The sequence below is a fragment of the Paenisporosarcina sp. P5_A11 genome (genome assembly GCF_056400705.1).
The window spans coordinates 1-57,671 of record NZ_JBFUKT010000005.1 but is presented as its reverse complement, the minus strand read 5'-3'; the positions used below and the strand labels follow the sequence as shown (position 1 = coordinate 57,671).

Annotated in this window: 51 protein-coding genes and 2 pseudogenes (1 of these 53 running past the window's edge); 47 read left to right on the top strand and 6 right to left on the bottom strand. The window is 38.9% G+C overall.

The annotated features are described in order from the left end of the window. The 13 genes from purE to AC1DOS_RS02810 all read left to right on the top strand — a co-directional run. Positions 1-481 carry the 3' portion of a 5-(carboxyamino)imidazole ribonucleotide mutase gene (gene purE, locus AC1DOS_RS02870; protein ID WP_108587121.1) on the top strand. 8 nt of this gene lie to the left of the window's left edge, so the window shows 481 of its 489 coding nt (coding positions 9-489); its start codon lies off the left edge, out of view; its stop codon occupies positions 479-481. Further along, a complete protein-coding gene (purK, locus tag AC1DOS_RS02865; RefSeq protein WP_477536328.1) occupies positions 478-1,602 on the top strand; it encodes a 5-(carboxyamino)imidazole ribonucleotide synthase in 1,125 nt (374 codons plus the stop codon). Before purE ends, purK begins: the two co-directional genes overlap by 4 nt. Positions 1,603-1,614: 12 nt before the next feature. Then, positions 1,615-2,910, top strand: coding sequence for an adenylosuccinate lyase (gene purB / locus AC1DOS_RS02860; RefSeq protein WP_108587119.1), 1,296 nt, complete (start codon positions 1,615-1,617; stop codon positions 2,908-2,910). Between the two features lie 14 nt (positions 2,911-2,924). Further along, a complete protein-coding gene (gene purC / locus AC1DOS_RS02855; RefSeq protein ID WP_477536327.1) occupies positions 2,925-3,641 on the top strand; it encodes a phosphoribosylaminoimidazolesuccinocarboxamide synthase in 717 nt (238 codons plus the stop codon). Further along, positions 3,638-3,892 carry a phosphoribosylformylglycinamidine synthase subunit PurS gene (gene purS, locus AC1DOS_RS02850; protein WP_477536326.1) on the top strand — a complete coding sequence of 85 codons (255 nt, stop codon included), beginning with the start codon at positions 3,638-3,640 and terminating at the stop codon, positions 3,890-3,892. The genes purC and purS overlap by 4 nt, the downstream gene beginning before the upstream one ends. Continuing rightward, positions 3,889-4,575, top strand: coding sequence for a phosphoribosylformylglycinamidine synthase subunit PurQ (gene purQ / locus AC1DOS_RS02845; RefSeq protein ID WP_108587116.1), 687 nt, complete (start codon positions 3,889-3,891; stop codon positions 4,573-4,575). Before purS ends, purQ begins: the two co-directional genes overlap by 4 nt. Further along, positions 4,559-6,790: a phosphoribosylformylglycinamidine synthase subunit PurL gene (gene purL / locus AC1DOS_RS02840; RefSeq protein ID WP_108587115.1), complete on the top strand. Its 2,232-nt coding sequence runs from the start codon at positions 4,559-4,561 to the stop codon at positions 6,788-6,790. The genes purQ and purL overlap by 17 nt, the downstream gene beginning before the upstream one ends. Continuing rightward, positions 6,766-8,187 (top strand): amidophosphoribosyltransferase, encoded by a 1,422-nt coding sequence (gene purF, locus AC1DOS_RS02835; RefSeq protein ID WP_477536325.1) that lies wholly within the window; start codon positions 6,766-6,768, stop codon positions 8,185-8,187. The genes purL and purF overlap by 25 nt, the downstream gene beginning before the upstream one ends. A gap of 12 nt (positions 8,188-8,199) precedes the next feature. Further along, positions 8,200-9,264: a phosphoribosylformylglycinamidine cyclo-ligase gene (gene purM, locus AC1DOS_RS02830; RefSeq protein WP_477536324.1), complete on the top strand. Its 1,065-nt coding sequence runs from the start codon at positions 8,200-8,202 to the stop codon at positions 9,262-9,264. After that, entirely contained in the window at positions 9,254-9,826 is a 573-nt protein-coding gene (gene purN / locus AC1DOS_RS02825; RefSeq protein WP_477536323.1) for a phosphoribosylglycinamide formyltransferase, read from the top strand. The genes purM and purN overlap by 11 nt, the downstream gene beginning before the upstream one ends. Before the next feature lie 158 nt (positions 9,827-9,984). Then, positions 9,985-11,520, top strand: coding sequence for a bifunctional phosphoribosylaminoimidazolecarboxamide formyltransferase/IMP cyclohydrolase (gene purH, locus AC1DOS_RS02820; RefSeq protein ID WP_477536322.1), 1,536 nt, complete (start codon positions 9,985-9,987; stop codon positions 11,518-11,520). 32 nt (positions 11,521-11,552) lie between these two features. Continuing rightward, positions 11,553-12,809 carry a phosphoribosylamine--glycine ligase gene (gene purD, locus AC1DOS_RS02815; RefSeq protein WP_477536321.1) on the top strand — a complete coding sequence of 419 codons (1,257 nt, stop codon included), beginning with the start codon at positions 11,553-11,555 and terminating at the stop codon, positions 12,807-12,809. A gap of 244 nt (positions 12,810-13,053) precedes the next feature. Then, positions 13,054-13,815 (top strand): class I SAM-dependent methyltransferase, encoded by a 762-nt coding sequence (locus tag AC1DOS_RS02810; RefSeq protein ID WP_477536320.1) that lies wholly within the window; start codon positions 13,054-13,056, stop codon positions 13,813-13,815. Positions 13,816-14,237: 422 nt separating this feature from the next. Here the strand turns inward: AC1DOS_RS02810 and AC1DOS_RS02805 are convergent, their stop codons facing one another. After that, the gene (locus AC1DOS_RS02805) at positions 14,238-14,522 is read right to left on the bottom strand and encodes a YgaP family membrane protein (protein WP_477536319.1); all 285 of its coding nucleotides are present in this window, start codon (positions 14,520-14,522) and stop codon (positions 14,238-14,240) included. 189 nt (positions 14,523-14,711) lie between these two features. Between AC1DOS_RS02805 and AC1DOS_RS02800 the strand changes: the two genes are divergently transcribed. From AC1DOS_RS02800 to AC1DOS_RS02745, 12 genes are all read left to right on the top strand, one after another. Then, complete coding sequence (locus AC1DOS_RS02800; protein WP_477536318.1) at positions 14,712-16,445, top strand: adenine deaminase C-terminal domain-containing protein; 1,734 nt, start codon at positions 14,712-14,714, stop codon at positions 16,443-16,445. Between the two features lie 65 nt (positions 16,446-16,510). Next, positions 16,511-17,302, top strand: coding sequence for a phosphotransferase (locus AC1DOS_RS02795; RefSeq protein ID WP_477536332.1), 792 nt, complete (start codon positions 16,511-16,513; stop codon positions 17,300-17,302). Between the two features lie 93 nt (positions 17,303-17,395). Continuing rightward, complete coding sequence (locus AC1DOS_RS02790; protein WP_477536317.1) at positions 17,396-18,445, top strand: DUF3048 domain-containing protein; 1,050 nt, start codon at positions 17,396-17,398, stop codon at positions 18,443-18,445. Between the two features lie 34 nt (positions 18,446-18,479). Next, complete coding sequence (locus tag AC1DOS_RS02785) at positions 18,480-18,800, top strand: YerC/YecD family TrpR-related protein (RefSeq protein ID WP_024533631.1); 321 nt, start codon at positions 18,480-18,482, stop codon at positions 18,798-18,800. Between the two features lie 74 nt (positions 18,801-18,874). Then, on the top strand, positions 18,875-19,567 hold the full coding sequence (gene pcrB / locus AC1DOS_RS02780) for a heptaprenylglyceryl phosphate synthase (protein WP_108587105.1): 693 nt from the start codon (positions 18,875-18,877) through the stop codon (positions 19,565-19,567). Positions 19,568-19,799: 232 nt separating this feature from the next. Continuing rightward, on the top strand, positions 19,800-22,031 hold the full coding sequence (gene pcrA / locus AC1DOS_RS02775) for a DNA helicase PcrA (protein ID WP_477536316.1): 2,232 nt from the start codon (positions 19,800-19,802) through the stop codon (positions 22,029-22,031). 431 nt (positions 22,032-22,462) lie between these two features. Beyond that, positions 22,463-24,466: an NAD-dependent DNA ligase LigA gene (gene ligA, locus AC1DOS_RS02770; protein ID WP_477536315.1), complete on the top strand. Its 2,004-nt coding sequence runs from the start codon at positions 22,463-22,465 to the stop codon at positions 24,464-24,466. 19 nt (positions 24,467-24,485) lie between these two features. Beyond that, positions 24,486-25,661, top strand: coding sequence for a CamS family sex pheromone protein (locus tag AC1DOS_RS02765; RefSeq protein WP_477536314.1), 1,176 nt, complete (start codon positions 24,486-24,488; stop codon positions 25,659-25,661). Between the two features lie 161 nt (positions 25,662-25,822). Next, positions 25,823-26,113, top strand: a complete 291-nt coding sequence (gene gatC / locus AC1DOS_RS02760) for an Asp-tRNA(Asn)/Glu-tRNA(Gln) amidotransferase subunit GatC (RefSeq protein ID WP_477536313.1) — start codon at positions 25,823-25,825, stop codon at positions 26,111-26,113. Positions 26,114-26,137: 24 nt separating this feature from the next. Beyond that, positions 26,138-27,607: an Asp-tRNA(Asn)/Glu-tRNA(Gln) amidotransferase subunit GatA gene (gene gatA, locus AC1DOS_RS02755; RefSeq protein ID WP_108587100.1), complete on the top strand. Its 1,470-nt coding sequence runs from the start codon at positions 26,138-26,140 to the stop codon at positions 27,605-27,607. After that, positions 27,604-29,034, top strand: coding sequence for an Asp-tRNA(Asn)/Glu-tRNA(Gln) amidotransferase subunit GatB (gene gatB, locus AC1DOS_RS02750; protein ID WP_108587099.1), 1,431 nt, complete (start codon positions 27,604-27,606; stop codon positions 29,032-29,034). Before gatA ends, gatB begins: the two co-directional genes overlap by 4 nt. 368 nt (positions 29,035-29,402) lie before the next feature. Beyond that, entirely contained in the window at positions 29,403-29,999 is a 597-nt protein-coding gene (locus AC1DOS_RS02745) for a cupin domain-containing protein (protein WP_477536312.1), read from the top strand. On the opposite strand, the gene AC1DOS_RS02740 is transcribed toward AC1DOS_RS02745, so the two are convergent. Further along, complete coding sequence (locus AC1DOS_RS02740) at positions 29,989-31,317, bottom strand: TrkH family potassium uptake protein (protein WP_477536311.1); 1,329 nt, start codon at positions 31,315-31,317, stop codon at positions 29,989-29,991. The two genes, AC1DOS_RS02745 and AC1DOS_RS02740, sit on opposite strands and share 11 nt — an antisense overlap. Before the next feature lie 130 nt (positions 31,318-31,447). Here AC1DOS_RS02740 and AC1DOS_RS02735 point away from each other — a divergent pair, with 130 nt between their 5' ends. From AC1DOS_RS02735 to AC1DOS_RS02725, 3 genes are all read left to right on the top strand, one after another. Next, a complete protein-coding gene (locus AC1DOS_RS02735) occupies positions 31,448-32,017 on the top strand; it encodes a thioredoxin family protein (RefSeq protein WP_477536310.1) in 570 nt (189 codons plus the stop codon). 164 nt (positions 32,018-32,181) lie between these two features. Further along, positions 32,182-33,093 (top strand): diacylglycerol kinase, encoded by a 912-nt coding sequence (locus AC1DOS_RS02730; RefSeq protein ID WP_477536309.1) that lies wholly within the window; start codon positions 32,182-32,184, stop codon positions 33,091-33,093. 277 nt (positions 33,094-33,370) lie between these two features. Further along, positions 33,371-33,586 (top strand): alpha/beta-type small acid-soluble spore protein, encoded by a 216-nt coding sequence (locus tag AC1DOS_RS02725; protein WP_108587094.1) that lies wholly within the window; start codon positions 33,371-33,373, stop codon positions 33,584-33,586. A gap of 124 nt (positions 33,587-33,710) precedes the next feature. Here the strand turns inward: AC1DOS_RS02725 and AC1DOS_RS02720 are convergent, their stop codons facing one another. After that, positions 33,711-34,205, bottom strand: a complete 495-nt coding sequence (locus AC1DOS_RS02720) for an N-acetyltransferase family protein (protein ID WP_477536308.1) — start codon at positions 34,203-34,205, stop codon at positions 33,711-33,713. A gap of 18 nt (positions 34,206-34,223) precedes the next feature. Then, positions 34,224-34,658 carry an NUDIX hydrolase gene (locus AC1DOS_RS02715; RefSeq protein ID WP_477536307.1) on the bottom strand — a complete coding sequence of 145 codons (435 nt, stop codon included), beginning with the start codon at positions 34,656-34,658 and terminating at the stop codon, positions 34,224-34,226. A gap of 280 nt (positions 34,659-34,938) precedes the next feature. Here AC1DOS_RS02715 and AC1DOS_RS02710 point away from each other — a divergent pair, with 280 nt between their 5' ends. The 7 genes and pseudogenes from AC1DOS_RS02710 to AC1DOS_RS02680 all read left to right on the top strand — a co-directional run bounded on the left by AC1DOS_RS02710 (position 34,939) and on the right by AC1DOS_RS02680 (position 40,998). Continuing rightward, on the top strand, positions 34,939-36,285 hold the full coding sequence (locus AC1DOS_RS02710) for a cytochrome ubiquinol oxidase subunit I (RefSeq protein WP_477536306.1): 1,347 nt from the start codon (positions 34,939-34,941) through the stop codon (positions 36,283-36,285). 2 nt (positions 36,286-36,287) lie between these two features. Beyond that, on the top strand, positions 36,288-37,313 hold the full coding sequence (locus tag AC1DOS_RS02705; RefSeq protein WP_477536331.1) for a cytochrome d ubiquinol oxidase subunit II: 1,026 nt from the start codon (positions 36,288-36,290) through the stop codon (positions 37,311-37,313). A 14-nt stretch (positions 37,314-37,327) separates the two neighbouring features. Continuing rightward, positions 37,328-37,435, top strand: a complete 108-nt coding sequence (gene cydS, locus AC1DOS_RS02700; RefSeq protein WP_477536305.1) for a cytochrome bd oxidase small subunit CydS family protein — start codon at positions 37,328-37,330, stop codon at positions 37,433-37,435. Positions 37,436-37,652: 217 nt separating this feature from the next. Further along, a pseudogene (locus AC1DOS_RS02695) lies at positions 37,653-39,010 on the top strand (IS1182 family transposase). 331 nt (positions 39,011-39,341) lie between these two features. After that, positions 39,342-39,770 carry a GNAT family N-acetyltransferase gene (locus AC1DOS_RS02690; protein WP_477536304.1) on the top strand — a complete coding sequence of 143 codons (429 nt, stop codon included), beginning with the start codon at positions 39,342-39,344 and terminating at the stop codon, positions 39,768-39,770. A 97-nt stretch (positions 39,771-39,867) separates the two neighbouring features. Further along, positions 39,868-40,053, top strand: a complete 186-nt coding sequence (locus AC1DOS_RS02685; RefSeq protein ID WP_477536292.1) for a hypothetical protein — start codon at positions 39,868-39,870, stop codon at positions 40,051-40,053. A 336-nt stretch (positions 40,054-40,389) separates the two neighbouring features. Further along, a complete protein-coding gene (locus tag AC1DOS_RS02680) occupies positions 40,390-40,998 on the top strand; it encodes a TetR/AcrR family transcriptional regulator (protein ID WP_477536303.1) in 609 nt (202 codons plus the stop codon). 588 nt (positions 40,999-41,586) lie between these two features. On the opposite strand, the gene yeiL is transcribed toward AC1DOS_RS02680, so the two are convergent. Further along, the gene (gene yeiL, locus AC1DOS_RS02675; RefSeq protein WP_477536302.1) at positions 41,587-42,258 is read right to left on the bottom strand and encodes a transcriptional regulator YeiL; all 672 of its coding nucleotides are present in this window, start codon (positions 42,256-42,258) and stop codon (positions 41,587-41,589) included. A gap of 77 nt (positions 42,259-42,335) precedes the next feature. On the opposite strand from yeiL, the gene AC1DOS_RS02670 reads away from it, so the two are divergent. The 7 genes from AC1DOS_RS02670 (at position 42,336) to AC1DOS_RS02640 (ending at position 47,533) form a co-directional block, all read left to right on the top strand. Next, entirely contained in the window at positions 42,336-43,037 is a 702-nt protein-coding gene (locus tag AC1DOS_RS02670; RefSeq protein WP_477536301.1) for a YjjG family noncanonical pyrimidine nucleotidase, read from the top strand. Further along, positions 43,034-43,663 (top strand): YczE/YyaS/YitT family protein, encoded by a 630-nt coding sequence (locus tag AC1DOS_RS02665; RefSeq protein ID WP_477532605.1) that lies wholly within the window; start codon positions 43,034-43,036, stop codon positions 43,661-43,663. The genes AC1DOS_RS02670 and AC1DOS_RS02665 overlap by 4 nt, the downstream gene beginning before the upstream one ends. Positions 43,664-44,505: 842 nt before the next feature. Further along, positions 44,506-44,955 carry a GNAT family N-acetyltransferase gene (locus AC1DOS_RS02660; protein WP_477536300.1) on the top strand — a complete coding sequence of 150 codons (450 nt, stop codon included), beginning with the start codon at positions 44,506-44,508 and terminating at the stop codon, positions 44,953-44,955. Positions 44,956-45,224: 269 nt separating this feature from the next. Beyond that, a complete protein-coding gene (locus tag AC1DOS_RS02655; protein WP_477536299.1) occupies positions 45,225-45,719 on the top strand; it encodes a GNAT family N-acetyltransferase in 495 nt (164 codons plus the stop codon). A 371-nt stretch (positions 45,720-46,090) separates the two neighbouring features. Next, positions 46,091-46,600: a DinB family protein gene (locus AC1DOS_RS02650; protein ID WP_477536298.1), complete on the top strand. Its 510-nt coding sequence runs from the start codon at positions 46,091-46,093 to the stop codon at positions 46,598-46,600. Positions 46,601-46,812: 212 nt separating this feature from the next. Continuing rightward, on the top strand, positions 46,813-46,974 hold the full coding sequence (locus tag AC1DOS_RS02645; protein ID WP_477536297.1) for a hypothetical protein: 162 nt from the start codon (positions 46,813-46,815) through the stop codon (positions 46,972-46,974). Between the two features lie 163 nt (positions 46,975-47,137). Beyond that, positions 47,138-47,533 (top strand): DUF3888 domain-containing protein, encoded by a 396-nt coding sequence (locus tag AC1DOS_RS02640; protein WP_477536296.1) that lies wholly within the window; start codon positions 47,138-47,140, stop codon positions 47,531-47,533. Positions 47,534-47,644: 111 nt separating this feature from the next. Here AC1DOS_RS02640 and AC1DOS_RS02635 read toward each other — a convergent pair whose 3' ends face one another. After that, positions 47,645-48,565 (bottom strand): SDR family oxidoreductase, encoded by a 921-nt coding sequence (locus tag AC1DOS_RS02635; protein ID WP_477536295.1) that lies wholly within the window; start codon positions 48,563-48,565, stop codon positions 47,645-47,647. A gap of 38 nt (positions 48,566-48,603) precedes the next feature. Between AC1DOS_RS02635 and AC1DOS_RS02630 the strand changes: the two are divergent. The 5 genes and pseudogenes from AC1DOS_RS02630 to AC1DOS_RS02610 all read left to right on the top strand — a co-directional run. Then, positions 48,604-48,954 (top strand): annotated as a pseudogene (locus tag AC1DOS_RS02630) (transposase); the annotation flags it as partial. Between the two features lie 1,092 nt (positions 48,955-50,046). Then, complete coding sequence (locus AC1DOS_RS02625) at positions 50,047-50,706, top strand: GTP pyrophosphokinase (RefSeq protein WP_108587087.1); 660 nt, start codon at positions 50,047-50,049, stop codon at positions 50,704-50,706. A gap of 288 nt (positions 50,707-50,994) precedes the next feature. Beyond that, positions 50,995-52,278, top strand: a complete 1,284-nt coding sequence (locus AC1DOS_RS02620) for a tetratricopeptide repeat protein (protein ID WP_477536294.1) — start codon at positions 50,995-50,997, stop codon at positions 52,276-52,278. Positions 52,279-52,632: 354 nt separating this feature from the next. Next, entirely contained in the window at positions 52,633-56,850 is a 4,218-nt protein-coding gene (locus tag AC1DOS_RS02615) for a S8 family serine peptidase (RefSeq protein ID WP_477536293.1), read from the top strand. Between the two features lie 615 nt (positions 56,851-57,465). Next, positions 57,466-57,651, top strand: a complete 186-nt coding sequence (locus AC1DOS_RS02610) for a hypothetical protein (RefSeq protein WP_477536292.1) — start codon at positions 57,466-57,468, stop codon at positions 57,649-57,651. The last annotated feature ends 20 nt before the right edge of the window (positions 57,652-57,671 follow it).

The following is a 57,671-nucleotide window of genomic DNA, read 5'->3' as shown; positions in this document are numbered from 1 at the left end:
AAAAATTGGCGTTATCATGGGAAGCTCAAGTGATTGGGAAACAATGAAACATACATGCGACATATTAGATGAATTGCAAGTCCCTTATGAGAAAAAAGTGGTGTCTGCACATAGAACGCCAGACTTAATGTTTGAATATGCCAACACGGCACGTGCTAGAGGAATTCAAGTGATTGTGGCTGGTGCAGGTGGAGCCGCGCATTTACCTGGAATGGTTGCTTCAAAAACGACATTACCGGTAATAGGTGTTCCGATACAAACTAAAGCTTTAAATGGATTGGATTCATTATTGTCTATCGTTCAAATGCCCGGTGGTGTTCCAGTTGCCACAGTGGCGATTGGAAAAGCGGGTGCTACAAATGCAGGGTTACTTGCTGCTCAAATGTTAGCAATGTCAGATCAAACACTCGCGCACAACTTAGATTTACGACGAGAAGCGACAAAAGTTAAAGTTTTTGAAAGCAATGGTGATTTAATATGACAAAAACCATTTATCCAGGTCAGACAATCGGGATTATTGGTGGCGGTCAATTAGGTAGAATGATGGCTTTGGCTGCAAAAGAAGCCGGATTTAAAATAGCTGTATTAGACCCGAATATGGAATCTCCGTGCGGACAAGTTTCTGATATTCAAATTGTTGCACCTTATAATGATGAAACTGCTTTAGAAGAACTGGCTGAAGTAAGCGATGTGATTACGTACGAGTTTGAAAATATCGACTATGAAGGTCTGAAACGACTTGCTGAAATTGCCTATGTTCCTCAAGGTGCAGACCTTGTTCGAATTACGCAAAATAGAATTACTGAGAAAGCTGAAATTCGGAAAGCAGGCGTTCCGGTTGCGAACTATGTTGTCGCTACAAGCCATATTGAACTCAATGCAAAGATTGATGAAGTTGGATTTCCTTGTATCGTCAAGACAGCATTTGGTGGGTATGATGGCAAAGGTCAAGTAAAGTTACATTCGAAAGCAGATATGAAGCAAGCAGAACCATTGTTTGAACATGGTGCATGTATTGCAGAAGCATTCGTACCTTTCACTAAAGAAATTTCAGTTATCGTCCAGCGTAATGGAAACGGCGAAACATTTTGTCTCCCTGTTGGTGAGAATATTCATATGGACCATATATTGCATGAAACAATCGTACCTGCCCGAGTATCTGAAACAGTTATTACACAAGCTACTAAGGCAGCAGAACAAATCGCTGATCATTTACAACTAGTTGGAACATTGGCAGTTGAAATGTTTGTGTTAAAAGATGACACGCTGGTGATTAACGAGTTAGCACCGCGTCCTCACAATTCTGGTCACTATTCAATTGAAGGAAGTACGATTTCTCAGTTTCACCAACATGTCCGTGCGATTTGTGGATGGCCACTTCGCAAACCAGCGCTGCACCAACCTACTGTGATGGTAAATGTACTGGGGGAACATGTTGTTCCTTTATCAAACGTAATTTCAAAATATCCAGATTGGTCCATACACTTATATGGAAAAGAAGAAGCAAAGACGAAACGTAAAATGGGGCATGTTACCATTTTGACGAATGATGTAAATAAGACACTAGACGAAATTAAGCATTCTGGCATTTGGTCAGAATAGAAGGAGAACTACATGATAGAACGTTACACACGCCCGGAAATGGGAGCAATTTGGACTGAACAAAACAAATACCAAGCTTGGTTAGAAGTTGAAATTTTAGCTTGTGAAGCTTGGGCTGAACTTGGCGATATTCCTAAAGAAGACGTCGCAAAAATTCGTGCAAATGCTTCTTTTGATGTAAATCGAATTTTAGAAATTGAAGAAGAAACACGTCACGATGTAGTAGCTTTTACACGTGCTGTATCTGAAACACTTGGCGAAGAACGCAAATGGGTTCATTATGGTTTAACTTCTACTGACGTCGTTGATACGGCTCTTTCATATATCATCAAGCAAGCAAATGAAATTCTTCGCAAGGACCTGAACAATTTTGTTGAGATATTAGCAACCAAAGCAAAAGAACATAAATTTACAGTTATGATGGGTCGTACACATGGTGTGCACGCAGAGCCAACAACATTTGGCTTGAAACTAGCATTATGGCATGAAGAAATGAAACGTAACGTAGAACGATTTGAAGCGGCTGCAAAATCAATTGAAACAGGCAAAATGTCTGGAGCAGTTGGAACATATGCAAACATCGATCCTTTCGTAGAAAAATATGTGTGTGACAACTTAGGAATCGCAGCATCACCGATTTCGACTCAAACATTACAACGTGATCGCCATGCACAATATATGAGCACACTGGCGTTAATCGCAACGTCTGTTGAGAAATTTGCAACAGAAGTTCGTGGCTTGCAAAAGTCAGAAACTCGTGAAGTAGAAGAATCGTTTGGAAAAGGTCAAAAGGGATCTTCAGCAATGCCACATAAACGTAATCCTATCGGTTCTGAGAATATGGTAGGACTTGCACGATTGATTCGTGGTTACATGTTAACAGCTTATGAAAACGTGCCATTATGGCATGAACGTGATATTTCACATTCATCAGCAGAACGTGTCATTTTACCAGACGCGACAATCGCTTTAAATTACATGTTGAACCGTTTCGGAAATATTATTAAAAACTTAACGGTGTTCCCTGAAAACATGAAACGCAACATGGATAGCACACTTGGCTTGATTTACTCACAACGAGTACTACTAGGCTTAATTGACAAAGGGTTAGCTCGTGAAGAGGCGTACGATACCGTACAACCATGTGCAATGGAAGCATGGGAAAACCAAATTGCCTTCCGAGGTGTTGTTGAAAAGAACGAGAAAATCACATCATACTTAACTAAAGAAGAATTAGATGATTGCTTTGACTATAACTATCACATCCAGCATGTAGACATGATTTTCGAACGTCTCGGACTAAATTAATCGGGGGAATACACGTGGAAAAAGGTCAACTTTTGTATGAAGGTAAGGCGAAACGACTATACGCAACAGACAAAGAAGATATTCTTTTTGTGGAATATAAGGACAGTGCAACTGMGTTTAACGGTGAAAAGAAAGCTGAAATTGCTGGAAAAGGTACGTTAAATAACCGAATCACCTCTTTACTTTTCGAAAAACTGAAAGAGTCAGGCATTGAGTCACATTTCGTTGAACAATTATCAGATCATGAGCAGTTAGTGAAAAAAGTCGACATCATTCCTATTGAAGTTGTCGTGCGTCAAGTGGCTGCAGGTAGTTTGGCAAAGCGTTTAGGACTTGTCGAAGGAGTAGAACTTGCGCGTCCGATTGTTGAGTTTTACTACAAAGACGACGACCTTGGCGATCCACTAATTAATGAAGAGCATATTGAGTTGTTGAATATTGCATCACAAGATGAAGTGAAAGCTCTTTATGAAAAAAGTCTTCATGTGAATAAAGTATTGACGAAATTCTTTAAAGAAATCGGCGTAATTTTAGTAGACTTCAAACTTGAATATGGCCGCGATGAAGCAGGAAATGTCTTACTTGCTGATGAAATTTCACCTGATACGTGCCGTTTATGGGACGAGAAAACAAAACAAAAGTTAGACAAAGACGTGTTCCGCAGAGATTTAGGACAATTAACAGATGCATACGAAATCATACTATCCCGTCTAGGAGGACTTACACAATGAAAAAAGTAAAAATCTATGTAACACTTCGCGAAAGCGTATTAGACCCACAAGGTACAGCAGTCATGGGGGCCCTTCACACGATGGGCTATGACGAAGTCGCTGATGTGCGCATTGGAAAATACTTAGAACTTCAAGTGGACGACTCTGAACGAGAGTTAGACGTGATTGTTAGAGAAATGTGTGAAAAATTATTAACGAACACAGTGATTGAAGATTATCGATACGATGTCGAGGAGGCTGTGAGCAAATGAAGTTTGCAGTCCTCGTATTCCCAGGATCGAACTGTGATTTAGATATGTATCACGCGATCAAAGACGAGCTGGGTGAAGAAGCAGAGTATGTATGGCATGATACGAAAGATTTGAGTGGTTATGATGGCATTCTTTTACCAGGTGGGTTCTCTTATGGAGATTACTTACGTTGTGGTGCAATTGCTCAATTCTCCAATGTAATGAATGAAGTAAAAAAAGCAGCTGATGCTGGTAAACCAGTTCTTGGCATTTGTAATGGATTCCAAATTTTAACCGAAGCTGGACTATTACCTGGTGCGTTAATTCGCAATAAAAATTTAAAATTCATGTGTCGCACGATTGAATTGACTGTTGAAAATAACAACACACTATTTACAAGTGACTATGCAAAGGGGCAAGTAATTAATATTCCGGTAGCACATGGCGAAGGAAACTATACATGTGATGCAGAAACACTTGCTTCATTAAAAGCGAACAATCAAATTGTGTTCACATACACAAACGATAATCCTAATGGCAGTGTAGAAGATATTGCAGGGATTATCAACGAACGAGGGAATGTCTTAGGGATGATGCCTCATCCAGAACGTGCTGTTCATGAATTAATTGGTGGCACGGACGGTTTAGCACTATTCAAATCTATCGTTAAACAGTGGAGGGAATCACATGTCAGTCATGCTTGAACCAAATCCTCAACAAATTAAAGAACAAAAACTATACGGTCAAATGGGTATGTCTGATTCAGAGTTTGAAATGGTTGAAAAGATTTTAGGACGTCAACCAAACTATACTGAAACTGGTTTGTTTTCGGTTATGTGGTCGGAACATTGTTCATATAAAAACTCAAAACCTATTTTACGTAAGTTCCCAACGACTGGTCCACGCGTATTACAAGGCCCTGGTGAAGGTGCAGGAATTGTAGATATTGGGGATGGACAAGCTGTTGTGTTTAAAATGGAATCGCACAATCATCCATCTGCTATCGAACCTTATCAAGGAGCGGCAACAGGTGTAGGTGGGATCATTCGTGATGTTTTCTCAATGGGAGCACGTCCGATTGCTATGTTAAATTCACTTCGTTTCGGTGAATTAACAAGCCCACGTGTTCGTTATTTATTTGAAGAAGTGGTTGCAGGGATAGCTGGATACGGTAACTGTATCGGTATTCCAACTGTAGGTGGAGAAGTACAGTTTGATGATTGTTATGCTGGAAACCCATTAGTGAACGCGATGTGTGTTGGTTTAATCGATCATAAAGACATCCAAAAAGGTATCGCTTCAGGTGTTGGCAATACGGTGATGTATGTTGGAGCTAAAACTGGCCGCGATGGCATTCATGGGGCAACATTTGCTTCTGAAGAATTAAGTGAAGCATCGGAAGAAAAACGTCCAGCCGTTCAAGTTGGAGATCCATTTATGGAGAAACTATTACTTGAAGCTTGTTTGGAACTTGTAAAATCAGACGCACTTGTTGGTATTCAAGATATGGGAGCAGCTGGATTAACGTCTTCTGCAGCTGAAATGGCATCTAAAGCTGGATTCGGTATTGAGATGAATTTGGATGCAGTTCCTCAACGCGAAACAGGAATGACTGCTTACGAAATGATGTTATCTGAATCGCAAGAACGTATGTTAATAGTAGTAACAAAAGGACGCGAAGCTGAAATCGAAGTGTTATTCGAGAAATATGATTTAGATGCAGTGGCTGTTGGTGTAGTAACTGACGACAAAATGCTTCGTTTACTTCATAAAGGTGAAGTCGTGGCAAATGTTCCTGCAGATGCTTTGGCAGAAGAAGCGCCGGTTTATTATAAAACTTCTAGTGTTCCTGCTTATTACACACAATATCAAGCGATGGAAAATGTTGAACCGCAAGTCGCTGACTATAAAGAAACATTAATGAACTTATTAAAACAACCGACCATTGCATCAAAAGAATGGGTTTACGATCAATACGATTATCAAGTGCGTACAAGCACTGTAGTAACGCCTGGATCAGATGCAGCAGTCGTTCGTGTTCGTGGAACGAATAAAGGGTTAGCGATGACAACAGATTGTAATTCTCGTTATATTTATTTGGATCCAGAAACTGGCGGTAAAATTGCGGTGGCAGAAGCTGCACGTAACGTTGTTTGTTCAGGAGCTAAACCATTAGCAATTACAGATTGTTTAAACTTCGGGAATCCGGAAAACCCAGAGATTTTCTGGCAGATAGAAAAGTCAGCTGATGGAATGGCTGCTGCTTGTCTTGCTCTTGAATCTCCAGTTATCGGTGGGAACGTATCACTTTACAATGAGCGCAGCGGAGTGGCTGTCTATCCAACACCGACCATTGGTTTAGTTGGTTTAGTTGAAGACTTATCACATGTTACAACGCAAGATGTGAAAGAAGCAGGCGACTTTGTTTATGTAATCGGAGAAACGATGACTGAATTTGGTGGCAGTGAGTTACAAAAAATGGTAGAAGGTCGTATCTTCGGTAAAGCACCTTCGATTAATTTAGATGTAGAAGTAGCTCGCCAAGACGCACTTTTACAAGCGATTCAAGCAGGAAAAGTTGCATCTGCTCATGATATTGCAGAAGGTGGATTTGCAGTTGCATTAGCCGAGAAAACGTTTGGCGTACAAAATCTTGGTGTAGACGTGACGATCTCTGGTTCAGCGATTACTGCTTTATTCAGTGAATCACAATCGCGTTTCATTGTTACTGTAAAAGAACAACATTCAGAAGCTTTCGAAGAAATCGTTAAAGATGCAGTGAAGATTGGTACAGTCACATCAGATACGTCCGTCATCATTCGAAATGAACATGGCGAAGAGTGGGTATCAGGTTCTGTTGAGGAATTCCGATCTGCTTGGAAAGGAGCAATTCCATGCTTGCTGAACTCAGAGGGTTAAACGAAGAGTGTGGCGTTTTTGGAATTTGGGGTGACCCGAATGCAGCACAAATCACTTATTATGGATTGCATGCTTTGCAACATCGCGGACAAGAAGGTGCAGGAATCGTCGTAACTGACGGTAAAACACTTCAAGCGGTAAAAGGTGAAGGTCTTGTGAGTGAAGTATTTAGTACGGGTAAGCTTGACCATCTAAAAGGTAGTGGCGCGATTGGCCATGTACGTTATGCAACAGCAGGCGGAAGCGGAATTGAAAATGTACAACCACTTTTGTTCCGTTCGTCTACGGGTAGTTTAGCGATTGCCCACAATGGGAATTTGGTGAATGCCAATCACTTGAAAAAACATTTAGAGCGTCAAGGAAGCATATTCCAGACCTCTTCCGATACAGAAGTTTTAGCCCATTTAATTAAAAAAAGTGGCTACGCAACGTTTGAACAACGCGCAAAAAATGCATTATCACTTCTAAAAGGTGCCTATGCATGCGTTATGATGACGGAAGACGAAATGACGGTTGCACTAGATCCGAACGGATTGCGACCACTTTCACTAGGGAAATTAGGAGATGCGTGGGTTGTTGCATCTGAAACATGTGCATTCGATCTTATTGGGGCAGAATACATCCGTTCAATTGAACCAGGAGAATTCCTCGTAATAAACGATGAAGGAATGAAAGTAGACCGTTTTGCTTTCCCTGCGAAACGTGCGATCTGTACGATGGAATATGTTTATTTCTCACGTCCCGATTCTGATATTGATGGAATTAATATTCATACTGCTCGAAAACGTTTAGGGAAAGAGCTGGCGAAAGAAGTAGAAATTGAAGCAGATGTTGTGACTGGTGTTCCAGACTCGAGTATTTCAGCTGCTATTGGTTTCTCAGAAGCGACAGGTATTCCTTATGAATTAGGATTAATTAAGAACCGTTACGTAGGACGAACGTTTATTCAGCCTTCTCAAGACTTACGCGAACGCGGAGTGAAGATGAAATTGTCTCCTGTACGCCAAGTAGTGAATGGCAAACGTGTCGTGATGGTTGATGATTCTATTGTTCGAGGGACGACGTCTAGACGTATTGTCACTTTGTTAAAAGAAGCGGGAGCGACTGAAGTACATGTAGTAATCAGTTCTCCGCCTATTAAAAATCCTTGTTTTTACGGCATCGATATCAGTTCAAGTGAAGAACTGATTGCCGCAAATAATAGCATTGAAGAAATGCGCGTATTAATTGGCGCAGATTCACTTACTTTCCTATCAGTTGAAGGCATGGTTCGCGCAATTGGCCGAACGGATGAAGGACCTGAAGCTGGGCACTGTTTGGCTTGCTTTACGAATAATTATCCAACAGAGATTTTCCCAGATACCATTTTACCGCATCAAAAAGAATTGTCACGATAGGGGGCGACATGGATGTCAAAAGCATACGAACAAGCTGGTGTAAATATTGAAGCGGGCTATGAGGCTGTAAAGAGAATGAAATCTCATGTTGATCGCACAGCACGCAAAGGCATAATGGGAGCATTCGGCGGTTTTGGTGGCATGTTTGACTTGTCGTCACTCGATTATAAAGAACCCGTATTGATTTCCGGTACAGATGGAGTCGGCACCAAATTAAAATTAGCATTTATGACCGATACGCACGATACAATCGGCATCGATTGCGTAGCTATGTGTGTCAATGACATCGTAGCTCAAGGCGCAGAACCACTATTTTTCCTTGATTATTTAGCAGTTGGACAAGCGCTACCTGAAAAGATTGAGCAAATTGTCAAAGGTGTTGCAGATGGTTGCGTTCAAGCTGGTGCAGCTCTTATCGGCGGGGAAACAGCTGAAATGCCTGGTCTTTATGAAGTGGATGAATATGATGTGGCTGGGTTTGCAGTCGGTGTTGCAGAGAAGTCGAATATCGTTACAGGTGAACATATTCAAACAGGCGATGTCCTTGTAGGACTTGCTTCAAGTGGTATTCATTCAAACGGTTTTTCTCTTGTACGAAAAATCGTATTTGCCGATCAAGGCTATGAAATCGATTCGTATGTTGCAGGCTATGAACATTTAGGCAGCATTGGGAAAGCATTACTAGAACCAACAAAAATTTACGCAAAGCCAGTATTAGCAATACATGAGGAGCTAGACGTTCATGGCATGGCTCACGTAACAGGTGGCGGTTTTTACGAAAACTTACCTCGTATGATGCCTGCTGATTTAGGTGTGGAAATTGATTTAGGTTCATGGCCAATATTACCGGTGTTTTCAATGTTGAAAGAAAAAGGATCATTAGCTGACCGTGATTTATATAGTGTCTTTAATATGGGAATTGGCTTTGTCATAGCGCTTCCAGAAGAACAAGCGGAGCAAGCGATTAAAATTGCCGTACAAAACGGTGAAAATGCGTACGTAATTGGTCGCGTTGTGCAGGGTGAAGGTGTTCAATTCACTGGCTCTCACGATGGGAGTTTAACAGATGAGCAATAAGCCAAAGGTGGCGATTTTTGCCTCTGGGAGTGGAAGTAATTTTCAAGTCATCGCGGATGCCGCAATAGCAGGCGATTTAGATGCCGATATCGTAGCAGTTGTGACAGATAAACCACAAGCATATGCGGTGGAAAGAGCAACTGCATTAGATGTGTCCGTAATAGCTTTTCGTCCAAAAGACTTTGATTCTAAAGTCGCTTACGAGACAGCAATTTTGCAGGAGCTGCAACAGCTGGAAGTGGAATGGTTAGTTTTAGCAGGCTACATGCGGTTAATTGGCGATACTCTACTGGCTGAATTTCCAAACAAAATTGTTAACATTCATCCTTCGCTTTTACCTTCATTCCCAGGTAAAGATGCCATTGGCCAAGCGTTAGCTCATGACGTTAAAGTGACAGGTGTTACCGTACATTTCGTAGACGCTGGTATGGACACTGGCAAAATTTTATCGCAACAAGCCGTTGAAGTCGTTGACGGTGACCGCGAAAAGACAGAACAACGCATTCACGCAGTCGAACATGAACTCTATACTAAAACGTTACAGCAATTATGGAGCCGTTAGAGGACCACAGGATGTGGGTCACGAAGGCGTCGAGAAACGATGTCGTGTTCTTAGCCTTCGTTCCTTACCAGCGGCTTTTGATTGCTATGTCTAGCTACAAGCGCCAGCTCGCAGTTGTGCTGATGCTTTACGCTTTTCAATAAGAGGAGGATTTTCCCGTGGAAAAACGTGCGCTTATTAGTGTGTCAGACAAATCAGGAATTCTAGAATTCGCAAAAGAGTTAGAAACATTAGGATACGAAATTTTATCAACAGGTGGAACAAAAGCATATTTGCAAAAAAATGGTGTGACGATTACTCCTGTCGATGAAGTAACTGGGTTTCCAGAAATATTAGGTGGACGTGTAAAAACATTGAATCCAATGATTCACGGAGGACTTCTAGCTATACCTGATGATGAAAATCATCAAGCGCAAATGTATGAACATGGCATCAAGCCAATCGACGTTGTTTGTGTCAACTTATATCCTTTCCGTGAGACTATTTCTAAACCAAATGTTACTGCTGAAGATGCGATTGAAAATATTGATATTGGTGGACCAGCGATGTTGCGTGCGTCTGCGAAAAACCATGCTTATGTAACAGTCATTACAGATGCTACAGATTACCCAGCTGTTTTAGAAGAACTTCAAGCTGAAGGTAAAACAACAATGGAAACTAGACGTCGTTTAGCGGCAAAAGTTTTCCGTCATACAGCTTCTTACGACGCGTATATTTCGGGTTATTTAACAGAACTAGCTGGTGAAGAATTCCCAGAACAAGTTACATTTACATACGAATTAAAACAAGAGCTTCGCTACGGAGAAAATCCACATCAAAAAGCAGCGTTCTATAAACGTGCACTTGGATCTGATTTCTCGATTGCATCTGCACAACAACTACATGGCAAAGAACTTTCATACAACAACATACAAGATGCCAATGCAGCGATTCAAATCGTTAAAGAATTTGAGCTTCCAGCTGCGGTAGCTGTTAAACACATGAACCCATGTGGCGTTGGAATAGGTGAAACAATTGCTGAAGCATTCGGTAAAGCTTACGAAGCAGATAGCATGTCTATTTTCGGGGGCATCGTTGCGTTAAATCGTGAAGTTGACGCTCAAACAGCTGAACAACTTTCAGGCATTTTCTTAGAAATTATTTTAGCTCCTGCATTTACCGAAGAAGCATTAGCTATTTTAACCAAGAAGAAGAACATTCGATTATTAACCATTCCATTTGAACAAAGCAAAAAAGATAAATGGAACACGGTGTCAATTGAAGGCGGCTTATTGCTTCAACAACCTGACGCATATGGTTTTGCGGAAGCAGATGTGCGTGTTGTGACTGATCGCGAACCAACGGAAGAAGAATGGGCTGCTCTTAAGCTTGGTTGGGGCGTTGTTAAACACGTGAAATCTAATGCAATTGTTGTCACAGATGCACAGATGACACTTGGTGTTGGTGCTGGTCAAATGAACCGAGTAGGAGCTGCGAAGATCGCGTTAGAACAAGCAGCAGACAAAGCACAAGGTGCATCACTTGCTTCAGACGCCTTTTTCCCAATGAATGATACAGTTGAAACGGCTGCAAAAGCTGGAATTACTGCGATTATTCAACCTGGTGGCTCGGTAAAAGATGAAGATTCAATTCAAAAAGCTAATGAATATGGAATTGCGATGGTGTTTACAGGCGTACGTCATTTTAAACACTAAAACGTTACACATATATTAAGGAGGTTTTCTAGATGAAAGTACTTGTGATTGGTAGTGGCGGGCGTGAACATGCCATTGTACGTCAATTTAAAAACTCTCCATCTGTAACTGAAGTGTTTGTGGCGCCAGGCAATGATGGAATGAAAAGCGATGCAACATGTGTAGCTATTGACGCGTTGGAATTTCAAATGCTGGTTGCGTTCGTTCAAGAAAATGCCATTGATTTAACGTTTGTTGGACCTGAACAACCTCTTGCTGCGGGAATTGTTGATTATTTTGAAGCGGAAGGGTTACGAATTTTCGGACCTACGAAAGCGGCTGCTCAAATTGAAGGCAGTAAATCATTCGCAAAAGAATTGATGAAAAAATATAATATCCCAACAGCTGCATATGAAACATTTACAGATGTAAATGAAGCGAAAGCATATATCCGAAAAATGGGCGCACCAATTGTGGTCAAAGCTGACGGACTCGCTGCTGGTAAAGGCGTCGTAGTTGCAATGTCTTTGGAAGAAGCAATTAATTCTGTCGAAGACATGATTGGCAATCAAAAGTTTGGTGATTCGTCTTCACGTGTTGTCATTGAAGCTTTCCTAGATGGCGAAGAATTTTCCTATATGTCATTTGTACATAACGGACAAATTTACCMAATGGTCATTGCCCAAGATCACAAACGTGCATATGACGGAGACCGAGGTCCGAATACGGGTGGAATGGGAGCTTATTCGCCAGTTCCTCATATTTCGGAAGAAGTCGTTCAACAAGCATACGACTCAATCGTCTTACCAACCGTAAAAGCGATGACAACTGAAGGAACACCGTTTACAGGAATCTTATATGCAGGATTAATTTTGACAGATGAAGGGCCGAAAGTAATCGAATTTAATGCACGATTCGGCGATCCTGAAACACAAGTTGTGTTGCCACGGATGGCTTCAGACTTTGGCGACTTGATGATGGCCATTCTTGATGAAAAGCCATTTGAATTGAAATGGTCGGATGATGAAATTCTAGGTGTTGTGATTGCTGCAGATGGTTATCCAGAAAAGGTTGAAAAGGGAGATAAATTGCCTGATTTAACGAAGCTTAATGGAGATTTACAAGTATTCCATGCGGGAACAAAAGAGGTAGATGGTCAATTTATTGGCAACGGTGGGCGTGTGATTTTGGTAACTGCAAAATCTTCAACCTTACAACAAGCCCAAAACGAAGTGTACAAAGCGTTATCTGATTTGAAGTGGGATGGATTCTTCTATCGTCACGATATCGGATGGCGTGCAATGAAATAACAAGTTTGAATTAATAGAAATAGGCATCCCATTACATTCGTGATGGGATGTCTATTTTTGTATAGTCGATTAGTAGAGTCTTTTTCTTGTGTAGAGGGATCAAGCAGATTGCGACCATAATGACAAATAAGAAACTTTTATTCTTCAAGATTTTTACTTTCACCAAAAGATTTTCATTAATTTTGGTATTATGAGATAATATGGAATAATTAGTTTAATAGATATTAAAGAAGAGGGTGTCATTATGAAAAATTCGTTGGGCACAGAAGAAGCAATAAAATTATGGGATCAAAACGCAGAAATCATAACAGCAAACTATAGTGAACAAGGGGATTTGCATAGAGAAGTATTACTCAACCCAACTTTATTTAAGTTAGTTGAAAACGTGAAACAAAAGAATATTTTAGATGCTGGATGTGGAGAAGGGTATTTAAGTAGAATCTTTGCCGAGTCCGGTGCGTCCGTAGTAGCTGTAGACTTTTCTAAAAACATGCTAGACATAGCCCGGAAAAAAACACCTAAAGAGCTTAATATTAAATACCATTATGGGAATTGCGAGAAATTAGAATTTCTAGATGATGAAAGCTTTGACATAATCGTATCCAATATGGTGATTCAAGATCTTGAAAATTATAAAGCAGCAATTAAAGAGATGTATCGATTGTTGAAAAGTGGAGGGAGTTTTGTCTTTTCAATATTACACCCTTGTTTCGTGACACCAGATAGTGGTTGGGAAAAAAGTGAAGATGGTGAGAAGTTATATTGGAAAGTTGACAAGTATTTTTATGAAGGTGTCTACGAACAAGCTTACCCTCAAGGACAAACAGATAAAGTGTTGTTTTTCCATAGAACATTGACGAGCTATTTTAACGCGATAACAGAAGCAGGTTTTATTTTAGAAGGTTTGGTTGAACCAAAACCATCCTCAGAAATGCTAGAAAAATACCCATCGTTCGAGGAAGATTTTCGATGTAGTGATTTTATCGTGTTTAAATTGAGGAAGTAACTTCGAGGTGTTTTGTCTTATTAAGCATAATGTCTATTGAATTTAATCGGGAGAATCTTTAAAAACATTAGGATTGTCTTTTTATTTATCGTTACGAAAGTAAATATTTTCATCTTGGATAATCAAGTTACAACTGTAGTAAATGTAAGTGGATTGATTATAGCTATAATAATAGCCCTATTATCAAAACGCCAAGATCAATAAGGTTTAATAAAGCCAAAAAGACTGTCTCCAAGTAATTTTGGAACAGTCTATTTGTCATTTATTGGGCGAAAGGGAATAAACAGTGTTTGAAAAGGAATAACAGTAATTGAATGGGAATAAAAAGCATCGAAATGGAATAAATCCATTCGAACAGGAATAAACACCTCTTAACCTAAATTCACGCCATTCCGTCACCAATAATCCGCTAACTAAAATCTTTAAGTTGTTACCGACATGCCTTGTCCAGCGAGATCTTTTATTAAGTTACCGGCATCCGGTCCAGCTGGTTGGCCCATAAAGCCTTGTTGTTGCATCATGGCTTTAAGTGGGCAAAACTTAACGGTTCCTTCGGCTGCTTTCATGGCGCCAAGTGCCACCATCAAGCGACCTTTGTTGCAATGGGGGTTGCGGGAAAGTTTAGCTGTTCCGTAAGCGAGCATACTAAGTCCAAGTGAAAGTCTTGCAAGTGCATTACGCGTACTTATGTTTTGTGTTTGTGTCATTTCTATGTTTCCTCCTGTCTGAATTTTCGAATAAGTGTTTATACCGTCTGTATTTTACTTAATGAATATGCTAAAATTAAGGAATCACAGCTTGTCGCCATAACGGGGCAGGCTGCTGTCTTTTATTAAATGATTTAAAAGGAAATCAGATAAAAAAAGAACATTGTTAGTGAAAGGGGAATGGATAACATGCAACACCCTTTATGGAAAATTGGTGAGATTCGCCATCAAATTAGTATGATTGATGGAAAAGTGAGTCCCGACAAAATTATCGTGAATGCTACATACTTGCATAGTGTTTTAAAAAAATGGGTAGAAGGAAATATTTGGATTTCAAAAGACCGCATTGTGTATGCAGGTTCGGAGATGCCAACGAATACGACTCAGGCAGAAATAATTGATGCAAGCGGACAGGTAATTGTGCCAGGCTATATTGAACCTCATGTTCATCCATTTCAACTTTATCATCCCCAATCATTTGCTGATTATGCAGCTCAATTAGGTACTACTACTTTTCTATCAGACAATCTCATTCTCTTTTTATTACTTGAAAATGAGAAAGCGTTTACAATTTTAGATCAACTAAATGAACTGCCATTTTCTTTTTATTGGTGGGCTCGATTTGATTCTCAAACAGAACTTGAAAACGAAGAACAATTGTTTACTACTAAATCGATTAGTGAATGGTTGGATCGCCCTGAAGTATTAATGGGTGGTGAATTAACTGGATGGCCAAGATTATTAGCTGGTGATGATCAACTGTTGTACTGGTTACAATCAGCTAAAATGAAAGGCAAAAAAGTGGAAGGTCATTTTCCTGGCGCATCAGAAAAAACATTGGCACGTATGCGATTACTTGGCAGTGATGGTGACCATGAAGCGATGACAGTTGAGGAAGTTGAGCGTCGTTTGTTACATGGGTATGCTGTGACACTAAGACACTCTTCTATCCGTCCGGACTTACCGCATTTACTAAGAGGCATTGTAGAAAAAGGTTTGGATGTTTTTGATCACTTAATGATGACAACAGATGGCTCAACACCTTCGTTTCATATCGACGGTGTAATGGATAAATGTATTCAAGTAGCCCTTGATGCAGGAGTTAAACCTATTGATGCGTATCAAATGGCTTCCTACAATGTAGCTCGCTATTACAATATGACGAGCTTACATGGCTTTATTGCTACAGGGCGAATTGCTTCTTTAAACTTTTTGGAAAATGAACGTAATCCAGTACCGTTAAGTGTGTTGTCAAAAGGAGTATGGATGAAAAAAGATGGCAAAAAAGTTCAGCAATTGCCTACTATCGATTGGTCTGTTTTAGACGAATTAGAGTTACCATTTGATTTACATGATGGTGATTTTGAGTTCTCCATGCCTTTTGGAATTGAAATGATTAATGATGTTATAACGAAGCCATATAGTGTATCGATTTATACGGGTGAAGCAAGTTTAAGTACAGAGCATGATGAGAGCTTTTTGATGCTTGTGGACCGCAATGGTAAGTGGCGTGTCAATACGATGATTAAAGGTTTTGCAACATCCGTGCAGGGTTTTGCATCATCTTACTCGAATACGGGAGATATTATCCTCATTGGAAAAAACCGTCATGATATGTTGGTAGCATTCAATGAAATGAAACGATTGAAAGGCGGCATTGTTCTCGTTGAGGATAATGAAGTCGTTGTGCACATTCCACTTCGTATTGGCGGAGGCTTGTCAAATGAAAAAGTAGAAGATTTGATTGAACAAGAACTCGCATTGAAAAAAGCTTTAAGCGATAGAGGCTTTAAACATGGGGATGCAATTTATACGTTGTTGTTTTTACAGTCAACGCATTTACCGTATGTACGTATTACCCAACGCGGAATTTTCGACGTGATGAAAAAATCAGTGTTGTTCCCATCATTTATGAGATCTTAAAGTCAATTACTGTTGATGTACGCAAAAGATTAAAATTCTCAATAACGAGGAGATTAGATGATTTGATGACCAACCATCCAAATGATGAAATATTAACTGGAGGAAACGTCTCGAAAGTTTATCGATCCGGGAACACAGTAAGACGCCAATTAAAAGAAGATAGTGAAAAAATTCATGCACTACTGAAACATTTAGAAGATAAAGCTTTTAAGTATTCACCAAAATTTTTAGGTATTGATGAACATGGAAGAGAAATATTATCTTTTATTGAGGGTGAATGTGGTAATTACCCTTTAAAAGATTACATGTGGTCAAATGAGGTTTTAAGAAATATTGCGAAAATGCAACGAAGTTATCATGATGCCGTGAGCGATTTTCCGTTTGATGAAAACTGGCAAAGGATAGACAACACTCCTCAAAATGCGGAGGTGTTATGTCACAATGACTTTGCAATCTATAATATTATCTTCAACAAAGAGAAACCTATAGGAATTATTGATTTTGATGTAGTGGGCCCGGGTCCGAGACTTTGGGATATAGCATATACTCTGTATACTTGTGTACCTTTAGGGAGGTTTTATCTTTCTGAAAAGGGTGAGAAAATTGATTATGATGCATTATCACAAGCGGATTTGAGGAAAGAGCGAGTGAGATTGTATTTTGAATCATACGGAGAGAAAGTAGCAGAAAATGTGATAGAAATGATACTCCAACGATTAGACGGATTATGTAAAACTATCAATAGAAAAGCAAGTGAAGGTGATCTAGCTTTTCAAAAGATGATAGATGAAGGTCATGTGAAGCATTATCAAGATGATATTACATTCATTCGTAATCATGCAGATCAATGGATATAAATAGTGAAAGTTGTAATCAAAGTAAGGTGTTTTGCATACTTAATAAGATGAGACACACCAAAACTATTTTTACAATTAGGGGGATTTTGAGAAATGAAGAAATGGCTGTTTATGATAGTCTTGCTTCTTATAGTCGCTGGATGTTCAAAAGATAAAGAAGAAAAAGTGGATGCAGAAGAACCAATAATAACAGATGGAAAATCAGAAGAGAATTCACCAGATGAAGAGGTGGTACTTCCTTATGCTGCTCCATTTTCGGGTGAACGTTCAGAAGAGGAATTTACCAATCGCCCCGTGCTTGTTACCGTTAACAACCATCCAAAAGCAAGACCTCAATCAGGCCTTGCAAGTGCGGATATAGTCTATGAAATGGTCGCTGAAGGAAATATCACGAGACTATTAGCTTTATATCAAAGTGAACTGCCGTCACAAATCGGTCCTGTTCGAAGTGCACGGGATTACTTTGTCAATATTGCAAAAGGACTTGACGCATTTTATGTAGCACACGGTTATAGTCCTGATGCCCAGTTGATGTTACGAAATGGTGAAGTTGATCATATAAATGGTATGCAATATGATGGTTCGCTTTTTATTCGTTCAAATGACCGCGTGGCACCTCACAACTCGTATATTACCGGTGAACATGTCCTTGAAGGAATGGAAAAAGAGGGAGCACGAACTACCATTGAAAAAATTCCAAGTTTAGACTTTTACAGCTCTGCAAAAGATGTACCACTTAGTGACCTGGCAAGTATTATCGAAGTCCGCTATGGCAGTAGTGAAGACTTTCACCATATGTATTCGTATGATACACTTACTCAACAATACAATCGTACTTCTGGTGGGGAAATAACACTAGATAGCGAGTCACAAGAAGAAATTAGTTTGGCTAATGTAATGTTTTTTGAAGTGGTTCATCAAACGATTGATAATAAAGGACGTCAACAACTCGATTTAACATCGGGTGGAAAAGGCTATTTATTCCAAGCTGGTGTCATGAAAGAAATTGAATGGCAACAACTAAATGGAGTACTTGTCCCCATGGAGAATGGTCAACCTGCAAAACTCGTTCCAGGGAAATCATGGATTCATTTAGTGAAAACCGATCCTGGCCTCGACCAGATGGTTACTTTCACCCCTTAATAACGAAGCAGGCTTGAAAAGGAGGTCAATTATTATGCAGGTAGATAAAATACGTGGTCATCAAACAGATCAATTGTTTAAAGCCATTTTAGAATTAAAAGATTTGGAAGAGGTTTATCGATTTATTGATGATCTATGTACAATTAGCGAAATTCAATCGTTATCTCAACGATTTGAAGTTGCGCATATGTTACGTTTGAAGAAAACGTATGAAACGATTAAAAATGAGACCGGTGCCAGCACAGCAACCATTTCACGTGTACGTCGATGTTTTGATTATGGGAACGATACATATGATGAAATGCTCGGCCGGTTGTATCCAGATGAAAAACCATTTCAATTTCCAAAGTACTGAACAGAGACCAACTCTGTTCAGTTTTTTTTTGTTATACTAGATAGATGTAAAAGTATTACGATAGGTGGGAGCCCATGGAGTATTTACAGTGGCGTCACGTTTTTAAATTAGATCCAGCAAAAGATCTTTCTGAAGAAGCGCTAAAGCGTGTGTGTGAATCTGGAACAGATGCCATTTTAATTGGTGGAACAGATGGAGTAACATTAGAATCAGTAGTCGATTTATTAATAAGAGTAAGACAATATACAGTTCCCGTAGCCCTAGAGATTTCAACAATAGAAAGCGTTACACCTGGTTTTGATTTTTACTTCATTCCTTCTGTGTTAAATAGTTCAAATACTACGTTTGTGAAAGATTTACAAATCGAAGCAATTAAAGAATTCGGCGATTTTATGGACTGGACTGAACTTGTACCCGAGGGTTATTGCATTTTGAATCCAGATTGTAAGGCGGCACATGTAACGGAAGCACAAACCGAACTATCTGTGGATGACGTGATTGCCCATGCCAGATTAGCTGAACACTTTTTTAACATGCCTATTTTTTATTTAGAATATAGCGGTATATATGGTGACCCTGCCATGGTAAGTGCAGCGAAGAAAGTCTTAACGAAGACACGGTTGTTTTACGGTGGGGGGATTACTTCTGCACGACAAGCGTCTGAAATGTCCAAAATAGCTGACACGATTGTAGTAGGTAATCATCTCTATGACAACTTAGCCGAAGCACTTGAAACAGTGAAAGCTGTGCATACCTTGTCACTTTGACAATTAGCTGAAGCAGTTTATAATTAAAGAACTAATGTTCGCAAGAAAAGCGCAAAGCGCCTTGTAGCACGACACCGGTGCTGGAAGAAGCGATGCGAAAGCCTACTTTCGCCTGAGGGTCTGAAGCTTAGGTGCGGGTTGGCACTTGGAGCTAGACATAGCTTCTCCAAGTTCAATGGTGTAGCTCTAATTAACTTATATTTACTTATATCGTGAAAAAGGACGGTGCACTATGGAAGTACTTGTAAAGAATTTGTTAAGTGGGATGAATCCCGAACAAGAAAGAGCTGTAAAAGCAACAGAAGGACCACTGCTTATCATGGCAGGAGCGGGTTCTGGTAAAACACGCGTATTGACACACAGAATTGCCTATTTAGTCGTTGAAAAAGAAGTGTATCCCTCTAAAATATTAGCCATTACTTTTACGAATAAAGCGGCAAAAGAAATGCGTAACCGTGTGGATGGATTACTTGGGAACGGTACAAGTCAAAGCATGTGGGTATCAACATTCCACTCGATGTGTGTACGTATTTTAAGACGTAATATTGATCGTATCGGCTATTCGAAAAGCTTTTCTATTTTAGATACATCAGAGCAGCTAACCGTGATTAAGCGCATTATAAAAGATCAAAATATTGACTCCAAACAATTTGATGCTCGCTCGATGCTAAACATCATCAGTTCAGCAAAAAATGAGTGCATTGATGCTCAAACATTTGCCAGTCAAGCGAATCAATTCAATCCTTTTGAGAAGACAGCAGCACAAGTATACACGGCTTATGACAAACGTCTTCGTAAAAATCAATCCCTCGACTTTGATGATTTAATCATGACAACTCTAATTCTCTTCAAACGTGTACCGGATGTCTTGGAGTTTTACCAAAATAAATTTCATTATATTCATGTCGATGAGTATCAAGATACAAATAAAGCACAATACGAACTTGTGCAAATGCTAGCAGCTAAATTTAATAATTTATGTGTAGTAGGCGACTCGGATCAATCGATTTATCGCTGGCGTGGAGCAGACATTCAAAACATCATGTCCTTTGAGAAGCATTATCCAAAGGCACAAGTTATCATGTTAGAACAGAATTATCGCTCTACTAAACACATCTTAAAGGCAGCGAACGACGTTATTAAAAACAATACTGGACGTTATCCAAAAGAATTGCGAACAGACAATGGACCTGGTGAATCAATCAATGTTTACAAAGCTTATGACGAACAACAAGAATCACAGTTTGTTGTCAAAACCATTCAAGAACTAATGCAAAAAGATAATCGCAGTCTCGATGACTTCGCAGTTTTATATCGCACGAATGCCCAGTCCCGTGTAATTGAGGAAGTTTTGCTTAAATCGAATATGTCGTACACCATTGTTGGAGGTACGAAGTTCTATGATCGCAAAGAGATTAAAGATTTACTATCGTATTTACGTTTAATTGCCAACAATGAAGATGACTTAGCTCTATCCCGTATTATTAACGAACCAAAACGAAACATTGGAGCAACTTCATTTGACCGAATGGCGCGTTTTGCAATCGAACAGGATCGTTCGATTTTTGATGCCCTACAAGAAGTAGACTTTATGGGATTGCCTGCTAGAGCTGCTAACGAAGCTGCCAAGTTCCATCAAATGATGGAAGGGTTCATTAAAATGCAGGAGTTTTTATCTGTCACTGAGCTCGTGGAACAAGTGCTAGATAAAACTGGATATCGTAATATGCTAAATAATGAAAAGACCATTGAATCGGAAAGTCGTTTAGAAAATATAGAGGAGTTTTTATCCGTTACGAAAGCCTTTGAAGAACGTAGTGACGATAAAACGCTCGTATCTTTCTTAACTGATTTAGCGCTAATTTCAGATTTGGACAAGTTAGATAATGAAGAAGACGTATCTAAAGGGAAAGTAGTTCTGATGACGATGCACGCAGCAAAAGGACTGGAGTTCCCGGTCGTGTTCATTATCGGCGCAGAGGAAAACGTCTTTCCACATTCACGTTCAATCGGCGATACGGATGAAATGGAAGAAGAACGTCGTCTTATGTACGTCGGAATTACAAGAGCTGAACAGCGCTTGTATATAACTTGTGCACAAACACGTACCTTGTTCGGTCGAAGTGGTTTTAACAATCCTTCCCGATTTATTGCGGAGATCTCAGAAGATATTTTAGAACATGTTACCTTAAAACAATCAGCAGGGACTGGCCGAAGTAGAACTACCAGCCGTGCAGTTCCAAGCACTACCCGAGCAGCTGTTGCACGTCCAGCATACAAATCTTCAGGCGGAGACAAGCTTGGATGGACAACTGGTGACAAAGCCATTCACAAGAAATGGGGCACTGGAACGGTTGTTAGTGTACGAGGTGAAGGTGAGAACACAGAACTCGATATTGCGTTCCCAAGTCCAACTGGTATTAAGAGGTTACTGGCTAAGTTTGCACCTGTTGAAAAAGCATAATATATGAAATTTAAAAAGTCCGCTCAAAATAGCACGTCGAATCTCTTCGTTGGCTTGCTTTTCCGTTCCTCACGTATTAAGTACAAGAGGAACTTCTGCAATACTTACATCCTGTATGCATTGCAGAAGCCAGCACATTCTGTGCAAGTGCGGTACTCAAAGGCTACGCGGCCTCGGGGCAATACGAAGTTGGTCACTCAGGTTTTGCCACAAAAGGAATTTTGCGACGAGTAACCGCAGGAGCAGACCTTTTTGCGACGAGTAACCGCAGGAGCAGACCTTTTTGCGACGAGTAACCGCAGGAGCAGACCTTTTTGCGACGAGTAACCGCAGGAGCAGGGATGTGGCGTTCTTAACCTGAGTTCCTAAACTGGCTCTTTTGATGCTCCTTTTTAAATTTTTATTTAAGTAACGAGCGGAGGAACGTTTCAATGGATAAAGTACAATTAGAAGAACGCGTAAAAGAACTGAACCAACTTTTACATGACACAGGCTATGCCTATTACGTGCTGGATCAACCGCTCGTGTCAGACGCGGTTTACGACCAATATTTGCAGGAACTTATCGCTATTGAAAGTGAATTTCCTGATTTAATCTATCCAGATTCTCCTACTCAACGAGTGGGAGGGACGATACTTCAAGGATTCAATAAAGTAGCACACACCCATCCGATGCTTAGTCTATCAAATGCATTTGGTCGAGAAGATTTAGATGATTTTGATCGACGCATTCGTGCTAGCATTGGGAATGACTTTTCTTATGTATGTGAATTAAAAATAGATGGCTTAGCCATTTCACTGACGTATGAAAATGGAGTCTTTGTGCGCGGTGCCACTCGTGGAGATGGACGCGTAGGGGAAGACATTACCGAAAACTTAAAAACCATTCGTTCGATTCCATTGCGACTTAAGAAGCCGGTCACTATAGAACTTCGCGGAGAAGCCTATATGCCGAAGAAATCATTTATCGCTTTAAATGAATCTAGAGTAGAGAACGAAGAAGAACAGTTCGCGAACCCTCGAAATGCAGCGGCTGGTTCTTTACGTCAACTTGATCCGAAAATTGCTGCAAGTCGCAATTTAGCAATCTTCGTTTACGGTATCGGGGGGGACGGAGAAGCCTATCAGTTAGATAGTCACGCAGAGGCGCTCGATTATTTAGACGAATTAGGCTTTCAAACCAATAAAGAACGAAAAACTTGTCATTCAATAGATGAAGTACAAGCATATATCGAAAAATGGACAGTTAAACGACCAGAACTACCATATGAAATCGATGGTATTGTCATTAAAGTAAATCGTTACGTTCACCAACAAGACCTAGGATTTACAGCGAAAAGCCCACGATGGGCAACAGCTTATAAATTCCCAGCTGAAGAAGTCGTGACTACATTACTCGATATTGAATTAACGGTAGGTCGTACAGGCGCATTAACGCCAACCGCGATATTGAAACCAGTAAAAGTAGCGGGAACGACAGTTGGTCGTGCTTCTTTGCATAATGAAGATTTAATTCGTGAAAAAGACATTCGCATCGGAGACACAGTCATCATTCGTAAAGCGGGCGACATTATTCCCGAAGTCGTAGCTGTGGTTCTTGAAGCACGTAAAAAAGACTTGCCGGAATATAAGATGCCAACACATTGTCCAGTATGTGAAAGTGAACTAGTACGAATTGAAGGCGAAGTAGCACTGCGATGTGTGAACCCTCAGTGTCCTGCCCAAATTACAGAAGGACTGATTCATTTTGTGTCGCGTAACGCGATGAATATAGACGGTCTTGGAGAAAAAGTAGTTGAGCAATTGTTCCGCGAAGGACTTATTCATGATGTTTCGGATTTATTTACCTTAACGAAAGATCAATTAGTTCAACTCGATCGTATGGGTGATAAATCGGCGACGAATTTAGTCGCTGCTATTGAAGTTGCGAAACAAAATTCAATGGAGCGTGTGTTATTTGGATTAGGCATTCGGCATGTAGGCGAAAAAGCTGCCAAAATACTGGCTGAAGAACTTGGTGATATGAAAACACTGGCTCAAGCTACTCCCGACCAACTCATAACCATTCACGAAATTGGTGATAAAATGGCAGATTCAGTTGTTCGTTACTTTGATAATGAAGAAGTGCAAGACTTGATCAAGCGACTGGAAGATCTCGGCGTTAATTTGGCTTACACAGGCAAGAAAGTAGATTTTTCGAATCTCAATCATGTGCTGACTGGTAAAACGGTTGTATTAACTGGGAAATTGGAACAATTGACACGACAAGAAGCAAAAGAGAAAATAGAACTTGTAGGCGGAACCGTCGCCGGAAGTGTCAGTAAAAAAACGGACATTGTCATCGCAGGTGAAGATGCCGGTTCAAAACTTGATAAAGCTCAGACTTTAGGAATTCCAGTATGGGATGAAAACCGTCTAATTGAAGAATTAAACTAGTGAAGGAGTCCTTCCTATAATGAAACGAACTAGCTGGATTCCAGCCATTATTTCTTTAGTGTTAATCGCTGGCTGTGCACCAGACTCAACTAAAGATACGGAAGTTATTAACGATATTGAGAAAGACGAAGAAGTAGCGAAAACCATTATACCAAGCTTGCAAATCTCGAAAGATTATTATCGAACTCTTTTGCCGTATGCACCAAGCAAAAGTAGAGGATTAGTCGTTTCAAATGTATATTCAAAATATGATATCAAAGAAGTAGAAAGTGGCTTACTGCGTTTGTCTCAACGAACGTTTTCTGCAGATGATTACCTTTTCCAAGAAGGGCAAATGTTAGATACTGACACATTGCGTGCTTGGCTAACACGAAAAGGAGAAGTAGGAAAAGATAAAGATAATAAAGGAAAGAAAGCGGAAGTAGATCTGGGCTTAAATCCCGTACTACCTGGCGGGGAAATCACAGCTGAGTTAGCTAAAACAAACCCGAAATATTTAGCTCATATTGTTGAACAAAATTACATGGTCAAAACGAAAGACAATACGATCAAACTGGGTGGCGTCTCTATTGGGCTAGCCATGAACTCTGTTTATTATTACAAGGTTGGAGATTACGGTCCGTATGAACAACCGATTCCACAAGCGACAATCGAAGAGCAAGGAAAAAAGATGGCCGCTGAAATTATCAAACGGATGCGTGCGATGGAAGGGCTCGAGAATGTTCCAATTACGGTTGGACTATTTAAACAAGAAGACCGTAACTCAATTGTGCCAGGTACTTATTTTGCATATAGTGTAGCTGATGAGGGCAAAGCATTAGGAGATTGGAATAAATTAAATGAAGAGTACGTCATTTTCCCTCAACCACCTTCTGAAGTTAAGTATCGTAAAGCCAGTGATTCATTTAAAAACTTTAAACAAGACGTGGAAGAGTATTTCTCGAATTACACAAGTATTATCGGAACAGGTTTCTATCAAGAAGATCAAATTAAAAAATTGACTATTGATATTCCTATCCAGTTTTATGGGTCCGCAGAACTTATTGGTTTTACGCAATATATGACGGGACTTGTTATGGAACATTTCCCTGCATCCCTGGAAGTCGAAGTAAGTGTCACTTCGATAAATGGACCAGAAGCAGTAGTTATTAAAAAAGCAGATGCTAAAGAACCTTATGTCCATATTTACGATTAAAAATGACTCAATCTTGTAATAGAAGTATGAGTGGCAGCTTAAAGCTCAAAACTAGATACAAAATTAAGACAAGAATAGGGATAGCTTCAGTGCTGTCCCTATTCTTTTAATGTGAAAAATGATATGATATTCCGTATGATTGTGAATTCGGAGGTGTAAAAATGGCGAATATATCAAAAGAAGAAGTAAAGCACGTTGCCCATTTAGCTCGACTTTCTATTACAGATGAAGAAGCTGAAAAGTTTGCAGGCCAACTTGCGGCAATTACAAATTTTGCTGAGCAGTTAAATGAACTAGACACAACTAATGTTGTACCTACTACTCATGTCTTACCACTCGTAAATGTTACGCGTGAAGACAAGGCTGTTCCAGGACTTGACCGAGATAAAATGATGAAAAACGTTCGGGAGCAAGAAGACGGACAAGTTAAAGTACCATCAATCTTAGACTGATTTTGACGTAAGGAGGGACAACCCATGACAGTATTTAACCATTCATCCAGTGAACTTCAAGCAATGATACATAACAAAGAAATTTCCATTGCTGATGTAACTGCTGAAGCATATAACCGTATCGAAGCATTAGACGGCGATGTAAAAGCCTTTTTAGCTTTGAATAAAGAACAAGCCTTTAAACAAGCCGAAGAAATGGATCAAGTGCCAGTTTCAGAACGTGGACCTTTATTCGGATTGCCAATTGGTGTAAAAGACAACATTGTTACCGAGGGTTTAGAAACAACAAGTGGTTCTAAAATCTTGCAAGGATTTAACCCGATTTATGATGCAACAGTTGTTCGCAAACTTCGCGAAGCTGGCATGATTACAATTGGTAAATTGAATATGGATGAATTCGCTATGGGTTCATCAACTGAAAACTCAGCTTACAAAATCACTCGTAACCCATGGGATTTAGACCGCGTTCCAGGTGGTTCTTCAGGTGGCTCTGCAGCTTCAGTTGCAGCAGGAGAAGTACCATTTTCATTAGGATCTGATACAGGTGGTTCGATTCGTCAACCTGCATCGTTCTGTGGTGTTGTTGGGATGAAACCTACTTACGGCCGTGTATCTCGTTTTGGATTGGTGGCTTTCGCGTCATCTCTTGATCAAATCGGACCGATTACACGCAATGTAAGAGACAATGCACTTTTACTTGAAGCCATTTCAGGTGTCGATGAGCACGATACAACATCTGCAAACGTAGATGTGCCAAGCTTTGTTGAGTCACTAACTGGTGACATTAAAGGTCTTCGTATCGGAGTTCCTAAAGAATATTTAGGAGACGGTGTTGGTGAAGCTGCTAAACAATCGGTATTAGACGCGTTAAAAGTATTAGAATCTCTAGGCGCAACGTGGGAAGAAGTATCTCTTCCACACTCTAAATACGGCTTAGCAACTTACTATTTACTATCTTCTTCTGAAGCATCTTCAAACTTAGCTCGTTTTGATGGAATTCGTTACGGTTTCCGTGCAGAAAACGTGGAATCATTGATGGAATTATACAAAGAAACACGTGCCCAAGGTTTTGGAGACGAAGTAAAACGACGTATCATGCTTGGAACATTCGCACTGAGTGCAGGTTCATACGATGCGTACTATAAAAAAGCTCAACAAGTTCGTACATTGATCAAGCAAGATTTTGATCAAGTATTTGAAAAATACGATGTCATTATTGGACCTACGACACCAACACCAGCATTTAAAGTGGGCGAGAAAAACGAAGATCCATTAACGATGTATGCAAATGATATTTTAACAATCCCTGTAAACTTAGCGGGTGTACCAGGAATTTCGATTCCATGTGGATTCTCTGAAGGTATGCCACTGGGCCTACAAATTATCGGAAAACACTTTGACGAAGCAACGATTTACCGTGTAGCTCATGCATTTGAGCAAGCAACAAGCTTCCATAAAGAAACTCCTCAACTATGGGAGGGAGCAAACTCATGAACTTTGAAACAGTGATTGGATTAGAAATTCACGTAGAGTTGAAAACAGATTCAAAAATGTTTTCACCAGCACCTAACCATTTTGGTGCAGAACCAAATACAAATACACATGTAATTGACCTTGGTTATCCGGGCGTATTACCGGTTGTTAATAAACGCGCAATTGATTTCGGGATGAAAGCGGCAATGGCCTTAAACTGTGAAATTTCAACACACACGAAATTTGACCGTAAAAACTACTTCTATCCAGACAATCCAAAAGCGTACCAAATTTCTCAATTTGACCAACCAATCGGTGAACACGGTTGGGTTGAAATTGAAGTAGATGGCTACAAGAAACGCATTGGAATTACGCGTTTACACCTAGAAGAAGATGCTGGTAAATTGTCACATACGGATAAAGGCTATTCACTTGTCGATTATAACCGTCAAGGAACGCCATTAATCGAAATCGTGTCAGAACCAGATATCCGTACACCAGCTGAAGCATATGCGTACTTGGAAAAAGTAAAATCAATCATCCAGTACACAGGTGTATCAGACTGTAAAATGGAAGAAGGTTCACTTCGTTGTGACGCCAATATTTCATTACGCCCATATGGTCAAGAGCAATTCGGTACAAAAGCTGAATTGAAAAACTTGAACTCATTTAACTATGTACGTCGTGGCCTAGAACATGAACAAGTTCGACAAGCTGAAGTATTACTTGGTGGCGGAGAAATCCTACAAGAAACTCGTCGATTTGATGAATCAACAGGTAAGACATTGTTAATGCGCGTAAAAGAAGGCGCAGACGATTACCGATACTTCCCAGAACCAGACTTAGTTGATTTAGTAATTGACCAAGCATGGATGGATCGTATTCGTGGAGAAATCCCTGAACTTCCAGACGCTCGTAAACAACGCTATGTTGAAGATTTAGGTTTGCCACCTTATGACGCAATGGTCTTAACATTAACGAAAGAAATGTCCGATTTCTTCGAAGCAACGATTGCACTAGGTGCTGATACAAAACTTGCATCAAACTGGATGATGGGTGAAGTTTCTGCCTACCTAAATGTTGATCAAAAAGAATTGCATGACACAAATCTTACTCCTGAAGGATTAGCTGGCATGATCAAGCTAATCAGTGATGGAACGATTTCATCGAAAATCGCGAAAAAAGTATTCAAAGAGCTTGCTGACAATGGTGGAACAGCTGAACAAGTCGTCAAAGATAAAGGCTTAGTTCAAATTTCCGACGAAGGCGCCCTTCGTGACATTGTGACACAAACACTTGATGCGAACCCGCAATCTATCGAAGATTTCAAAAACGGTAAAGACCGTGCGATCGGCTTCCTAGTCGGTCAAATCATGAAAGCAACAAAAGGCCAAGCGAACCCACCGCTTGTAAATAAAATTTTACAAGACGAAATTTCAAAACGATAATAATAGAAAGAAGCGACTCCATTAATTTGGGGTCGCTTTTTTGATTGAAGGAATTGGAGTGAGTTAGTGGTCGTGTGTCTCTATTAACCAAGATAAGTTAGCTAATAAGACAGAACTCTTTTGAGCGTTTAAGTGCTGGAATGAAGTCAGTTGGACACCAACTGACTCTTTGCTGTTTATGAAACTTACTTTACTGTATCTAAAACTTAAATAGGCTTATCCAAACGCTATTCAAATTTAGTAGTACTAATAAAGAAGCAATTTTTTACATAAAAGGCATTACTTTGAGTAATAACGAATAGATTTTATAAGGCTGCATTGTGTGAGGAAGAACGTTCGGTAAAAACAATAAGGAAAGGAGTGAAGTGATGAGTTCTAATCAAACAATCGTCAATGTTTTTACTGGGGAGCAGATTACTTTTCTGAAGAGTTCTCAAGAAACAAATGGGAAATATATTCTAATAAAAGTTTATCTACCGCCTCATTCAGAAGGTCCGCCTTTACATTATCATTTGGCATTTGAAGTACTATTTGAAGTAATTGAAGGAGAATTGACTGTTCAAGTCAACAATGAAGTAAATATATTAAGAGAGCATGATCAATTGCTTGTTGATAAGAAAGTGCACCATCGATTCTCTAATGTATCGAATCAACCAGTCACATTTTTTGTAACACTTACACCTGGTTCTCAATTTGAGGAATCAATGCGAATGGGTTATGGCTTGATTGCGGATGGGAAGGCTAATAAAAAAAGCATTCCGAAAAACATTTTTCATTTAGCTATGATGTTAAAAATGCAAAATACAAATTTAGCAGGTGTGCCATTATTTATTCAAAAAGTGGTATTTGGAAATGAAGCGTCTATTGGGCAAAGGTTAGGTATGGACAAATCGCTTAAAAAGTATCAATTAATCATACACAAAAGCCTCTCGAGAATATCGAGAGGCTTTACAATCATCCTGTAAATACTTGATCATATGGATAACGGTAGTTTGCTTTTTTCGGTTTCATTAGGAGGAAGAACAAAGTTAGCGATCCAATCCGTCCTACAAACATGACAATACATAATAAAACTTCACCTAAATCGCTTAGTTGACCAGTAATTCCCATCGACAATCCGACTGTGCCAAATGCGGAGACAACCTCGAACGCGAGAGGTAAGAAAGGGATTTTTTCTGTAATGGTCAACATGAAGATAAAGGCCGTCACGAGTAATAAACTAATAGTGGTAATCGCAAGTGAGCGAATTACCGTATCGAGACGAATCGAACGGCCGAACAAATCGGGTTCTCCTCGTTGTCTCAAAAAAGCTATTGTGGCAAGAATGACAACCATAAAGGTTGTTAATTTTATCCCTGAGGCCGTCGAAGCACTCCCTGCACCAATAAACATAAGCATCATAGTAAACAAGAGTGTAGGATCTTCCATCATTCCATAATTGACTGTGTTAAAACCAGCAGTTCGAGGGGTTACACCTTGGAAATAGGCAGTCATTATTTTTTCATATAAAGGCATATTACCAAGAGTATCCGGATTACCGTATTCCAATAAGAAAATCGTGAGAGCCGCAATGATGTTAATGATAATCGTACCAATAATCATCATTTTCGTGTGGAGAGACCATTTTCTAAATGAGTTTTTCTGATAAAGATCGATAACGACAGTGAAACCAAGCCCACCTAAAATAAATAATCCTGATAATATGATATTGACAATGGGATCACCAGAAAACCCAATTAAGTTATCTGGAAATAAAGCAAAGCCCGCATTATTAAAAGCTGAAATGACATGAAAGACACTTAAGTAGAGTGCTTCTGTAAATCCGAATTTCGGAAGCCAATGGAGCGTCATGATGACAATAGCAATAGATTGAACTGTTAATACAAAAGTTAAAATTAATTTTACTAATTTGACGATGCCACCAACGGAGTTTTGATTAAAAGACTCTTGCAGGTAAATCCGATTTTGAAGACCAACTCTCTTTCCTAGCAAAATCAGTAAAGCTATCGCAAATGTCATTAACCCAATCCCGCCACATTGGATAAGAATCATTAAAACGACTTCACCAAATACAGTCAACGTAGTTCCAGGATCAAAAACACTCAGACCAGTCACGGTTGTTGCTGAAGTCGAAACAAACAAGGCATCAGTCCAAGAAATGGGTGTTGTCGTAGCAAAAGGGAGCTTTAAACAAAGGGTCCCTATAAATATTAAAATCAAAAAACTTCTTGCTATTACGAGCGGGGGTGAGATTTTAAAACTTTTCTTTTTAATGTTCCGCATCCAAGCACTTCCTAATTTTAAAGAATCAAAATAATAGCTAACTCTATGCTTCTTTAATTAAACTGTCAACAAGATATTTGATTCATTTGAATGAAGCGAGTAAACTGATTGCAAAGGAGTTGGTTAGTCAATGAAAACTGAACAACAGTATTTTGAGGAAGCGATTTCTCTAAATGAATATATGGACAAAATGGGCTCTAATAAAGAAAATAGCCAAGTAATTTATGATCAGTTTCATGTTCCTCAAGACGATGAGTTTATTACGTTATTAAAAGAAAAATCACCACGCATTTTGGGTATTACTGAAGATTGGTGTGGCGATGCGATGTTGAATAACTCAATTATTCGTCGTGTTGCGGAAGCGGCTGATGTAGAAGTTCGAGTAGTTTACCGAGATCAGACGTTAGATTTAATGGATCGCTACTTAACAAATGGAGGGCGTTCAATTCCCGTATATTTATTATTAAATCAGCAAGGTGAAGTCATTTCAAAATGGGGTCCTCGTGCTCCGCAATTACAAGAATACGTCCTAAAACTCCGCCAAGATCTACCGAATTCAGAGGATCCAACATTTAAAGACAAGCAAAAACAATTTATTGAAAAGATTACTGCAGAGTATATTTCAACGCCAGAATACTGGTTATGGGTATATGAAGACATTCGCAAAGAATTTACAGCAGCACTCCAAAAACAATCATAATTGTTCTAACGCTTGCATTCGTATATAATAAAGGAATCAAGCCGAGGCAGTTGTCCGGCTTCTTTTCGTGGGTAATAGATTGCGACGAACTACAGATGCAACTTTTTAATCGCGTATAAGTCCTATTAATTGTTGAAAATGTAAAGCAGGAAGGAAATGTGTGTATGAAACGTGCACGTATTATTTATAATCCTACATCTGGCCGAGAATTATTCAAAAAACACTTGCCAGAAGTATTAGAGAAATTAGAGAAGGCTGGGTACGAAACGTCGTGTCACGCGACGACTTGTGAAGGCGATGCAGTAGAGGCGGCTAAACATGCAGTCGAACGAGGTTTTGATCTAGTAGTAGCAGCAGGTGGCGATGGTACGTTAAACGAAGTCGTTGCAGGAATAAGTGGTTTTGAAAAACGTCCGAAAGTCGGGCTGATTCCAATGGGAACTACGAATGACTTTGCTAGAGCACTGCGCATTCCTCGCGATATTACTAAAGCGGTGAACATAATTATAGCGGAAGAAACCATTCCGGTAGATGTTGGCGTTGTCAACGATCGCTATTTTATTAATATCGCGGGCGGTGGAAAGTTAACCGAATTGACGTATGACGTTCCAAGTAAKTTAAAAACAGTTCTTGGTCAACTTGCGTATTACTTAAAAGGCATCGAAATGTTACCATCAATTCGAGCTTCTCAAGTACGAATCGAGTACGATGATGAAGTATTTGACGATGAGGCCATGATGTTCCTAGTCGGATTAACCAATTCCGTAGGTGGATTTGAAAAACTTGCACCAAATTCAAGTATTAACGACGGGAAGTTCACCTTGTTAATCTTGAAAAAATGTAACATCGCAGAGTTTATCCGTTTAGCAACACTTGCAATAGGCGGTAATCATTTAGAGGATCCACTGGTGATTTATAAAAAAGCGAGTCACATAAAAGTGACAGCTGACGCCCATGTGCAACTAAATTTAGACGGTGAATACGGTGGTAATGCACCTGCAGTCTTTGAAAATTTACATCGTCATATTGAAGTGTTTGTTCCGATAAATGACATTCGTGAACAAGATCGTCCTTGAATTAACTAATGACCACTACCTTTTTGGGTAGTGGTTTTTGGTTTTTTAGGGGATTCGCGCATAGTCGACAGAGATCCGCTCGTAGCCAACAAAAATCCGGGCATAGTCGACAGAGATCCGCTCGTAGCCGACAAAAATCCGCGCATGGTCGACAAAGAACCGCTCATAGAAAAAACACCCAACCCTCCACAAGGAAATTTAGCTATAAATTAACAACTTGTAATCACGAATGAAATGTTCGAAACGGAGCATTCTACATTGCAAGGAGGTGACAGATATGGCTAACAATAATTCTGGAAGTCGTAACAAACTTGAAGTTCCTGGAGCAAAACAAGCTTTAGACCAAATGAAATATGAAATCGCGCAAGAGTTTGGTGTTTCCCTAGGAGCAGATGCTACTTCTCGTGCAAACGGTTCAGTTGGTGGAGAAATTACAAAACGCTTAGTTCAGATGGCTCAACAACAAATTGGCGGGAATACAACAAACAAATAACGAAAATGTAAAGCACTCTGTACAGTAGTGTGTAATTAAAGGTGTTAATCATTCATGAAAAATGAATGTTAATTTTTAATAATAAAGAGCGTTTCCTGGAAATCTGGGAAGCGCTCTTTTCTCGTCACAACAACTTATATAAATAATACTCACTCGTTGGGTTGCCATCGATGATTAATGAATTTACTTTCTCACCTTCCAAGGTGAATCCCATTTTTTTGTAGAGATTAAATGCTTTGTTATTATCTTTAATAACCGTAAGTTCAAGTCTGGACAGTTTGACTTCTTTCGCCCAATCAAATACGCGATTGAATAATTTCGTTGCGATTCCTTGTCCTTGGTACATATCAAGTACGCCTATCACTAAATAAGCACAGTGCTTGTTACGTTGGAATTGGTTGCCGATTGCTGCAATGAATCCCACCAAATTGCCTTCAACTTCTGCAACAAAGATGATGTTATTCTTTTTAGATAAAATTGTTTCTATCGATTTTGTCTGCTGTTCAAGAGTTGTTTTTCTCTCACCGGGTTCATGTAACATAAAGTTCGACTCATCTAGTTTTTTGCTAAGTGCTAAATATTGTTCTGCATCCCTTACTTCAATAGGTCTGATATTCAATTTACTTCCTCCTTGAATCTACATCATTTTCAATGCTTCACCTTGTTCACCTGAAAGTTCAGGTAACGTCTTTATTGGTTCGAAGCGAAATTTGAATGTCAAACCGTTATCTAGACCATTACTTACGACATTGTGTTCCCAGTTCACTTGTTCACCAGCGTAATTCAAGTGGAAGAAATTACGCTCATGGACCATATCTTTTCCTTGTGGATAGTAGTTATATTTATGAATTTTGCCCATAAAATACAGAGCATCTCGAACGAGACCAGTTTCTTCATTAATTTCTCGGTAAAGAGCATCAATTAATAGTTCATCTTCTTCGATGGTGCCAGCAGGAACTTGCAAGCCAGCTTCAGGAAAGTCTTTGTGTTCAAAAACAAGCAATTCTAAATTAGGTTCTTGTCCTTTTGTAATATAGGCAAGGACTTTCCGCTTTATTTTCAATTTATGCACCTCTATCATTTAAGTATGATTAATTAGAATACAAAATAATCCAAACTTTCGCAATATTAATTTGTGATGGTTTTCACATTTCCTTCACAAGTGCGTGACAAAATGGATACATCCAGTTATTTTAAAGAAGTTCAAATGGGGTATGATAGGAAGTAAGGGTGGTGACTACATGTATAAAAATCATGAGAGAAAATTGATGTGGGTTGTATTTATAGTTGCAGCCATTATGATGTTGTCAATACTAGGTCGGATTTTCGGTAGTTAATAGGAGGGTAATCAGATGGGAAATGAAGAAGCTGTATTCTTTAGTCGCATTTTAACAGAATTGACACTATCGTTTCATATTCTTTATGCCACGATTGGTGTAGGTGTTCCGCTCATGATCATGATTGCTCAGTGGGTCGGAATTAAGAAAAATGATGAACATTATATATTACTTGCAAGACGCTGGGCTCGTGGTTTTGTAATCACAGTTGCCGTCGGAGTCGTAACAGGGACAGCCATCGGACTCCAACTATCTTTATTGTGGCCGAACTTTATGGAACTAGCGGGTAATGTTATTGCTTTACCACTCTTTATGGAAACGTTTGCTTTTTTCTTTGAAGCTATTTTCTTAGGAATTTATTTATACACTTGGGATCGTTTTGAAAATCAGAAAAAGCATTTATTAATCCTTATACCCGTTGCGATCGGGGCATCTTTCTCAGCCGTATTCATTACAATCGTAAATTCGTTTATGAACGCGCCACAAGGATTTGATTTAGTAAATGGGGAATTAATCAACATTAACCCACTACTAGCAATGTTTAACCCAGCAATGCCTACTAAGGTTGCTCATGTTGTAGCAACCGCATACATGACGTCAGCATTCGTATTAGCATCAATTGCTGCTTACCGATTGTTAAAAGGTTCAAATCATATCTATCACAAAAAAGCATTATTCTTAACGTTAAAACTAGGGCTGATTTTCTCTATAGCAACTGCTATTATCGGGGACTTTTCCGGAAAATATTTAGCAGAATACCAACCTGAAAAATTAGCTGCCGCTGAATGGCATTTTGAAACAGAAGAAAATGCATCACTGGTTATGTATGGTGTTTTAGACGATGGTGAAGTGAAGTATGCAATTAAAATTCCATATGCACTCAGTGTGTTGGCACATGGTAATCCATTTGCCGAAGTTCAGGGTCTTGATCAATTCCCTGAAGATGAAGTACCACCACTTTATATTCACTACTTATTTGACTTAATGGTAACAATTGGGGTATCGCTGACAGGATTATCGGCGTTATATGCCTTGGCAACTTGGAGAAGATGGTCGTTCGTTCAGACCAAATGGTTCCGCTGGATACTTGTTGCAGGTGGTCCTCTTGCTTTGCTCGCAATCGAAGCAGGTTGGTGGTTCGCAGAAGTAGGTCGCCAACCTTGGGTGTTGAGAGGCATTATGCGTACTGAAGATGCTGCAACCACAAGTGGTCAAGTAGATCTTATGCTCGCATTATTCGCAGGTCTTTATTTAATCCTTGGAATCGGCAGTATTGTCGTACTTAGACGTATGTTTAAAAAGAATCCAGTTGAACAAGAAATTGAAGATCGACGTAAAGAACAGGACGGTGACATTACATGACACTGACACTCGAAATTATCGGAATTTCCGTCTTATGGATGTTTTTATTCGGTTATGTTATCGTGGCATYGATTGACTTTGGTGCAGGATTTTTCAATGCGTACAACACATTAACAAGACGTGAACATATTTTAACAAATATTATAGAACGCTATTTATCACCTGTGTGGGAAGTAACTAATGTGTTTCTAGTGTTCTTCTTCGTTGGTGTTATCGGATTCTTCCCGAAAACTGCCTTCTATTATGGAACGACACTATTGGTACCAGCAAGTATAGCGATTGTCTTACTAGCAATACGCGGTTCGTATTATGCGTTTGCTATGTATGGTTCATATGGACACAAAGGTTATACGTTCATGTACGGGATATCAGGTTTATTTATCCCAGCATCACTTTCCGTCGTACTGACGATTTCTGAAGGTGGATTTATTTCCATGGTAAATGGAAATCCTGTCTTAGATTACTTCGGATTATTTACGAGTCCATTAACTTGGAGTATTGTCGTATTGAGTATAACCGCATTGTTGTATATCTCGGCAGTATTTTTAACGTGGTATGCTAATAAAGCGGGAGATTCATCTGCGACGGATCTACTACGGAAATATGCACTCATCTGGTCTTTACCAACGATGATAACAGCAGGAGGCATCATTTTCGAATTGCGCAGTCATAACCCTGAACACTATGCGCGCATCCTGGATTTATGGTGGGTATTCGGACTGTCCTTCTTGCTGTTTGTCGGAACAGTATGGCTCATTTGGAAACGCAAAAACTATGGTCTAGCATTTGGCTTATTAGCTGGTCAATTTGCATTAGCATTCTTCGGTTACGGGGTTTCGCATTACCCGTACTTGTTGTATCCATATTTAACAATCTACGATAGCTTTACAAACGAAGCAATGGCGATTGCATTAATTGTTGCGTTTATTGCCGGTTTAGGATTATTGCTTCCTTCGTTGTATCTATTGTTGAGACTATTCTTATTCAATAAAGACTACGTTCGTGGAAACAAGGATTACCATGCCTAAAGGAGGCCAATCACATGACTGAGTTCTTAATGTTTTACGCACCATTTATCGTTTTAATTGTCTCGATTATCACAGCATTTTGGTTCGCTCCTAAAGACGGACCTTTACGGGAAAAAGAATAAATCAAAACGCTTGGATAAGATTTATTTAACCCGTACAGTTGAGTGGTAAAAAGTTTAAATAACTCGACAGATGCATTACAAATAACGTCATATTAACGTACAAATTAGCATTGCTTTTAGCAATGCTTCAGACTGTAGACAAACTCGATAAAATCGAGTTTGCCTACAGTTTTTTTTGTTTTTATAATAGAAGTATAAAAATCTTGAGGTGACTACGATGCTTTCAAAACATAATTCTATTCAAAGAGACCAAATTGAAATGATTGCTTTAGACCAACTTGTACCCGCGAACCATCTTGTTCGTAAAATTGAGTCGGCGCTTGATTTCTCTTTTATTTATGATTTGGTAAATGATATGTATTCAGAGCTAGGTCGCCCAAGTATTGACCCTGTTATCTTAGTTAAACTGACATTCATTCAATATACCTTCGGTATTCGCTCGATGCGTAAGACCATCGAAGAAGTCGAGACGAAYATGGCCTATCGTTGGTTCCTAGGTTACGGTTTTCATGATAAAGTGCCACACTTCTCAACGTTTGGTAAAAACTACGAGCGCCGCTTTAAAGACACAGACCTTTTCGAACAAATCTTCTATCGTATATTAAAACAAGCTACCGATAAGAAGTTAATTAGTGCAGAACATATATTCATTGATTCAACACATGTAAAGGCTAGTGCAAATAAGCGCAAATTCGAAAAGAAAGTCGTTCGCAAAGAAACACGAGCTTATCAAGAACGCCTTCAAGGAGAGATTAATCAAGACCGTGAAGATCATGGGAAAAAGCCATTCCCACCAGATAAGTTCAATAAGGAAGAATCGAAAGAAATCAAAGAAAGCACAACCGATCCAGAGAGTGGATACTATGTTAAAGATGAACGGACAAAGCAGTTCGCTTATTCTTTCCATGCCGCTGCAGACCGAAACGGTTTTGTCTTAGGGACGATTGTAACACCAGGTAACACACATGATAGTAATATGTTAGAGCCGTTAGTTGAACAAGTGATTGAGAATGTTGGGAAACCTGAAGCTGTTGCGGCAGATGCAGCTTATAAAACACCTGCCATTACAAATTATTTATTAGAAAACGAGATTACACCTGCCTTACCGTACACACGCCCCGGACTAAGGAAGGATTCTTCCGTAAACACGATTATGTATATGATGAACACTTTGACTGTTACCTTTGCCCAGCGGGCGAGGTCTTGAAATATTCGACAACGAATAAAGAAGGATATCGTGAGTACAAGTCACCGAAGCCCATTTGTGCGGCGTGTCCATTCCTAGTGCAATGTACAGAAAGTCGAGATCACCAAAAAGTGGTGACACGTCATATATGGCAGGCATACGTCGAGGAAGCTGATCATCTTCGACATCATGAAGATGTAAAACCCATCTATGCGAAACGCAAAGAAACAATTGAGCGTGTATTCGCAGATGCAAAAGAAAAGCATGGCATGCGTTGGACAACGTTAAGGGGACTTAAAAAATTGTCGATGCAGGCGATGCTTACTTTCGCTGCCATGAATTTAAAGAAACTCGCCAATTGGACATGGCGAGCTCCTAAAATGGTCTAATAATGACCTCTGGAGAGGTCTACTCTTCACAAGAATGGCTAAAAATCAAACAAAATCAAAAAAGGTGTTCGGAATAAAACCATTCCAAACACCTTTTTGTCTACAATCTGTAGCATTGCTTTTAGCAATGCTTTTTTACGTTTAATAAAATATTATTTCTAATAATAAAAGGTAGTACATCAATAATATGGTAATGTAATGATAGGTGTAGTGTCTAAGTTCGTGCTATTGTTTTTCAACTAAAGAGGCAGGTTGTGTAAGAAACAGATTAATAGGTATTTGGTGTTTTCTTGAAGAATAAGTAATGAATAAGTAAAAGGAGAAATGTATAATGAGTTTTCACATCACAAGAGAATTAAATAATGACGACAAAAATCACATTAATAACCAGCTTTTTAAATATAACTTGGCTCATTTTCCAGAGGATTTAAGAGGAAGGTACGAACAAATCAGTTTATTTATTAGAGAAGAAAATGGTCTAGTTCGGGGTGGTTTATTAGGCGAAGTGTGTTGGAATTGGTTAGAGATTCACACTTTAATGGTAGATGAGGAAATTCGGAGATTTGGTTATGGTACCAAACTATTATTAGAAATAGAGAAGATTGCATTAGAAAAAAAATGCGATTTCATAAAGGTAGATACCTTAAGTTTTCAGGCACTAGACTTTTATGAAAAAAATGGCTATCAAGTGTTTGGAAGTATTGATAATGTTGGCAGACACTTTAAGCATTATTATTTAAAGAAGGATTTGAATATTTAGTAGATAGTTTATTAATATGCTTATTGAACTAACGGGACAGGTTAGTTCAATAAGGGGTTAGATTATTTGTGGTAAAATTTGGTAGTGGTGATTGTTAATGGAGGCATTTGGTCTATATATTATCTTTTATTTTGTTGGCTTATTTTTTCTCTTTATCGTTATAGAAACAGCCGTTAAAAGAGGTATTAACAATTCGATAATTGGTGATTTTCTTAAAAAAAAGTATGGAATTAAAGATGATAAAAAATCTTTTCTTGATGATGATTTAGATAATGATAGATAAAACGACTTCTTCGGGTGCTTTAGGTGTAGATCATCGGGCTGCTTATTCAGCTCTTTCTTATTGAACTAACGGGGCAGTTTAGTGGAAGAAGGATTTCTAAACTTCTTGCAAAAAATAACAGTTATTGGTAATGAGTGAAGTTGAATTCGAGGAGATTGTTATGGAGATATCATTGATCAGACACGGAAAATCACAACTAACTGAAAATGATAGAATAACTTGTTTGGAGTTTAAGAAGTGGGTTGGGAGGTACGATTGCAATGGAGCATCCAACCACATTCACTTGTCAAGTACTTCTGGAACGATTATTATATAATTAATAAAGGAGGTCATCTTATGCCACGAACTGGACGCCCCCGCGAATTCAATCGTGACGAGGCGGTTGTTGCCGCAATGCTTTTATTCTGGGAACACGGCTTTGAATCCACTTCACTTGCTCAGTTGCGTGCTGCGATGGGGGGTATTTCTCCCGCAAGTTTTTACGCTGCGTTCGAGTCCAAGGAAGCACTGTTCCGCGAAGCGATTCATCAGTATATCACTACTTATGGTCAGGTTTCGGAAAGTTTCTGCGATACGAGGATTACATCGAAAGCAGCCATCGAGCAGGGATTACGGCGATCGGCACGGATGCAGACAGAGAGGTCACACCCTCTAGGCTGTCTATTGGTTTTGTCCGCTGTAAACTGTTCTCCTGAGCAAAAACACATTCGAGATATTCTTGCCAAGGAACGAGAAAAGGTTCGCGATTGGATTAAGGATTGTATAGAACGAGCCGTAGCAAATGGAGAGTTGCCTGATTCTACGGATATCCTCATGCTAGTAACCTTATTTGATACATTTCTTCGAGGAATTTCGACACAAGCTCTGGACGGTGTTCCATACGAGATAATCGATGCTGCCATAACTAAATTGATGAGCATCTGGGATGCATTGTCTGCTAGCTAAGCCAGGCGTTTAGAGGCTTCATGAAGAAGATAAACAAATAAATTAAAGAGGCTTTCCTGAATTAAAGGAGGGTCTTTTTTATACATAATCGGAATAGCAAGGGCGTTTTCGCGAAAGAAGATTTATATAAATCTAAGATTTAGAACAGGTTTTAGTTACTCCATAAAAGGGGCGTGATTGTTGAATAAGTGTCTATTTTCTTCTTCAACTAACGGGTGCTTTAGTGGAAGAAAAAAAATAGGAAAGGTCGATTTCTTATAAGAGAAATCGATCTTTTTAAGTTAAATTCAACCTTTGTCTCCCTAATACACATGAACGACATCTACTCGTTCATGGCCAACTTCTTTTGTGACGATTGCTGCAGCTTTCAACTTGGAATAGTCTTTTTCTATTTATTGCCTTACTCGATCTTGGACGTAATTGTAGCGCCCAAACTTTCAAACGCAAAAAAGGCCTCGACCCGAATTATAATCACAGTAAAACAAGCACTGTGCCTCAATCGGTCCAAAGACCTCCATTTGTCATAACCGCCAGTTTCCCGCACGGGTTCGGCACTTGTTTATATTTCAATTTATCAAATCAACATAATTAATCCTTTTTTAAACTCATTCTTTCTAACTTTTCTTCATCAATGATAATGTATTTCCTACCTTTTTTTTCTAATAACCCGTCTTCGTGGAATTGGTTAAGTGTGTATAATAAATGTCGATAGCTTACCCCCATGTATTCTGCTGTTTCGGTATGTTTCTCTTGAAAGCAACCATCGTTTTCTATTTGAAGAATATATTTCGCTAATCGATTTTTGAATTCATAATCCTGCATATCTGTGTAATGATCCGTTCTTTTAAGTAATTTATTACCTAAATATTTTGATAAATTAAAGAGAAAAAGATTGTCATTTAACAGATGCTCTTTCGATGAAGCCAATGGAACCGCTAAGCAAGTGCAGTCGTTTATAGCCACAACATCTTTTAAATTCTTTTCCACCTCAATCAAMGATAATTCACCAATAAAATCATCTTTCTTTAGAAACTGAATCAGCGCACGTTTTCCATTTTCGTGTACTATATATATTTTTGCCCGCCCATCCAATAATAAAAATAAGTACTGAATATCTTCATCAAAGCGCACTATATATTCATTAGAAGAAAACTTACAAATAAAAGCCTGATGTAACACAGCTTTCGGAAAAGTTTCTTGAATATCATTATATATATCTACAAAATTTTCAGCGTAATCCTCCAAATTGATTTTTTCCACTTTATCACCTCAATATGAGATATCTCCTATTATCATATTCTTATTTTCGATATATTACTACCCAGAGGTGAATAGGAATGAACAAATACAAACATATTATTTTTGACTTAGATGACACAATCCTTGATTTTCAAGATTCAGAAGAAAAGGCTTTAATACAAATTATTACACGATACGAGTTGCCTTATAACAAACAAATCATTGCAAGTTATAAGCGCATTAATGAGAGATTATGGCATGAGTTAGAGAAAGGCTTGATTACTCGTGAACAAGTGCTGACAACGCGTTTTTCACTTTTTTTGAAGGAATTTCATATAGATGAAAACGGAGCAAAAGTTGAAGCTTTGTACCGTGAGCATTTAAACCAAGGACATAAGACCGTTATCCATGCACATGAATTATTAAATGCTTTAAGTAAGCAAGATTATAAATTATATATTGGAACAAACGGTGTAGGAAAGACTCAAAGAAAAAGATTAAGAGATGCCATGCTAGAAGGATATTTTGAACAACTTTTTATCTCCGAAGAAATGGGTTATGAAAAACCGAATCCCCATTTTTTTTACTATATTTTTGATGCCCTGAATATAAGCCGAAAAGAAGAATTATTAATGATAGGTGATCGTTTAACATCGGATATTCAAGGAGCTATCAATGTCGGAATTGATTGTGTATGGTTTAACCCTAAGCGAAACATGCCTAAATCAGGTTCACCTAAGAGCACATATACGATACCAAATTTAATGCAAATAATGGACTTATTAGAGGAACAATCATGAAAAAAGTAATTCAATCGATTCTACTCTATATAGTAAGCGCTATTGGTATAAGTATTACATTAAAGGCGGGTATTGGAGTAAGTGGTTTTAATGCGATGAATTTATCCATCTCTGAATGGACTTCCATAAAAGTTGGCACAATTACATTCATTGCAAATCTCATTTTTCTAATCGTTTATATTTGCCTAAGCGAAAAAAAGGATTTTAGAAAATTTACTTTGATGTTCATTTCCATCTTGTTCTTTGGAATGGTTATTAATTTTTTCCTCTATACTATTTTCGGTACGATTCATATAGAGAATTATTTAGTAAGAGTCGGACTATTTATTTTCGGTGTGATACTAGCCGGTGGAACAACAGGCATTATTTTATCATTAGATATTATTCCTTTTCCAATTGAAAGTTTATGTTTACGAATAGCCGAATTAACAAAACTCACTTTCTCTCAATACAGATATAGTGTCGATTTATTCTCAATTCTTCTTTCAATAACAATATCACTACTATACAATTTACAATTCAATATTCGAGAAGGAACGATTATCAGCTTCTTCTTTTTATCCGGCATTATTTCTTATACACGTTTGAAATTTGAAAACTATCAGCTGAAACCAAAAACTCAATAAAAAGCAAGACTAAAAACTTTAGGGTTCAAGGTGAAGTTTTAATAATGAAATCTGCTTTTTCGTTGTTCAACTCCCACGAAAATAAAAGAACTCTTATTATTGATAATATCGACCCGTTTTGCACACATTTTTATCCTCTGTGGTGTAGCGCTGATTTTGCACTACATGTATGGCTAACGGGTGCTTTACTTGAGGATCATTGAGCTGATAAAACGGCTCTTTTTCTTATTAAACTAAAGGGGCAGGTTAGTTCAATAAGGGGAGCTTTATTTTTGAGAAAAATTGGAACTTCTATTGCTTTTAAGCGTAATAAAGTAAAGGAATAAATTAGTTCAATTGAAATAAAGGAGGGGATGAAAATGAGTATCTTTAAAAAAAGGATTTAAAAGGCGTTTTATGGATTTTCGTTATCGCTTTATTTGGAGTGTCTTTTATTACGCATACCGATAGTTATTTCAATAATAAAGCGATTAATTTATTGCTCACTGGTTGCTATGATAATGGTGGAGAAGTCATATTAGAAATTCATAATAATGTCACAAGCAGTTATTCTTTTGAGTGTAAGCCGAAATAGATTTAATTGTAAATATTCATTGTAACGTAGGAACTTAATTTAATTAAGCCCCCATTTCTTCTTCAACTAACGGGTGCTTTAGTTTAATAAATTAAGCCAACATTTAGTCGGCTTTTTTGTGGCACATCAKGAAAATAAAGTGCAGCAAATGCTTTACTCGTTTTTTTAACGCCTTCCAACTGTGTAATTTTGGTACAATGGAAATGGATTTTGTAATACAACTTGCAGGTTAGTTGAAAAAGAAAAAATAATTGGATGAGGGGATAAATTGATTAAAATAATTGACATTAGTGTTAGAGATAACGCTAAAGATGTATTAAACATTCAAATACCATCCTATAAAGTAGAGGCAGAAATAATCGGTTCCGATGAAATACCACCWTTGAAAGATACAGTCAAAACATTGCAAGAATGCGAAGAAATTTTCTTTGGTTATTATGAAGATGAAGAACTATGTGGTGCAATATCATTGGAAGTAGAAGATAATGTTGTTGATATACACAGACTAATTGTGCATCCAACCCATTTTAGAAAAGGGATTGCTCAGAAACTTTTAGATTATGTAACAAGAAATTTCGAAGCTGAAAAAATAAAAGTAGCGACAGGCTCTAAAAATACTCCAGCAGTAAGTTTTTATAAAAAGAATGATTTCGAAAATATTAAAGAAATCACAGTAAATGAAAATATATCTCTAACCTTTTACGAAAAGAAATTATAATATTCTTATTGAAGTAACGACTGAATTAACTCAAAAAGAGGTCTTTAAGTCAGCAGAGATTTGCTGACTTTTTATGTCGTAGTGGGAACATACAATGCTTCTTTCTTGTTGAACTAACGGGGGCTTTGGTAAAAAATTGTTGAGCTGTGCATACAGCTCTTTTTTTCTTCTTTAACTAAAGGGGCAGGTTAGCTCAATAAGAATAGTGGTCGTAATAATCTAAAAGTCGAAAAGAATGTATAAGCAAATACAACACAAGGAGAGGTAATTTGAAAAAAATAAGAGAAGCAACAAAAGAAGATATGATAGATATTTATATGATGGGCTTTGATGTTTGGGGAGATGATATGCCAGTCGAAGAATATATAACAATGTGTCAGGATTCAAGTAAGTATAAGAAGGGGAAATGGTACGTTCTTGAAGCAACAGATACTAAGGAATTATTAAGTTCTCTCATCGTATATAAACTTAACCCTTCAGAAGACTTAATCGTAAAAGGGATAGGATCAATCGCGACACCTGCAAATTCAAGAAAAAATGGATATGCTTTTTTATTAGTCAAAGAAACAATGAACAAATTAGAACAGGAAGAAAACTGTAACAACTTTTTCCTGTATAGTGATATTGGGACAGACTTTTATAATAGATTAGGCTTTATTGTTCTGCCTAATGAAAGTCAAAAATATAAAGACAGTATTTGTATGTACTACTCAAAAGAAAATGATATCGACTCTATATCATTTGATATCCCCAATTACTTTTAAGGGACATCACCATCTTGTGTGGGATATCGTTGATAACAGTATTGACGAGTAAATTGCAGGATTTATTATCAAATTTATAATGTACACTTATTCAACTAACGGGTGCTTTAGTTAAAGATCGTGGAGTTGCTTTGGCAGCTTTTTTTTCTTATTAACCTAACGGGGCAGGTTAGTGGAATAAAAAGTGATTTAATCCATTATTATTTGTATTATGTTAAATGCATAAATCAGTTGTACAGAGATAATAAAGTGGTTTAATTTGCAATTATTTTGCGGTAATGAAATTAAATATCAAAATTAAAGGAAATATCTTCTGACAGTCGAATATTAGCCTAGAACCATAATTAACTATTCCGATGAGGAGGATTCATGTGCGTCCACGACCATTGTTTATTGAAAATCCAGAGCATGAAAGGTATGTTAGTCTTGTGCCAGATGGAGATATTGTAGAAATACTTAGTAAGCAACGAACTAAGACCATTACCCTTTTAAGCAGCGTATCAGAGGAGTCAGCAAGGAAGGCGTACGCACCAGGGAAATGGACTTTAAAAGAAGTGATTGGGCATATGACCGACTCTGAACGTGTGATGTCCTATCGAGTGCTTGCCATTGCACGAAATGAAAGTGCACCACTCCCAGCAATGGATCAGGATCAATACGTTTCTGCGGCAAACTTCAACAAATTATCCTGGGACCAGTTACTAGCTGGTTTAGACACGGTACGTTCCAACACGTTAAGCCTTATTTCAACCATTGATGATGCAGCGTGGGTTCGTAATGGAACTGTAATGAACAGCCCAGTTTCAATAGGTATCATTGCATATGGCATTGCCGGGCACGAGTTACACCATATGAAAGTGATTAGTGATAAATACTTATAAGTCTTTTTCTATTAATGAAAAAACCTAATTTCTCATTTAATGCTGAAAAATTAGGTTTTTTAATATTGAAACTTTCTTAACGTTGTAAATCTGCATATCCCTGACACTACCCCTTATAGCGAATTTACTATACTTTCAATCAGAACTAAGGAGATAATTTATGTTGGATTTAGATAAAATAAGAGAAAAAATCATTGGCTTAGATGAGTCAGATGCTAAAAAGCATTGAAATGATGACCGCCGCTTATTTGGAAATGGCAAAAGACGGAAAAGGTGACTTTACAAGCGATAAATGTGTAGATGAACTAATAAAGATATTAAATAATATTCCGGGACCAGATGTACTAAAAGAGATATATAAGAAAAAGCAATAAGAGAATTAAATAAAACTTCTTCTTCAACTAACGGGTGCTTTACTTCAATAAGAGGTAAAGCCTTTTTTTATTCAACTTACGGGGCAGGTTAGTTGAACTTTGCATAAATTTTATAAACTGGGCAAGCTACCATAACTGATAAAATAGGGCGGTCATTATAAATATGAAAACCAAACAAATTATCTTTATATTGCTTTCATTCGTTTTAGTATTAACGTTATTTGCTACGGGAGTGATGTTGCCGAACAATGATACAGATGAATCTGAGAAAGTCAGTGCAGAAGAAAAACATTCCGATTTTTATGATGTATTATTGGTGTTATTAGACCCATATACAAGAAAAGTAATTAATAAGGAATATCCAAATCGTAGTTATGCACTTTGGAATGCAGAAATATTAGAAGTAAAACGACAAACTGGTGGGTATTCTCAGTATGATTTTACTGTGAAAATAAAATATGATACGTATACAGGTCCTTTAAATCCACCTGAAGGTCCTATAACATTAACCTTTCATGTAACAACAGATGGAGTTTCAGTGGTGAAAATTCAAAAATAAGTCTGACAAAGCTTTGTACATTCTTCAACTAACGGTGTGCTTTAGCTTAAATTGAGGTTCATCTAATTGCGTCAACGTTTGTTCACTCTCCAATTTTTAGGTAATTTAGGACTACTCTTCATCGATCGTGTCCGAGCGCTGGATCTGTTCCTTGCTTACTTCCCACAAGCGCTTTGCCGCGTCCATGTTCTGAGCGGGCACAGATGGGATTGTAATTTGCATGTCGGTGTAGTAACGGCCATTGTGACTGGTAATTTCGTCTGAGTCCGCCAACCATACCAAAGTTTCGGCACCTTTCTCAGGGCTTCGGGAGAACAAATTCATCACGGACATGGTCAACCGGGCCAACAGTCCGTTGTTCTGGTTAAAGTTCGTGGAAACTAGACCAGGATCGAAGCAGTGAGCTGTGACTCCTGTTCCCTCCAGTCGCCCCGCCAATTCAGAGGTGAACAAGATGTTGGCGAGCTTGGTCTCCGCGTAGCGAAATGTGGGGCCACCAACGAACTTTTTGGCGAAGCTATAGAGACGCTTGGCGCTGAGATCGTCAAAATCAATCCCCTTCTTGGCCATCTTGTGACCGTGGGATGCGGTTGTGATAACTCGGGATTGCTCATTTTCCTTTAGCCGGTCGAGGAGCAGTGTCGTAAGCAGGTAGGGAGCTAGATGGTTGACCGCCCATGTCAACTCTAAGCCGTCTGCAGTTAGTTGTCGCGTTTCGAACAAGGCACCGGCATTATTGATTAGGACATCCACTTTCGGGCACCTGGCCAGAATGTCGGCAGCAACTTGACGTACGGACTGCTGAGAAGCCATGTCAGCTAGGAACACATCCACTGTGGTTCCATTCCCGGTTAATGCCTTGATTTGATTCACTACTTCAGTCGCTTTGGTCTGATTACGCGCGACGATTCCCAGATTTGCGCCTCGAATCGCGAGCTCTTTGGCTGTGGCAAGCCCAATGCCGCTGGTGGCCCCGGTAATTACGACGTACTTGCCTTTCACTGTCCACTTATTCGTAATTATACTCTCCATTGCTATTAAACCCCTATTCTTAAAATATAATGAATTGCTTTTCACTTTATGAAAATCCACGCCAACTTATCAAACTAGCGGGATTAACACTACGTGAAAACTCGTCTGGTCAACATAAGGGTCAAAAACATATCTCGAAACGAGGACGAAAGAAACTCAGATATATACTTTTCAACGTAATGGTTCCACTCATTCGTCATAACGCAGCGTTTAAACAGCTTCATGAATACTACACAACACGCCAACAGAATTCCTTACGGGGGAAGCAATCGATGGTAGTGCTCTGTGGTAAATTACTGAAAATATTACATGGTATTTGCAAAAAGAAAGTCCGTTTTAACGAACAATACATGATGAAGGATCTCCACTGTCTCGCAGAGACAGCGTAAACATTTCTTATCATCGAGACCTATAACAGAAGGATGACACGGAGAAGCCAGCAACATAACTAAACTAAGACCTGCCTTATGAATAGACCGAACGAAGGAATGTCAGCGCACCGACGCCAAGAGACATGGGAGGGTACGTCTTCATAAGCATCGCAGAGATCCAATGTGCATCACATAGTGGATAAAAAAGCTAATGATTTCCATTAGTCTTAGCGAAGCGTAAGCTGTATTTGGTAATAAAAACAAGAAATTCAAGACTCTGTTTATAAACTATTTCAAAAATATTTACTCAACATCACAAAGTGGTGCAAATCGTTGATACATCAATGTTTATAGAGACAGGTTAATGAAATATTTAATACTACTTTGAATGGATTATATCGCGAAAATGTGTATTCATTTTAAGCCTATTACAAAAGAAAAAGCCTTGAGGTTTTTAATTACCAAAAGGCTTTTTGGATTTTAGTAAAGGGTAGGAGTAGGATAACAGGCAACAGCATCTATAAATCTTGGGTCAATTCCGTAGAATTGCCAGAAGGAACCGTTCCATCTATATCCAGATACTTCACCATATTCCACGCGAGTTGGGTAAAACCAGAATTGGTCCCCATTTATAAGCCATACATAAGTGTTTTGATATACACAGTCAATTATATAGGATACAGAAGGTTTTGTTGGTATGAGAGGTGGGGGAGGGGAAGTTGGTGCCATTGTTCCCTCGGGCTGAAAAAATCCTATGTTATTTCACTCCTTTAAGTTAGGGTCTAAATATTATATGTTGAAAAGAAGTAAAAGGATTATTTAACTGGACTATCAAAAACTAAACATTGTGAAGTAATGTACTTCAACTAAAGGGTGCTTTAGTTGAAGAACGATGGGTGTCGGCCTCAATGTTTTTGAAGTAAGAAAGGGTAAAGATAATGGATTTCTCGCAGTTGTGGGGAGCTCAAACGTTCTTCAATTTAGCTTGTTTCTACAACACGATTACACTTCCATTTCATCCACTGGCTAGTCATTCTCATATATCCGATTCAAACCACCTGTGATATGATGACAGAATAATAAAGTGATTTTAATCAAGGGGTGTTTAATATGTATCAAGAGACACATAAGATCGATTTAGTGCAAACGGTTTTAAAAAACTGGAAAGGCTTTTTCATCCCATATGAGATGGCATTATATGAGTTGAAGAGTGATTTCAATATTATTGATCTTGAATGGAAATCGAAACACGGATACTCTCCCATTGAGCATATGAAAACACGCTTGAAAACTATTATGTCATTGGTTGAGAAGATTGAAAACAAAGAAATTCCGCTGACTCAAGAATCTATTAAACAAGAAATACGAGATATTGTCGGAGTAAGAATTGTCACTAGCTTTATTGATGATGTATATTTGCTGAAGGAACATATCGAGCAGCGTGAAGATATTCGCATGATTAGAGTAAAAGACTATATTAAAGAACCTAAAAAGAGTGGCTACAAAAGCCTTCATCTTGTTGTAGAAACGCAAGTCATCTTATCTAATGAAGTGATATGGGTTCCCGCAGAAATCCAAATCCGAACATCCGCTATGGATTTTTGGGCATCAACAGAACATAAACTCAACTATAAATATCAAGGTGAATCGATACCGGAAGAAGCTCAAAAACAATTAATTGAGCTATCCAATGCTTCCTCGTTACTGGACAAAGAAATGTCTAAATTAAGAATTCAACTACTATCTAGTGAAACAGATTCAAATGGATAAATAATGAAAAAAGAGACACTAAATGGCAAGCTAAGTAAAAAAGAGTAGGTTGGATATTTTCCAAACCTACTCTTTTTTTGCTAACTGTTAGAGGACCATTAGAGACATGTAGTTTTTTAGTTCTTGAGAAAAGAGATTCATTTCTTATGAAATAGAAAAAGTCATGGAAACGCTGTTCTTTCTATAAATTCCACAGAAATAATAACATTTTCTTCTCTTCATCGTTTTTCAACTTCATGTAGTATAATGAATGATAAAAAAAGTCAGATAACTAGGGTGGGGTGCTTTATGTCTATAGGGAAAATCATTTATTATCACCGCAAGAAGCAGCATAAGACACAGGAACAGCTTTGCCACGGGATTTGTTCTGTTAGTCACCTGAGTAGAATCGAAAACAATTTCAAAGAAGCAAATACAAAAACGTTACAATTGCTATGTGAGAGATTGCATATATCCATTGAGGAAGAAAATAAAAAAACACAGCTTCTAAAACGACAGCTAGAACTTTTTTATGATGCTATGGAACGGCTTCAAAAAGAGAAAGCGGCAGCATTATATAAAGAGCTATTGGAGCATAAAGAATATGTCCAATGCACGGAGATGATTTATTTATATGAACTATATATGCTTCGTTACTTATTACTCTTGGATCGATTTTCAGAATTTGAAGAAGTATCATCGAAAATGAAAAAGGATGTAGCAAAGTATTCTTCATTTGAGGCGTATGTATGGGATTTCCTTCAAGCCATTTATTATGGTCACAAACAACAATACGTACAATCACTCGAGATTTTGAATCGTTTAGAAGACAAAGCAGTACAATATAGTGAAAAAATCACTGATTATTATTACTATAGAGCGGCAACGCATGGCCTTTTGTATCAGTATTCTTTGTCTCTTCATTATGCAAACAAGGCATTGCGCGTTTTGCAAGATACGAACAATATATTACGTATTGTACATGTAAAAATCATTATAGCCGTTAATTTAATATACATAGGTAAATTTGAGCGAGCGGATCAAATGCTCGTTCTCGTCTTAAGTGACGCTGAATTACTGCGGAATACAGACATGAAAGCAATCGCTCTTCATAACCTAGGATTCTTGTATCACAGACAAGGAAATTTTCAAAAGATGCTCGAATATTTCTCTAAATCCCTTGATTTAAAGCAAAAATATACACTCTCCTATTATGTGACCGTCTCAAGTTTCGCAGAAGCGCTTACCGAATTTAATGAACATGAAAAGGCGGCCGCACTGTTAAAACAAGAATTGGATTCCTTCCAAGACCGAAAATCACCAATGTATGTAGAACAAAAAATACTTTATCTTGAAGCCCTGGGAGATAAAAAGACACTTGTCCAATATTTAATTAAGCATGGGCTACCGACACTCGAACGGCGTATGCATTTCAGAAGAGCGATAAAATATTTAGATATGATAACAGCGTATTATAAGGAAAAAAAAGATCTGACTTCCGTTAATCATTATCTTCTAGCATCCAATCGGATTCTTAAAAATGCGCTTCATAATATTGGGAATCCTGTGACGCTTGAGAACTTGAGGTTATAAGAGAAGTAATGAGTATTTTAATAGATGAAAAGGACAATTGTGAACCAGTTGTCCTTTTTTTTGGTGATTAAATCTGTAATATGTTTTGATTTTTAGAAATTTTCCAAAGTTTAAAAACATACGATAATCAATGTTTTTTTCGAGTATTTGTTTGTTTTTTCGAGAAAAACCCCCTGAAAAGTACAAAATCTGACTGTAAATGACCGTTGTTTTCCAAATTAACAGACTCTTCTGTTTTGTCTATAATTTAGATTACACAAAGGAATGGATCATCTTATTTTTGCCAAGTAAATGGTTGAGAAACTAATGATCACTTGTGTAAAGAACAATGAATGTCAATAGAGGGGGAACAACATGAAGGGGAAGAAATCTATCAAAATTCTTACTGGAGCATTAGCTGCCAGTATGCTATTATCATCCGGCGTTCCGTACAACGTATTAGCGGAAAACACATCTAAGCCAGCTGGAGTTACTGATGCGAAAGCTGTATTAACCAATCTCACAAAGGAACAGCGCCATGCTTTGAAAACACTGGAGGCAGGACCAGGCTTCGTCATTTCTCCGGATATCAATACATCAACGCCAGAGAAAGTAAACGTAATCGTAGAATTTGAACAGGCACCTGCCAAAGTGGAAGTATTAAAGCAAGCAGCGAAAGGAAAGAAGCTTACGTCTTCTGCCGCAGAACAAAAGGTGGAAGAATCTCATCACGAATTTAAAGTAGCCCTGCAACAGCTGCAAAAAAAGAGAGATGCAGAGAAAGACTTTCAATCCGCCAAAATCACAAGAGAATATAAGAGCGCGTTCAATGGCGTGGCCATGACCTTGCCTGGCAATATAATTGAAGATTTGGTGCGATCTGGTGCTGTAAAGCGCGTCTGGAACGATCAGGAGGTACAGCTCGATTTACCGAAAGAAACAGCTAAGGCCGCTGTACAGCCGAAAATGGCGGACAGTGTTCCGCAAATCGGCGTGGACAAGCTCCATGCGGAAAACATAACGGGTAAGGGCATTAAAGTTGGGGTATTGGATACAGGAATCGATTATAATCACCCTGATTTAAAAGACGCGTATAAAGGATATCGTACTCAAGAAGGAGCGGATCCAACAAAAGTCGATCCGAACTCTGTAAAAGGTTGGGATTTCGTCAATGACGATGCAGATCCGATGGAAACAACATACAAGGATTGGCAAAATTCCGGCGGTTATCCTGAGGTCTATAATGGCAGTCCTTACTATACATCCCATGGGACACATGTAGCCGGAACGATTGCCGCAGACAAGAAAAACACGGTGGATTATGCGGTTGAAGGGGTAGCTCCTGATGTAGACTTGTATGCATACCGAGTGTTAGGTCCATACGGAAGCGGGGATACAAATGGTGTTCTGGCCGCGATCGACAAAGCGGTAAAAGACGGTATGGATGTGATCAACTTGTCATTAGGAGCTAACATCAATGATCCTTTATATCCTACATCCGTGGCAGTAAATAATGCGATGTTAGCTGGGGTCGTAACGGTTGTGGCGGCCGGAAATGCGGGACCGGGAGAAGGAAGCCTCGGTTCGCCTGGGTCTGCGGCTCTTCCGATTACAGTTGGCGCAAGCGACGCAGCGATAACCATTCCGACATATACGGTGGATGCAGGCGATTGGCATATAGACAAGATGATGTTGCTCGGCAAAAGCTTTACGGACAAGCTTGAGGACTTAAAAGGGCAACCGTTATCGGTTGTATATGCAGGGCTTGGAAAACCAGCTGACTTTACAGGGAAAGATGTAAAAGGAAAGCTTGTGCTCATCCAACGTGGCGAAATTGCATTCGATGAAAAAATTAAAAATGCCATGCAAGCAGGCGCGAAGGCTGTAATCGTGTACAACAATGTAGAAGGTGAAATCACGGCTTATCTCGGAGAAAGTACATCTTCTATTCCTTCCTTCCGTTTGACAAAKGCAGATGGCGAGAAATTGCGGGCACAAGGAGATGTCACCTTGACATTCGGAGAGCTAAGCAACACAAAAACAGAGGGCGACCGCTTGGCTGATTTCAGTTCCCGAGGTCCTGTGAGTCAAACGGATGATATTAAACCGGATGTCGTAGCGCCGGGTGTGGCGATTTTCTCGACTGTCCCAGAATATATCAACGACCCGAAAGACGGAGACAATTATACGGTAGCGTATGAGCGTATGTCCGGCACATCCATGGCGACTCCTCATACGTCGGGTGTAGCAGCATTGATTTTACAAGCGAACCCGGATTATAACCCGTTTGATGTGAAAGAGGCGCTCATGAACACGGCGGTTGATTTAAAAGAAGAGCGTTCCGTGTACGAGGTGGGTGCAGGGCGAATCGATGCGTATAAAGCCGTTCATGCAGATACAGCCATTGAGGTCATCGATAAAACACCAAGCATCGAAAATGACGAAGAAGTGGAAATGGAAGAGAAAACCGGCTCGATTGTGTTCGGTCACAAATACCAATTGGAACAACATGCGCCGATTACAGACAGTCGAAAAGTTGTGATTAAAAACAACAATAAAACAGATGAAAAAGAGTTCAAAATAGAAGTAGAATATTCGCCAACGAGTGTAGGCGTACAAGACGCGGCGAAAAACGGTGTGATATTGAACGTGCAGGATTCCATTAAAGTAGCTGCTGGAGCATCCGGGGAAATCCATCCTGAAATTTTCATTCCAGAAAACGCGGAATTCGGAAGATATGAAGGGTACATCCACATCACCGACAAACATAATGAAACAGAAACGTACCAAGTTCCGTTTGCCGTTCGTTTGTCAGAGCGGGGACTTGCATCTGTAGATTTGCTTCGGGACGCGATGGCAACAGATCCGACAAACTTCCATCCATATATGGAAAGGCCGTCCTCGCCGWTGACATTCAAATTGAACAGTCCGCTGAAAACGATTGATGCCGTTGTGAAGGATCGAAAAACAGGAAAAACGTTAGGACTTGTTGGAACACTTGACGCAAGCGACATAAAACCGAATCTCGAATATATCATGTTCTCCGGTATGGGGGGCTATGTGTATCCATTTACAGGCGATCCTTCCCATCCGATTGCGGATAGACCAGTCATGTTGCCTGAGGGAGATTACGAACTTGACTTCATCGGATACGATAATGAAGGAAAATCCTATACAAAAGGCGACAGTATCATCATTGACAATACCATTCCAGAAATGAAGTTCAAAGATCTTCAACCGGGTGTTCATGAGGTGAATGAATCCATGTTCACGAATGAAGACGGCGAGCATGCGGTATGGGTGCACGGCAATATTTATGACTCAACGGTAGATGCGTTAAAGGCGAAGGGACTTCCATATGATCAAAAAGCAAATATGATCGCATATTATCAAAATTCTGCTTTTCCGTCAGGCCGATTGAACACGATTCAAGCAAACGGGGACTTTAAATTCGGGGTGCTTCCAGAGGAAGTGAACGAGCCGTTAAATTTACGATTGTTTGGATTTGACACTGCGACGGCAGGCAGCATGGGATATGGATTTAAAGATTATACCTTTGTCAAAGAAGGAACAGAATACGCTGTCTCAAGTTATAACAAAGACAAAGTCAGGCTGGGTGAAAAAATCACGTTGACTTTAAACTTGAATAATGTCAAACAGCTCCTATCCGGTACATTGGAAGTTCCGTATGATAAAAAAATGTTTACATTCACAGATGTCAAACCGAATCCTGCGCTTACAAAATATGCGGAAGAACATGGACTGAACGTGAAACTCTCAAATCCGGCTATCGCGGAAGACGATTGGGGTGCCAAGGTGAAAGTCGGTGCGTCCTTAGAGGGACGTGAATTTAAAGGACTGGATGGCGATACGCCATTCTTGGATGTCACGTTCGAAGTAACAAATGATGAAAGTGTGAATGGCTTCCTGTCATTTAAACCGGATCAATTCTCTTATACACAATCTGGTGCAGCGGATGTGGTTACGATTTCTGCTTTTCAAGCTAAAGGATTTACCCTTATTTCAAAGCATTCCATGATTCGAGGGCATATCGAACCAGAGGCTTTCCTGAATGAACAAGGATGGTTACCCATTAACGACTACACAAAATTAGGAGCGAAAGTGTACGCCGTTGCCGGGAATGGACAGAAATATACAGGAACCATTGATAAAAACGGCCAATTTGAGATTCATAATGTTCCTGTAAGTGATAAAGAATACGATATTATCGTGGAGATACCAGGTCACTTGCAGAGTAAGCTGACAACAAAGCTCGGTAAAATGCAGGACGGGGAATTAGTCGGGCAACTTTACAGTGCACGTATGGATGACAACCTTGCCGGTGATGTGAACGACGATAAAATGATTGATATTCAAGATATCGTCCAAGTGGTTGCTTTTTACGGAAAGGACCATAAGAAAGAAGATTTGAACCAGGACGGAATTGTTGACGAAAAAGATGTTCGCTTTATTGAAAAGAACTTCTTAAAAGTAGGGCCGGACGCGAAGAAAAACGCCAAGCCAAAAGAAAAACACGGCAAAAAAGGATTAGAAGACTTCTTACGTGCAATTGGTCTAGAGCCGAAAAAATAAGCAGGTACAGTTCTATTGTAAGCTTTGAAACAACTATTTTAGAGCCAATTAGATATGTTTTACAACATCTCATGTACCAACTACAGATTGGCTCTAGATGATTTATATGATTAATAAAGACCGGTGACGCTTCATTACGACGTTGCCGGTTTTTTTTTACTTTAATCTCTGTTCTATAAGGAAAAGCAGGAGGAAAGAACTTGGCAAAATACGAACAAATTCAGACATATGCTAGGTGCATCAAATACAGAATACTTTCAACATATCTCCCACAACTATAGACAGTTGTTGTTGCAAATTGGATTGTCAATCGATGATGTATAGAGATGGGTATCAGGTATCACTTAGTCGGTAGATGATTCCGGAACTGTTTCCATAGAGCTAATCACCGTAGCTATAACATGATATTGGAGATAAATCATTGTAGACTGAATGTCTGTGCCTCCATCATAATATGGACAGATAAAACGAAAGAACTAAAGAAAAACCCTTCGATTCACAACCGTGACAGTGAAACTACAAACTATTCCAGATGAAGAAGAAGAGTGACCGCAGGTGATTTACTTCAAAAGGGGTAAGATTATTTGTGGTAAAATTTAGGGGGAGTGATTGTTAATGGAGGCATTTGGTCTATATATTATCTTTTATTTTGTTGGCTTATTTTTTCTTTTTATCGTTATAGAAACAGCCGTTAAAAGAGGTATTAACAATTCGATAATTGGTGATTTTCTTAAAAAAAAGTATGGAATTAAAGATGATAAAAAATCTTTTCTTGATGATGATTTAGATAATGATAGATAAAACGACTTATTCAACTAAAG

Coding starts and splice junctions, on each gene's coding strand:
- purK (WP_477536328.1), top strand. CDS start 478: ATGACAAAAACCATTTATCCAGGTCAGACAATCGGGATTATTGGTGGC.
- purB (WP_108587119.1), top strand. CDS start 1,615: ATGATAGAACGTTACACACGCCCGGAAATGGGAGCAATTTGGACTGAA.
- purS (WP_477536326.1), top strand. CDS start 3,638: ATGAAAAAAGTAAAAATCTATGTAACACTTCGCGAAAGCGTATTAGAC.
- purQ (WP_108587116.1), top strand. CDS start 3,889: ATGAAGTTTGCAGTCCTCGTATTCCCAGGATCGAACTGTGATTTAGAT.
- purL (WP_108587115.1), top strand. CDS start 4,559: ATGTCAGTCATGCTTGAACCAAATCCTCAACAAATTAAAGAACAAAAA.
- purF (WP_477536325.1), top strand. CDS start 6,766: ATGCTTGCTGAACTCAGAGGGTTAAACGAAGAGTGTGGCGTTTTTGGA.
- purM (WP_477536324.1), top strand. CDS start 8,200: ATGTCAAAAGCATACGAACAAGCTGGTGTAAATATTGAAGCGGGCTAT.
- purN (WP_477536323.1), top strand. CDS start 9,254: ATGAGCAATAAGCCAAAGGTGGCGATTTTTGCCTCTGGGAGTGGAAGT.
- AC1DOS_RS02810 (WP_477536320.1), top strand. CDS start 13,054: ATGAAAAATTCGTTGGGCACAGAAGAAGCAATAAAATTATGGGATCAA.
- AC1DOS_RS02805 (WP_477536319.1), bottom strand. CDS start 14,522: ATGACACAAACACAAAACATAAGTACGCGTAATGCACTTGCAAGACTT.
- AC1DOS_RS02800 (WP_477536318.1), top strand. CDS start 14,712: ATGCAACACCCTTTATGGAAAATTGGTGAGATTCGCCATCAAATTAGT.
- AC1DOS_RS02795 (WP_477536332.1), top strand. CDS start 16,511: ATGACCAACCATCCAAATGATGAAATATTAACTGGAGGAAACGTCTCG.
- AC1DOS_RS02790 (WP_477536317.1), top strand. CDS start 17,396: ATGAAGAAATGGCTGTTTATGATAGTCTTGCTTCTTATAGTCGCTGGA.
- AC1DOS_RS02785 (WP_024533631.1), top strand. CDS start 18,480: ATGCAGGTAGATAAAATACGTGGTCATCAAACAGATCAATTGTTTAAA.
- pcrB (WP_108587105.1), top strand. CDS start 18,875: ATGGAGTATTTACAGTGGCGTCACGTTTTTAAATTAGATCCAGCAAAA.
- pcrA (WP_477536316.1), top strand. CDS start 19,800: ATGGAAGTACTTGTAAAGAATTTGTTAAGTGGGATGAATCCCGAACAA.
- ligA (WP_477536315.1), top strand. CDS start 22,463: ATGGATAAAGTACAATTAGAAGAACGCGTAAAAGAACTGAACCAACTT.
- AC1DOS_RS02765 (WP_477536314.1), top strand. CDS start 24,486: ATGAAACGAACTAGCTGGATTCCAGCCATTATTTCTTTAGTGTTAATC.
- gatC (WP_477536313.1), top strand. CDS start 25,823: ATGGCGAATATATCAAAAGAAGAAGTAAAGCACGTTGCCCATTTAGCT.
- gatA (WP_108587100.1), top strand. CDS start 26,138: ATGACAGTATTTAACCATTCATCCAGTGAACTTCAAGCAATGATACAT.
- gatB (WP_108587099.1), top strand. CDS start 27,604: ATGAACTTTGAAACAGTGATTGGATTAGAAATTCACGTAGAGTTGAAA.
- AC1DOS_RS02745 (WP_477536312.1), top strand. CDS start 29,403: ATGAGTTCTAATCAAACAATCGTCAATGTTTTTACTGGGGAGCAGATT.
- AC1DOS_RS02740 (WP_477536311.1), bottom strand. CDS start 31,317: ATGCGGAACATTAAAAAGAAAAGTTTTAAAATCTCACCCCCGCTCGTA.
- AC1DOS_RS02735 (WP_477536310.1), top strand. CDS start 31,448: ATGAAAACTGAACAACAGTATTTTGAGGAAGCGATTTCTCTAAATGAA.
- AC1DOS_RS02725 (WP_108587094.1), top strand. CDS start 33,371: ATGGCTAACAATAATTCTGGAAGTCGTAACAAACTTGAAGTTCCTGGA.
- AC1DOS_RS02710 (WP_477536306.1), top strand. CDS start 34,939: ATGGGAAATGAAGAAGCTGTATTCTTTAGTCGCATTTTAACAGAATTG.
- cydS (WP_477536305.1), top strand. CDS start 37,328: ATGACTGAGTTCTTAATGTTTTACGCACCATTTATCGTTTTAATTGTC.
- AC1DOS_RS02690 (WP_477536304.1), top strand. CDS start 39,342: ATGAGTTTTCACATCACAAGAGAATTAAATAATGACGACAAAAATCAC.
- AC1DOS_RS02685 (WP_477536292.1), top strand. CDS start 39,868: ATGGAGGCATTTGGTCTATATATTATCTTTTATTTTGTTGGCTTATTT.
- AC1DOS_RS02680 (WP_477536303.1), top strand. CDS start 40,390: ATGCCACGAACTGGACGCCCCCGCGAATTCAATCGTGACGAGGCGGTT.
- AC1DOS_RS02670 (WP_477536301.1), top strand. CDS start 42,336: ATGAACAAATACAAACATATTATTTTTGACTTAGATGACACAATCCTT.
- AC1DOS_RS02665 (WP_477532605.1), top strand. CDS start 43,034: ATGAAAAAAGTAATTCAATCGATTCTACTCTATATAGTAAGCGCTATT.
- AC1DOS_RS02645 (WP_477536297.1), top strand. CDS start 46,813: ATGCTAAAAAGCATTGAAATGATGACCGCCGCTTATTTGGAAATGGCA.
- AC1DOS_RS02640 (WP_477536296.1), top strand. CDS start 47,138: ATGAAAACCAAACAAATTATCTTTATATTGCTTTCATTCGTTTTAGTA.
- AC1DOS_RS02635 (WP_477536295.1), bottom strand. CDS start 48,565: ATGGAGAGTATAATTACGAATAAGTGGACAGTGAAAGGCAAGTACGTC.
- AC1DOS_RS02625 (WP_108587087.1), top strand. CDS start 50,047: ATGTATCAAGAGACACATAAGATCGATTTAGTGCAAACGGTTTTAAAA.
- AC1DOS_RS02620 (WP_477536294.1), top strand. CDS start 50,995: ATGTCTATAGGGAAAATCATTTATTATCACCGCAAGAAGCAGCATAAG.
- AC1DOS_RS02610 (WP_477536292.1), top strand. CDS start 57,466: ATGGAGGCATTTGGTCTATATATTATCTTTTATTTTGTTGGCTTATTT.